This is a genomic window from Streptomyces sp. NPDC021093, from assembly GCF_044333135.1.
In the GTDB taxonomy this organism is placed as follows: domain Bacteria; phylum Actinomycetota; class Actinomycetes; order Streptomycetales; family Streptomycetaceae; genus Streptomyces.
In genome coordinates this window covers 842,167-899,837 of sequence record NZ_JBIRQJ010000001.1, presented here as the reverse complement: position 1 = coordinate 899,837, position 57,671 = coordinate 842,167, and the positions used below count along the sequence as shown (strand labels likewise).

Below are 57,671 nucleotides of genomic sequence, written 5' to 3'. Positions count from 1 at the left end.
CGGACTGATCGGCGCCCTCGGCCTCCTGGTCGTCCTGTCCCTCGTCGCCGGGGCCGTTGCCTGGCAGCAGGGACGGACGAGCGACCGGCGGCACGCGGAGTCCGAAGCGCGGCGGATCGCGGCGGTCGCCGAGCGCATGCGGTACTCCGATCCGGTGCGGTCGATGCGGCTGAGCGTGGCGGCGTGGCGGTTGGCTCAGACGACGGAGACGCGGTCGGCGCTGCTGGGGGCGGTGACGCAGCGGGAGGAGGACACGTTCGCGGTGCCCGGCGCCGAGAGCGTTTCCCTGGGTACCAGTTCCACCAGCGGGCGGCATCTCGTCGCGGGCGGCCGGACCCTGGTGTCGGTCGCGCCGGACCGGATCTCGACATGGGACATGCGCACCCATCGCCGTACGCATGCGGCTCCTGGGCTGGGGAATCTGAACGACTCGGGCACGGTGGCGGTCCGGTCGGACGGCCGCCGGCTGGCGGTGGCGACGTACGACGGGGTCGCGCTGTGGGACGTCCGAGCCGGGCGGGTCACGGACACGCTTCCCACCGGACCGTCGGACACCGCCCTGTTCGGCCCCAGCGGGCGCACCCTCGTCATGGATCCCGGGGACGCCGTGGAGGGCGAAGGACCGAGGGCCGTGCAGGTGTGGGACCTGCGGGCCCGCCGCGCCCTGCTGCGTGTCCCGCTGAAGACCGGCGAAGCCGTGCGGACAGCGCTGAGTACGGACGACCGGTGGCTGGCGCTGTGCACGAACCGGCGGCCGCTGGAGATCTGGGACGTCACCGGCCGACGGAAGTCCCCCCTGCCCTGGCCCGCCGGGGTGAGCCCGCACAAGTGCAACATGGACAGGCCCGGGTTCGCCTTCGGCCCGGACAACCGGACCCTGGCGTTCCTGACCGAGTCCGGCATCCGCCGGGTGGACGTCCTCTCCGGCAAGGAGTTCACGAAGATCGAGGAGCATGAGCCGGTCGGGCTCCGGTTCAGCGCGGACGGCCGGTTCCTCGCCGCCACCGGCCTCCGCGGGCTCCTGCTGTGGCGCCTGTCGGACCCCGCCGCCCCGGTCTTCCAGCAGCCGCTGCCCCCCGAGGCGTCCACCGAGACCACCGAGTTCGAGATCGACCCGGACACGCGCGTGGCGCGTTACCTCAACGCAGCCACGACGGTGGTCCGTTCGCTGAACCTGGGCCCGGTGGCCACTGCACACTGGCCGAAACACCGCATTGACGAGGCATACGCGGCTCCGGACGGCAGGACCCTGGCCGTCCTCCGGTACTCGGGGAGCCCGGAGGCGGGATTCCGGCTGCTGGACACCCGTACCGGTCGCATCCGCCACGAGCCGCCGGAGAAGCCCTGCCCGGATCCGGAGTCGCCACCGGACGACATGCCGACGGACGAGCCTGCGCTCTGCGTCGACCTCATGGCGTTCAGCGGGGACAGCAGGTACTTCGCCTACGGACGGGGCTGGAACGATTCGAGGCCCGACTCGCCGACGCGGCAGCGGGTCACCGTCTGGGATGTCGAGGCCGGGCGCGAGCACGCTGTCGTCGATCTGCCCGGCGGCAACGCGGAGGCGGTCCAGAGCATCGCGCTCAGCCACGACGGCAGCGTCATGGTGGCGTTCCGGACCGCCCTGGGTGACGCCGTCGATGTGTGGGACGTGCGCTCCGGCAGACGTCTCAAGAAGCTGCACCACGACAACCGCGCGCCTGGCCAGGAAGTGGCCTCCAAGAGCGGAAGTTTCGGGCTGCAGGGGCAGCGGCCGGTGCTGAGCCCGGACGCGGACACCGCCGTGGCCCTGGACGGCGTGATCGCCGACCTCTCCACCGGGCGGGTTGGCCAGCGCGCGCTCGCCGACGACCTGGCCATGGCGTTGGCCTTCAGCCCGGACGGCGACCGACTGGCCGTGGGCGACGCCTCGGGGCGCGTCGCGCTCTGGGACGGAACGGCCGACAACCGGCTCGGTCAGCTGTCCGGCACACACCTCACCGCGTACGAGGGCGGTGACGTCGGCCACAGGATCAGTGCCCTCGCCTACTCGGCCGACGACCGCACCCTCGCGGTCGGCGGGGCCTCCGGCACCGTCCAGCTCTGGGACGTCCCGTCCAACCGGCCCCTCGGCTCCGCCCTGCTCACCCCGGGCGGCCCCCTCCTCGCCCTCACCTTCAGCGCGGACGGCGGCGCACTGTACGCATCCAGCGCGCACATGCCCCTGCAGAAGTACGCCCTGGCCCCGGACCGGCTCGCCGAACAGAGCTGCGAACGTGCCGGGGGCGGCCTGACCGAGGCGGACTGGAAGACGTACCTGCCGGATCTGCCGTACCGGGCGACGTGCTAGGTGCGGGTGACGGCCGACTGCCTTGGCAGTCACGACCGTCAGCGGGCTCGGCATGGCCTTCGACAGTCAGCCGAGGAAGTCGACGTGGTCGATCAGGCCGTCGCGGACCCGGTAGGCGACCAGCACACGGAGCGGGTCGTCCATGATGCCGTGGGCAATCTCGTGGTCCACCACCCAGTCGCCCTCGGTGAGTCGGCCGACGATCTCGGCCCGGCAGCGGCCCTTGGCGAACATGTCGGCGTACGCCTCCCGCACGGCGTCGCGCCCGATCAGGCGGTCGCCGCCGCGGCGGTTGACGCAGACGTCGGGGGCGTACGTCGCCGCGAAGGCTTCGAGGTCATGGCTGTTGTAGGCGGCGAGCTGGCATTCGACGACGGTCTCTGGGGTGGTCACCCGTTGATCATGCAGAGTGTTCGCCCGCTCGTCCAGGAAAAACCGGAACCACCCGTCTCGCCTACCGCCGGCTGCGACGGTTCCCCCGAGCACACACGGGGCTGCACGTGAGGCCTGCACCACGTTGCCACCCGCCACCCGCCACCCACGCGACCTGACCGCACGTAATCCCCTGAGAGACTTCCGAAGCCGACCGCTGAGCGCCGCACCTCGGCACGGCAGCGGCTCCTATGTCAGCCGGCTCCGGGTGCTCAACCCGTCGATCTCGGCGAGCACGCGGTCCACATGCGGACGGACCTGTGTCTGCAGCGTCTCGCTCCAGCTTTCCTCGGAGTAGCGGCAGTTGAGATAGAGCTGCCTGGCGTGTTCGAGCACGGGGCGGTGTTCGGGAGGGAGCTGGGCGAGGGCCCAGTCGGCGGCAACGTCCTTCGGCCTGATCCGGCCGGTGGCGAGCGTGGTCCAGATGCGTGCGAAGGTCAGCAGGACGTTGCGGGTGTCGCCGTCCAGGTCGTCGAGCAGGTCGGGGATGCCCGCCACGCTTGCCCGGACCAGGTCGGAGCGCGGGACGGGGTCGAAGACCTGCGTCGGCGGCGGACCAGCGAGGGGGCGGTCGCCGGTCAGCGCCATGGTGATCAACAGGGCCAGATCGGGCAACGGCTCCGGCCGGGGGACCTTCCCGGCCTCGTACTCGGCGCGCAGCCACTCGCCGTACAGGAAATCGCAGGTCGGAGGGTATCGCCATGGCTGAACCTCGGACTGGACGACCACGGTGAGCTCGACCGGGCGGGCCATGTCCCCGGAGCCGGAAATTCCGAGCAGGCCGCCGAGAAGCGCCCGCCGTTCACGCTCGCCCATCGACCTCCGGGAGACGAGCAGTACGTCCACGTCGCTGGCTGGTCTGAGACCTCCGAGCACGGAAGATCCGTGCAGGTAGGCGCCGATGAGATCCCCGCCCAGCACGCCACCGGTCAGTCGTGCGATCTCCTGAAGCTGATTCACCGCGCCAGTGTCTCCCGTCGTCCGGTCCGACTGCACGGCATTACGGGGCGGCTCACGGTCCCGCCGTCACGCGAGCGTGCTGGTCGCAACCGTCAACGAACGGCTGTGACCAGCAATTTCGCAACAAGCTCTGGGGCCCAGGATCACCGACAACTGCATCCCCCTCCCTGACCCACCTCCTGGAGACGATCGCCCATCGCCCACGGACGGACCTCAGCGCACGCCGACGCCGAGCCGCCCCTGCAACCGTTCCCGGACGTGAAGCTCTGTCTGCGCAGCGTCACGCTCACCCACCTCCACGACCACCACGTTCCATCCCGTCAACGCCAGCACGCGCAGGGTCAGTTCGCTCTCCCGGCGCAGGTGATCGACAGCGGAGCGCAGGTCGCTGACGGAGCTCGTCCCCGACGAACGTCGGAGCTTGTCGACATACCAGTCGGCCCACTGCGGACCTTCGCGCTCAATCGCTCGCCGCAGGGCGGTTTCCGGGTCGTCCCGAAGGAAGACGACGCTGACCTGTGTCGGCGCCACGGCATCCGCCACATCCTGCACGACCTGCGCAATCGCCTTCTCGTCATGTCCCCAGGCCACCAGCGAAGGAATGAAGGGGATCAGCGCATCCGTCACCAGCACGTCCACACCGTCAGCCCGTGCCTGCTCGACATACGACCGGGTGGCTGCGACCAGCGTGCCGGGCCGGACACTGCCTGTTCCTCCGCCGAACTCCTCGGACACAGCGCGGAAGGCGGTACGCGTGAGGATGTCCGCCTCCTCGAAGTGATCAACTACGGCCCCCGTCCGGCCGAGCCACTCGGCCAACGCACCACAGAGGGTCGTCTTTCCGACGCCGGGACTGCTGCCAACAACCGCGATCCAGTGATCTGCCATCGCCCCAGCCTTCCGCACCCGCAGCTGACAGCGACAACCGCTCCCGCCACCCGCGCGACCAACTACCCGTAGTCGCAGCCGATGCCGCTCTTCATCGACATACTCGACGCCCCCTCACCCCTCACCCCTCACCCCTCACCCCTCGCCCCTCACCCCTCGCGCCCGAGCCATGCACGCGAGGTCGCGCTCCGCCGATCACGTGATGACCCGCGCCATGGTGTTCGGCACGAGGAGCGCGTACGCGTACAGCTTCGGCGCGGTCGCGAATTTGCAGGTACCCGTGCGCCGTCGCCCACGCGATGTCCTTTGGGACACCCCCCGTCCCGCGAAGTGCGGCACAGCACGGTCGATCCACTGCTGCCGTACTAATGCCTGTCGCGGTTGCGAAGGGTGATCAGTGCGGTAAGCCCGGACACGGCAACAGTGATCATGGGCAGAATCTCGCCGAGGTTCCCTCCCCCCGCGAGGAGGACCATGACGGTCGCCCCCGCCAAGATCAAGATCACGACGGTCGACGAGAGGGCCACGGCCAGCCGGGACCGCTCAGGAGGCCTCTGTGTCTTACGCGCCATACGCCTTCACCCCCACCACGACACATGCGAAAAGGATCGCGAGACCAACGAGGTCAGCCATTGCGACATGGACCCAGCTCTTGAACCTGCCCGTACCGTCGTAGCAGAGCTGCTTCACACACCAGGGAAACACGCCACCGCCGAGAAACAACACGGCCGACGACACGCAGACCAAGGGGGCACTGATCGGATCACCTTTCAGTGAACTCCCAAGCTGGGCAAGGAACATCGCCACCATCGCCGTGACGACCCAGTCGATCCAGAACGCCGCGTCGTCGAGGGTGAGGGGGATCTTGGGCCCGCCGGGGACCTGTTCCCGCGAGGATGCCCTCATCCACGTCTGCAGGGCCGCCACACCGGCGGCCAGAATGAGAGTGATTAGCCAGGGTGGCAACGTTCGCCCCTTCAGCCATTCGCCATAGGCACCTCCGCTTCTCGGGGTGCCTGAAGACGCAGACGCGCGTTCATTCCTCGATGGTTCCAGAGCACTTGGCGCACGCGCGCCTCGCTGTGGGGGGCTGAGCGGGGGTCGTTTCGCGGTGTGCTGGTGTCCTTTGTCAGCGAAGACAGTCGACGGCGATCCGCCGACCAGGGCGGACTATGTTCGTTGGCAAGGGCCTTGGGACGTGCGTGCTGATAGCCGCAGTTCGCCCCCGGGCATGAAGTCGACGACGACTGCGTCGAGCGTGCTGCCGACCGCTGGGAAGTCCTTGGGGAGCGGGTGTTCCGGGCCGTCGGTGAGGTTCACGAAGTCGATGAAGGCCAGGACGTCGATGGCGGGATCGATCACAGAGACTTCCACGCCGAAGCGTCCTCGATGCCCTGTTACTCGGCACCGAACTGCTTGCCTCGGGCGGAGCCCGCTGTGGATCCCTTGGTGGTCATCGCCAGTCACAGCCGGTCAGCCTATGCGACATCTGCCTGTCGACGACGGCCGTCGGCATGTGCTGGCCTGGGCAGGCAAGATCCACTCCGGCAGGGACAGCCGTCCAGCCCCCCCCCCCCCCAGCGCTCACCTCACACGACTAGGTTCACCGGCCGGGAAGCCGCAACGGCTGGGTTCGCTGTCGAAACGCCTCGCTGGGACGGCAACGGACGGTTGAGGAGTAAGTGAGCGCGTCTCTGCACGATCAGCCGCGGGTTCGTCGGCGGGACAGGAGAGGTCGACTGCCCACTTGCACCCCGGTGTCTCCGGGGTGTTCGCCTCGTCGGAGACCTCGTCGGAGAACCATGCCGCGCTGATCGCGCTGCTTCGCGCGAAGCGTGTCGACAACGCCCATGTCTTCGGCTGGAACAGCATTCCCGGGCTGTTCGTTCTTCGAAGCAATGGGGTGCTGTCCCCGTACGTCCCGGCCCTCAACACCAGTGACCGCGCAACTCGGTGTCCGCCCTGATCACGCCAGGACAGGGCGACGGTTCCGCTCCGCGCGCGCGTGCGCCGGTGAACCCCGGTCAGCGGCGGCCGGTGGCCAGGATGACGAGGAACTGGCCGCCGCCCGCCTGGATATCGGCAGTCACCGGCAGCCCCGGTACCAGACGGGAGAACCGGTCCACCAGCCAATCCGCCGCTTCCTGGGCGTCCCGCCTGGTCGGGCAACGGCCCACCATCTCGCGGCCCCCCTTGCGCTCCAGCCTCCCCGCAACGGTGATCAGCGACGCGGGTTCGACCACGTACAGACGCTCGGGCCAGGCGATGACCACCTTGACCGCGCCCTTGCGGGTGTTGCACCCGCGGTGCGCGAGCCGTTCGGCGACCTTGGCCTTCCGGTCGGCGGTCCGGCTGTCGACGCTGGGCCCGCGCGGGTCGTTCACCGACTCGTCGGGGTCGACCGGTTCGTCGCACACCCAGCACAACCAGTTGTCACGCTCAGCCACATCATCAAGGAGACTCACCCGAGCAAACTAGCCTGCCCGGCCGCCACCCCGCACACCAGGGCCCCGGCAGAGCCTCCACACCGGCCGACAGTGCTGCGCCGTCCAGCGCTCCTTCGGCCTCGCTCCCGCTGCCCTCGCCACTCGCGAACGTATCCCTCGTCCTTCAGCTGCCCCTTGGCGCGCAGGAATCCGGTCGTCCGATGCCCTGCGCTCCGCGCGGCGGCCGAGAGTGGTTCGTCCGCCCCGCCCGAACGAATTGTCAGCGCACTCACTCCTGCCGGTAACGGAGGCCGCCTCACCGTCACGTCTCCCTCTCAGCGCTGTTGCGTGAAAGCACTCATTGAGCCAGGCCCGGGATCGACGGGCCGCGGAAGACAGGTGACGAAATGCCCGGGGCGATGATCCGGCGAGACAGTACGACGGTCCCGTCCGGCACCCGGACCGCGAGCGCGGCCGGGCGCGCACAGGCACCGTGCAGCCGACGACGTCGCCGCCCACCGTGTCCGTGCGCCGGATCTTCTGCCTCAACTGCGCCTTCTCCAGGCGGACATGAGCCCTGGCCTCGACTTTCGTGACGGCCCGGCTGTCGCGTCGGGTGGAGCCAGGTTTCAAGGCTCCAGTCGAGGTGGGGCTGCTCGCAGAGACGGGAGGCGTCTGATCATCGGGGGCGGAAGGGTTTCGAGCCTGGCCAGGGCGTCAGTAATGGCGTCGGCCCAGGGGCAGTGGGGGTGCGATTCTCAGGTGCTGGGCCTGCGGGATCTCCGGCGCGGACCGGACTCCGCCCGGCGTACAGTCCGACGGGCTCCCGGCCCCCGGTCCTCGGAAAGCGAGCTGCGAATGACTGAATGGCAGGAATTCCGCGGCGGCGTGAACATCGTGCGCCGCCGCGGCGACATCGTCCACCGGCCGACGTCCCCAGCAACTCCGGCGATCCACCGGCTGCTGCGGCACCTCCGCGACCAGGGGTTCCACGGCGCACCGATGCCGCGCGGCTTCGACGCCGACGGCAACGAACTGCTCACCTTCCTCGCCGGCGATGTGCCCGATGCGCTCACGCCGGACCTGCGTACGCCCGAACTCCTCACCTCCGCAGCCACACTCCTACGGCGCCTGCACGACGCGAGCGTCACCTTCCGGCCGCGCCCCGAGGACGCCTGGTTGTTTCCGGTCAGAGAGCCGGCCGAGGTCATGTGCCACGGTGACGCCGCCCAGTACAACTGCGTGGTGAACAACGGCGCGGTGGTGGGTTTCATCGACTTCGACGCGGCGCATCCCGGTCCACGCGTCTGGGACGTCGCTTACGCCGTGTACCGGTTCGCGCCATTGCAGGGGCCGGACAACCCGGAGAGCTTCGGCACACCGCGGGAACAGGGACGTCGGGTCGCCGCATTCTGCCGGGCGTACGGGCCGGGCGTGGGCGCCGAGGTCATCGATGTCCTCCCCGAGCGGCTGCACGCCCTCATCGACTTCATGCGCAGCCAGGCCGCGCAGGGCAACGAGGCGTTCCAGCGACACATCGCCGAAGGCCACGCCGACCTGTACGAGGCGGACATCCGCTATGTGCGCACCCATCGCAGCACCCTGCGCGCGGCCTTCGAAGTGGGCTGACCGAGTGCCGCACGACCCGACGGCACGCCCCTCTACGCCCGCGTTGCGCGACGCCTTCCTCGCCCACCACCGCGCCGGGCGGCCTCCCCATCCGGGTGATGGGGAGGCCGCCTCTGTCCTGCCGGGGAGAAACCGATCGAGCTACTTCTTCTTCTTGGTCTCCTCACCGGGCTTGTTGGTGAGCGTCACCGAGAGGACCTTGGTGTTCTTGGTGACCTTGTACGGGCCGAAGACCGTCCGGGCGGGCATGAGGTAGCCGTCCGGGACTGCGGTCTCCTGGAGGTAGTACGAGCCCAGTCCTGCCTCGTACTCGCACGCGCCGGCCGCGTTGGTGGCGCAGGCCGGGCCGATCTTCTTGTCCGCGCGGGCACCGGTGCGCTGGAGGCCCGGGGTGCCGTTGGACTCGCGCCACAGCTGGAAGACGGCGCCCTGGAGCGGCTTGCCGGTCTTGGCGTCCTTCTTCAGCAGCTTGAGCTTCGGCGGGATGCCGTGCCAGGGGTCCTCGTCCCTGACGGGCTTGCCGGAGAACTCGCCCTCACCGTCCACGACGGACCTGTCGCCGTGGATCTGGGTGGCGACCAGGCCGGTCAGACGGGCGGTGCACTTGTAGGTGGCACCGACCGCGAAGCGGGACTTCGGCTTGGCGGGCGGGGTGGCGAAGGTGTTGTCCCAACGCACCCTGGTGCCCGTCGGGTCGAAGCTGGAGGTGCCGTCGGGCCAGTTGCAGCGCAGGTCACGGACCTTGGCGGTGCCCTTGGTGACGACGTCACCGACCGCGACCTTGATCAGCGGCTCGGTGCCGTTGTTGGTGATGTTGAGGACCAGGGTCTTGTCCCGGGTGTCCGGGAGGACGACCTTGTCCCCTTCGGTGTCGGCGTCGGAACCGGTTTCCTGGTCCGTCTTCTCGATGTCGATGTCCGGCTTGTGGTTCACCGCCGTGATGCTGACACCCGTGGTGGCGTTGTCCCTGTTCACCACGAGGGGGCCGAAGACCGGGGGCCTGGGCGCGGTGTAGTCCTCGGGCGCCTTGGTCTCTTCCCAGTAGTACGTGCCCGGCTCCAGCGAACCCGCGGCTGCGACGCCGTCGGTGCCGGTGGTGACGGGCTGGTTGACCTCGGTGTCGGGGGCGTCGCCGTCACGCTGCAGGCCGTCGGTGCCGTTGGTCTCGCGCCACAGTTGGAAGACCGCTCCGGCGAGGGGCTTCTTCGTCTTGGCGTCGACCTTGATCACCTTGACGCCGCCCGCGATGGGCTCGCCGTGCCAGGGGTCCTCGTCCTCGACGTGCTTGCCGGAGATCTCGCCCTCGCCGTCGACGCGGGACATGTCGGCGTGCAGTTCCTCGACCTTGGTGCCGGTCAGCAGCGCGGTGCACTTGTAGGTGGCGCCGACCGCGAAGCGGGACTTGGGCTTGTCGGGCGGGGTGGCGAAGGTGTTGTCCCAACGGACCTTGGTGCCCGTCGGGTCGGAGCTGGACGTGCCGTCCGGCCAGTCGCACTTGAGGTCCGTGACCTTGGCGCCGCCCTTGGTGACGACGTCACCGACCTCCACCTTGATCAACGGCTCCTTGCCGTTGTTGGTGATGTCCATGTAGAGGGTCTTCTGGAGCGTGTCCGGAAGAATGACCTTCTCCGCCTCGGTGTCGGCGTCGGAGTCGGTCGCCTCGTCCTTCTTCTCGATGTCGATGTCCGGCTCGGGCAGGTTGTAGCCGAAGTCGTACGTGTGGTTGTCCTGGCCGGCGGTGCCGGTGGTGATGGTGTGCTCGGGGAACTTGCCGCCCGCCGGGACCTTGCCGTCACTGTCGATGAAGTCGTTGGTACCGGCGTCGTTCCTCGTGACGGTCCAGTTGTAGAGGGGACCGCCCTCCGCGTAGTCCGCCGGGTTGTCGATCTTGATCGTGTACTGCGTCTCGAACTTCAGACCGTCGTCGATGCTGTCGAAGTAGTACTCGCCGCGGCTGGTGGTCTTCGTCGTCGCGACGAGGTTGCCGTCCTTGTCGTACAGGTTGACCGTCGCACCCGGGACCGGCTTCTCGCCCGGGTCCTGGACGCCGTCCTTGTCGATGTCGTACCAGACGCGGTTGCCGATCTGGATCGGCGCCTCGTCGCAGAGCACCTCAAGGTCGGCCATCGAGCCGCCCTTGCCGAAGGTGGTGGTGAGCTGATTGCCGGACTGGGTGCCGTTCGGGGGCTTGGTGCCGTCGCGGTTCACGTGCATCGTGCCGCTGTTGTACGTGGTGTCGATGACGTCGATGCCCGAGGAGGCGATGGTGTTCTCGACCTTGGAGAGCGCGATGCCCGCGAACGCCGACTCCAGGTGGTAGGGGGTGCGCCACTCGCCCGGGTAGTACTCCAGCACGTCGGCCGGCTGTCCGCCGTTGTTCCGGCTGGTGCCGTTGTTGGTGCAGCCGCCGTTGCCGTCCAGGACGAACTTGCCGCTTGCGTCCTTGCACGCGCGGTTCAGGTCGCCGCCGGACGAGACGTCGACCGTGGGGCCGCCCGGCTTGTTCCGCAGGCCGTAGCCCGTCTGGTCCGAGTGCCGGTCGCGGAAGCCCAGGATCAGTTCGCCGTCGGTGTCGACGACGATGTCGGCGAGGACCGGCTGCGGGTAGGCGTAGCGCGCCCCGCAGGTACGCCCGTCCTGCTGGTCGCGCCAGCCGTCCGCCCACGGGTACCAGGCCGCGCCCTTGCAGTTGCCGCCGATGGTGTCGGTCTGACCGCGCGGGTAGTCCAGCTTCTCGTTCATGATCACGTCGGTGAAGCTGCCCGCGTCCGGGTCGAACGTCTGCACCACGGCCCGCATGTCGGCCTTGTCCTGCGTCGACTCCGCCGAGCAGACACCGCCCACGTACACCGTGCCGTCCTGCACGCCCAGCCCGAACGGACGCCAGTCGTCCTCCGAGGTACAGCCCGGGTCGGGGATGTCGTACGAGGCCTTCGGCGCCGCCGCGGTCTTCTGGGTGGCGTCGTAGCGGTAGAGCTTCTTGTCGTTGAGGTTGACGACGTAGAGGTCCTTGCCGTCCTCGGACACCTCGACGTCACCGAGTGACTCCTTGGTCACCACCGGGCTGAACGGCAGGTCCATGTTGGTGGCCATGGCATGGTCCGTGGACCCTACGTCGGGGACCGTCGTGAACTGCGACAGGGCGTCGCCGTTGGCGCGGTCGGTCAGGTAGATCGCGCCCGGTCCGCCGGGACCGTACTTGGCGGCCCGGCGGGCCATCGCCCCCGAGAAGATCCACTTCTTCTGCTTGCTGTAGCCGATGCCGTACAGCGCACCGGTCTCGCCCTTGGTCGCCAGGTTCGTCGTCTGGTTGTCGTTGCCCCGGGCGTTGTACGGGAAGGACACCAGGGTGCGGCGGGAGTCCGGCTCCGGCCCGTCGGTGGAGTCCTTGCCGATGCAGGCGGTGACCAGGTCGGCGTTCTTCTGGCAGTAGTCGGCCGGGTTCCAGAACGCCGTGGTGACCTCGGCCTTGTTGCCGCCGTTGACGTCGACGAACTCCTCGGTGCTGGAGAGGGAGTCCGTGTTCGTGCTCAGCCGGCCCTCGCGGGAGGCGAACGCGGAGAAGAGCACGCCCGGCTTGGGGTTCATCACCTGGACCCGGTACTTCCCGCCGGTCAGCGGGCTGCTCGCCGGATCGAGCGTGACATTGCCGTCCGCACCGGTCGTGCCGGTGATCGTCTGCCCGGCATCGTCGGTCAGCCGCACCTCCACCCCGGCCATGCCGGGCTCCAGCACCCGGTCCCACAGGCCGTTGGCGTTGACCTCCCGCACCACGTGCACCGTGACCGTGCCGTCCCCCGGCGCCTTCCCTGCCGCCTGCGCGAACGGAACCGCCGACAACATGAAGCTGGAAGCCAGCAGAGGCAGCGTCACACCGAGAGCACCGGCACGACGGACTCGCCCTCTCGGCTCGGGTCTCGGCTCTGGTCGATTCGTTCGGGGCAGCAAGAACGCCTCCTGGGGATGTGATCGGAGTGGTCCGCCGTCAAGATCGGCGGACCACTCCGCCCTTTATCCCGAATCCACCGACGCATTTCGCCAGGACACGTACCCTCAGTACGACGTCCCGCTCCCGACCACCTGAATGGACCCCTCGACCGATACGCGCACCCGGCGTGGGTCATGCCCCTTGCCTGCACGTTCCCTGGTCCGCAGCGAGGCCAGGTCCTCTTCCCAGCGGCCCTCGATCGGCCACTGCCGCCAGTAGTGGCCGACCGTCCGGCATCGGCGCGCTCGAATGCGGGACGAGAAAGCGGGGCGAGCGAGCGGGAAGAAGCGACTGCTTCCGGAAGCGCACGAGGCCCCGCCCGCACACCCTCGAAAGGTGTGCGGACCGGGCCCCTTTACTGAAAGGCGCGACGTGCACGGCTCGTTCGCCATTCGGCAATTGCCGAATGGTGTCGGAGCCGTGACCGTGCCCGCCGTCAGTTTCCGTGCAGGGTCGGTTGACGCGCTGTCAGGAGACGCGCTCGAATCGCCAGCACTGGTGCGGCAGCGGAGCAGGGTCGTCCTGCAGGACCAGCTGGGTTCCTGCCTGTTCACTCGGGAGGGAGACGCGAAGGTCGGTGAAGAGCAGGGTGACCTGGTGCGTACCCGGCCCGGCGGGGTCGATCGCCCAGGTCTGAGGGTGCTCTTGAACCGTGACCCTCGGCCACCTCGTCGGCACGACGGACGTCCCCAAGTAGGCATCGCCCGATGCGCTCTGGAGGTAGTACAGATTGAAGTTGTTGACGGACGTGAGTACCCAGATCTGGTTGTCGGCCTTGCTCCATTCCCACCCGACAACAGGGGTGTTGGGCTGCACGTTGCCCTCGCTCAGGTCAGCGACCCGATCCGGATAGCCATTGCACTTGAGGAAATACCGACCCTCTTCGATCACCGGTTTCACTGTCATTGGCCCTCCCCATGGTGGCGTTGGTGATGATTCACTTTCAGCACACACCTTAGGAGCGGATCAAGAGATCCGTAACGAACATTTCCAGTCAGAGATCTCCTTACCGGAGTAGTCGATTTCGCTTTCCGGCTGCATTGTCTTGAATTCTTGATGTGTGATTCGATATTCAGCCACGAGTACTGGATCCAATTCTCGACGGGCGATGCGGCGGTGAACTGGTGGGGCCATTGTCCCTGGTGGTTGACCTCTCTGTTCCGCCTGTGGCGAGGGGCTTCACTGAGGGGCAAGTGCCGTGTGGCCGGGATGATTTCGGCGCACCCGCTCGCTTGCGCGATGCCATGACCCGAATTCGGTCCTTGACCTGGCCTGCAAGGACACGTTCGCCACGCCCTACTACTGCGGAATCCCCCGCTCCGGGTGTTCACGGCGGGATCGTGCGGGTCCGTGAACGCCTCGAACCGCCCCCTCCAGGAGCGGGGGTCGCGGAAGAGGACCTGGCGGCGGTGCCGCCAGTCGGCCCGCTCCCGTGCCCGGATGTGATGAAGAATCAGGGCATTCGGCTCACGTCTCCACCCGTGAGTGGCGGACGGGTTCACGCTCCTGGTGCACGGTTCCGCACGGGGAACTGGTGGACGAAGGAATGGGTGAATGAGACGTAAGAGCAAGGGAGAAGGGCGCCGTTCCCTGCGATCGGCCTGCGGGTGCATGCCGGGCGGGTGGGCGACGGGTCAAGCTGCTGCCGGGGTCGCGTTGGCTCTGGCCTGCGCGCTGGCAGCCCCCGCAGCGGCGGTTCCGGGCACGAGTGCCGAAGTCCTGGCCTCGGGAGAGGTCATCGCCGCAGAGGTGGCGGGCGGCAGCGGCGCGGCGACAGGTACCGCCAAGGAGCCCGCTGTCACCCGGCCCGCGGTCGTGGCGGCCACGATCGGACGGGTGGAAGGCCCGACCGTGACCTTGCGGGCGAAGGAGGAGAGGACTCTGCCCAGGGTGCTGTGCCCGCAGGGGCAGGCATCCACCGGAGGCGGCCTCAGGATCAACCCCAACAACGGGGTCTTCATCCGAGAGGCGACCCCCGGAGGGTCCGGCTATGACGTCGTCGTCGACAACCAGAGCGATGAGCCGCGCACGGTGACCCCTCTGGTGATCTGCACGACGGATCCGACCCTCACGCACCAGATCGGTCCTGCCGCGAGCGGCGACGAGGCGATCAGCGACGCGGTGTGCCCGGCGGGACAGGTGGCGGCCGGTGGAGGGGCCATCGCCGCGCCACGGAACTACCTCAGCAGGTCGTTCTCGGGCGGCAGCTACTGGTCGGCGCGGGCCAAGAACCAGGGCAGCATCCACTCGGGTGTGAACGCGTTCGCCCGGTGTTCCTCGCGACCGCACTCCAGGGCCTCCCACTCCATCACGCTGCCGGCGGGGGGAGTGGGAACGGCCCATGCCGAGTGCCCGAGCGGCCAAGTGCCGACCGCGGGCGGTGGACTCGGCCACTCCAACGTCCTCCACAACGCGTCGAGCCCCACGGCGACCGGGTGGGACCTCCGCGCCACGAACGCGGACAGCGCCCCACGCACACTGATCGTCGAGGTGGTCTGCACCGCTCCGTGAGAGCAGCGGCAACCTCGCGACCGGCTGGGCGTGAGTCCGTCGGCCCGGTCGGCCCGGTCGGCGGACCGCCGCCGGGCGAAGCGCCCGGCCCGGGGCGCCGTCAGGCCGCCTGAGGTGTCGGCAGCATGATCAATGCGGCTGGCTCATCGTCTGCCTGCCCTGGTCGGCCGCTGCGGGTGCGGGCCGCCAACGCGCCCGTACCACCCCGTCGTTGTCAGGCATGACAGCCGTGTACAGCGGCAGGTCCTCGCCCTCGTACCCGGAGATGAGGACGGCGGCGGAGGCCTCGGACATCCGGGAGGCCAGTTCGCGGAACTCGTCCTCGTCGCAGACGGTGCTGTGGAGACGGCCGTCCTTGTCCTGCCAGACCCCCTCAACGAGGCCGTCTGCGGGGAAGGACGCGAGAACCGCGTCGATGTCGGACGACAAAGGCGGCCGCACGGCCAGGCGCGCACGCGGAGCAAGGCCTGCACGAACCGGACCGAGGGTGTCGACGGTGAGGCGGTGCCAGCGGGTCGCACCGTCGACGAACATCTCCTCCAGGACCCCGGCGCGGCCTGAGGCAACGGCCGCACCCAGGTCGTCCCAGAAGGCGTCGTCCCCCGGCCGCGGACAGCCCGCTCCCTCCGCTTCCGGGTCGAAGTCGTACGGAGAAGAGGTCAGGCGCTCGGGGAACAGCCCGAGCGCACGGGTCCCGGCGAGGGCCTCCTCACAGGGGTGGTCGCTGCCGATGTAGAGGTACTGGTCCCAGCCCACGTGCACCGCAAACACGTCCTCGACCTCCAGTCGGCACCATGCTCCGTTGTCGCGAAGCATGCCCCTGACCAGTTCGAGTCCGGTGTGGAGCGGTACCAGCGCCCCGTCGTGGAAGCCGGGCGGAAGACTCGGGCCTGCTGCGGCGTCGGGAGCGGGCGGGAAGAGTCCGTGAAGCCCGTATCCGTCCACCGGAGGTTCGGCCCCGAAGTGCGCGAGGGAAGGGACCCCCGGCTCACGGACGGCCAGGTGATCGACGCCGGTTTCCGCAGCGAACGCTGCGACCGCCCGGAGGTACGCCGCCTCGACCTCGCCGTGGTCGCTGTCGGTGTCCTCCGGACCGGTGTAGTGCCCGTGCTCGTCACGATCGGCGGGATCGTACTTCGTCACGCGGTGGACGTGGGCCAGCATGGCTTCATCCTCCCGCACGCGCCTCGTCCGGCGGAGGCGGGGCCAAGGCTCCGGGTGCGGGTGCGGGTGCGGGTGCGGGTGCGGGTGCGGGGAGCGTCCTCGCGGTCGTCATTGTGGAGCCTCTTCTTGGCCTTGCCGACCGTGCGGACCGCCGCCGGCTGCTGACATCCGGGCGGCCGTCACCGGCGTCCCGTGCGCGAGGCCCCCTTCCCCGCTCCGGCTTCCCCCTATATGTTTCCCCGCCCGCCCTGTGGCGGTGCCGGCCCGACGCGGCGCCCGACCTCCTGGAGGCAGTGATGACAGCAGTCCCCCGAGCGCCCGGCGCCTTGTCGCGGCGCGGTGTGCTGCGTGCCGGCGGTGCCGGAGCACTCGTGGCGGCCGGTGGTGCCGTGTCCGGCTGCGCGGCGGGCACCGCCGACGGGATCGGGTCCGACGGCCGCGTCACGATCCAGATGTGGCACGGCCAGAACGACATCGCGGCGAAGGTCCTCAAGAGTCTGGGATCCGAGTTCGAGCGCACCCACCCGGACATCCGCGTGGACATGGGCGGCGGAGTACTGGCCGACGCCATGCTGCAGAAGGTCACCGCGGCACTCGCTTCCGGCGCCTATCCCGACATCGCCTACATCTTCGGCTCCGACCTGGCGAGCGTGGCCCGCAGCCCGCAGGTGGTCGACCTGACCGCGCACGTACGGCAGGGGCCGCTGCCGTGGCACAACTACCACGCGCCGGCCCGGGAGGCCGTCACGATCAACGGCCGGGTCCGCGCGGTGCCCGCGCTCGTCGACGCCCTGGCCGTGATCTGCAACAAGAAGGTGTTCGCCGGGGCCGGGGTCGACCTGCCCGAAGCGGGCTGGACCTGGCGGGAGTTCACCGACACCGCGCGCCGCCTCACCGACTCGGCCGAGGGGCGGTTCGGCACCAGCTGGCCCGGCACCGGCAACGAGGACACCGTGTGGCGGCTGTGGCCGCTGGTGTGGGACCTGGGCGGCGAGGTCATCGCCGATGACGGGCGGAGCATCGGTTTCGCGAAGGAGGGTGTCCGCGCCCTTGAGGTCGTCCAGGACCTGGTGCGCGACAGAAGCGTCTACATCGACCCCAAGCCCAGCAGCGAGCAGATGTACCAGGTCTTCCTCTCCGGGCGGATGGGCATGGTGGTGACCGCTCCCTGGCAGCTGCCGGACATCCGGCAGGCGAAGGTCGACTACCACGTCGCCCCGCTGCCCAGTTTCAGCCGCCGTCCCATGACCATCTCGGGTCCCGACACCTGGACGCTCTTCGACAACGGCGAGGCCCGTACGAAGGCCGCGCGCACCTTCGTCACCTGGCTGACCCAGCCCGCCCAGGACAGCCGCTGGGACGTGGAGGCGGGCAGCCTGCCGCTGAGCCGCCGCGCCGAGGAGCGCCCTGCCTGGCGCGAGTACTCCACCCGTACCCCCGGCCTGTCCGTGTTCACCGAAGCGATCCGCTCGGCGCGCGTACGGCCCGTGCACCCGGCCTACCCCCGCGTCTCGCGCGCCCTGGGGCAGGCCGTCGTCGCCGTGCTGCTCGGCCGCAAGAGCCCCGCCGACGCGGTGCGCTCGTGCGCCGACGAGTCCAACGCCGCCCTGCTGATCCCACGCTGAGGACCTGATACATGCCCCGACTTCCCACACCGCTGACCCTGCCGCAGGACCGTCGGGCCCCGCGTGCGCTGCGCCGTCGACGCCGTCAAGAGGCCGCCACCGCCTGGGCGTTCATCTCGCCCGCCGTACTCGTCATCCTCGGCCTGAGCGTGCTGCCGGTCGTCTGGTCGCTGCTGCTCTCCTTCCAGGCCAACGACCTCGTCACCCCCAGTCGCTGGGTGGGCCTGGACAACTACGACGCCCTGCGGCAGGACCCGAAGTTCCACCAGGCCGTGCGGAACACCGTCGTCTACACCGTTCTTTACGTGCCCCTGAGCATCGCTCTCGGGCTCGCCCTCGCCCTCGTCCTGAACCGGCGGATCCGCTTCGTCGGGCTCTACCGGACGCTGTTCTTCGTACCGTTCGTCATCTCCGCCACCGCGCAGGGTGTGCTGTTCTCCTTCGTCTTCGACCCGGAGTTCGGCGCGGCCAACTCCGTCCTGCACCGCCTCGGCATCTCGCCCCAGGGCTTCCTCACCGACCCCGGGCAGGCGCTGCTCGTCCTGGTGGTCATCACCGTGTGGAGCGGCACGGGTCTGTGCACCGTCATCTACCTGGCGGCGCTGCAGGACGTACAGCGGTCCCTGGTCGAGGCCGCCCGGCTGGACGGCGCGGGACGGCTGCAGATCCTGCGGCACGTGACGCTGCCCGCGCTCACGCCGGTCAGCGTGTTCCTGCTGCTGTGGCAGACCATCCAGGCCCTACAGGTCTTCGACCTCGTGTACGTGACCACCAAGGGCGGGCCGCTCGGCTCGACCACGGTGATCGTCTACTTCATCTGGGAGCAGGCCTTCAAGGAGTTCACCGCCGGGTACGGAGCGTCCGCCGCCTACGTCCTCGCCCTGGCGCTGGCCGTCGCGGCCGTCGTGGTGCGCGTGGTCCGCCGCGGGCGCACCCCTCGCACGGGAGACGGGCGCACCCCTCGTACGCGGGGCGGGCGCATCCCTCGTACGAAACGCGAGCGCACCCCTCGTACGAAAGCAGCCGCCTCATGACCGCCGCCACGACCGGACCCACGCGTGCCACGTCCGGCCCGGCGGCGGCACCGGCCGCTCGGCGCCGCTTCCGCCTTCCGTTCAGCGCCTGGCATCTGCTGCTCGTGCCGCTGGCCGCCGTGTTCGCGGTGCCCCTGGTGTGGCTGATGCTCAGCTCGTTGATGAGCGACACCGAGATCAACCGCTTCCCACCGGCCCTCTGGCCCTCGAAGATCGACTTAGGCGGGTACGGCTATGTGCTCGGCAACGCCATGTTCCCGCAGTGGCTGCTGAACTCGGCGATCGTCTCCTCGGTCGCCGTCATGTCCAACCTCGTGTTCGGCGTGCTCGGCGGATACGCGTTCGCCCGGATGCGGTTCGCCGGTTCACGGGCGCTGCTCGTACTGATGCTGGCGACGATGGTGATTCCGTTCCAGCTCACGATGATCCCCACGTTCCTGGTCATGAAGAAGCTCGGGCTCATCGACACGCTCGGCGCGCTGATCGTGCCCGCGCTGGTCACGCCGTTCGCGGTGTTCCTGCTGCGGCAGTTCTTCCTCTCGCTGCCCAGGGAGCTGGAGGAAGCCGCCTGGATCGACGGCTGTTCCCGGCTGCGGGTCATCCGGTCGATCGTCCTGCCCCTCGCACGGCCCGCGCTCGCCACCGTCGCGGTGCTGACCTTCCTGACCACGTGGAACGACCTGACCTGGCCCCTGATCGCCATCAACCACGACACCCAGTACACGCTGCCACTGGGCCTGACCACCTTCCAGGGCCAGCACCACACCCGGTGGTCCGCGGTGATGGCGGGCAACGTCCTGACGGTGCTTCCGGTGCTGATCGCGTTCCTCCTGGCGCAGAAGGCCTTCATCCGCTCGGTCACTTCGAGCGGCGTCAAGGGGTGACCGCCCGGATGTCCTTCTCTGCCCGCGCGTGGCCTTCGCAGCCGTGTGCGGAGCGCTGTCCACGGGGGCCCGTGGAGGCGCCGCCGCCCGGCCCGCCCGGGACCAAGCCCTCGCCCACCTCTCTCCCATCGGAGCGCACACCTCATGACCCCACCCAAGATCGCCTTTGTCGGCGCCGGAAGCGTCGTCTTCACCCAGGGGCTGCTCGCCGACCTCTTCGCCTTCCCCGAGCTGAGGAACGCGCACATCGCCCTGCACGACATCGACGCCGAACGACTGGCCACCGCCGAGGCCGCGGCCCGCTACATCGCGCGCGAACTGGGCGCCGACGCCCACATCACGGCGCACGCCGACCGCCGCGAGTCCCTGGCCGGCGCCGACTTCGTCATCAACATCGTGCAGATCGGCATGGGCGAGTCCACCCGTACCGACTTCGACGTCCCCGCCCGCCACGGGCTGCGCCAGACCATCGGCGACACCCTGGGCGTCGGCGGCATCTTCCGCGCCCTGCGCACCTTCCCCTTCCTCAAGCGGCTCGGCGCGGACATCACCGAACTCTGCCCCGACGCATGGCTGCTCAACTACACCAACCCCATGGCCATGAACGTCCAGTACCTCACCGAGGCCACCGGCCTGACCAGGGTGGTCGGCCTGTGCCACTCGGTGTACTGGACCATGCGGGACCTGGCCGAGCTCGTGGGCGTCCCCTACGAAGAGATCACCTACCGGGCCGCGGGGGTCAACCACCAGTCCTGGGTACTGCGCTTCGAGCACCGGGGCACCGACCTCTACCCCCGCCTCGACGAACTCATCGCGAAGGACGAGCAGTTGAGGCGCCGGGTGCGCATCGACATGTACCGGCGGCTCGGCCACTACCCGACCGAGACCAGCGAGCACTCCTCGGAGTACGTGCCCTGGTATCTGCACCACGACAGCGAGGTCGCCCGGCTGCGCCTCCCGATCGGCGCCTACCTCGGCATCGTCGACGAGAACGTCGCCGAGTACCACCGCACCCGCGATGCCCTCGCCACCGGGGCCCCGCTCACCGTTGAGGGCACCATGGAGTACGCCCCGCAGGTCATCCACAGCATGGTCACCGGCACCCCGCGCACCATCTACGGGAACGTCCCCAACCGCGGCCTGATCGACAACCTCCCGGCCCACGGCGTGGTCGAGGTGCCCTGCCTGGTCGACGCGTCGGGCGTCCAGCCGACCCGCGCCGGTGCTCTGCCGCCGCAGCTGGCCGCCCTCAACCGCACGTATCTGAGCATGAACGACCTCGTCGTACGCGCCGCCGTCGACGACGAGCCACGGCACATCCGACACGCGGCCATGATCGACCCGGCCACCGCCGCCACCCTGACCGTGGAGCAGATCTGGCGGCTCTGCGACGACATGGTCCGTGCCCACGCGGACCTCCTCCAGCCGTCACTGCGGGTCGAGCTGGCCGACGACTGACCCCAACCCCGCACCCGGCCGCGCGTCGCTCCCGCCATGAGGCGGGATTCCGCCTCAACAGCGGGAATCCGCCCTCAGATCGGTGTCGGCACTCCCGCCTGCCCCACCGTTCTCGGGTCCGGGCGGCACCCCCGGATCCCCCGTCCTCCGCAAGCAGCGGCGTCAGCGCCTGCGCCTCGCCCGCTCCGGGCACCGCGACGGGCTCGCGTGTGGCGGGAGATCGGCTGCGGCGGGTTCAGGGCCTCCGCAGCCGAGATCGGCAGGGGTCTCTGGGCCTGGGCGTGCTGAAGGTGCCGTACGAGATCGTGGTGGCCGGAGCCGCCCGGGTCCGGCCTCCGGTCACGACACCTCTGGACCGAGCCGAGCGGTGACGAGCCAGCCGCGGCCGGTGCCCTCGATCGCCGGGTCGAACGCGGACGGCGTCGGGCGACCGTACGACTCGGCGACCGTACGGAAGTCATGCACCGCCGCCGCCCAGCCACGGCTTCCCAGCCACGTACCGAGATCGCCCGTTGGCCCGCCCTGCCACAACTCCACCAGCTCCGGCGAGATCGCCCCCCGCGCGGCACGCAGCGCCTCGGAGTCCTCGGCGTGATCGCCGGCCAGCTCGCTGCCCGGCGCGGACAGCTCGGTCACCCGCTCAAGGAGCAGGTCCGCGGCCTGCTGCGGCAGTGCGTACAGAAGGCCTTCCAGCAGCCACACGGTGGGAGCGTCAGGTCGGAAACCCGCCCGCAGCAAAGCCCCTGGCCAGTCCTCCCGCAGGTCCGTCGCCACGTCCACGTGCGCGCAGCGTGGCACGGCTCCGCTGCCGGCGAGCGCGTGCCGCTTGAAGTCCAGCACATCGGCGAAGTCCAGCTCGAACAGCCGCGTTCCGGCCGGCCAGTCCAGCCGGTACGGCCGTGAGTCCATGCCGGAGGCGAGCAGCACGACCTGCCCGCACGGCTCCGCGGCGGCTGCCAGCAAGGATTCGTCCAGATACCGCGTCCGCACCGCGACCTGCTCGGCCATCAGCGCGACGAACCCCGCCCCCGTCGATGATTCCGCCGACCACTGCGCCGGGGTGACACCGGCCGCGGTCAGGAACCGCTCGGCATACGGATCCGCGAAGAGCCGGTCGGCCCGGCCGTTCTCCTTCGCCCGCAACGCCGCCACACCCAGCGACGTCGCACCGATCCCGCTCAGCGAAGGAGACATTCCCGACTGCTGCGATGCCGTCTCGCGCATTGCCACTCCTCTCATAGAGAACGAACGTTCCTTTTGGATGGTGCCCGCGCCGGGACACGTCTGTCAATCGTTCGGCTCTCTCTTCTCTCGCTCCGCTCTCCCGCCCTGCGCGGCGTGCGGGTGATTGTCAAAAAGGAACGTTCGTTTTAGCGTGTGGCCATGGCACGCGTACCCCAAGCACACCTCGACGCCCGGCGTCAGCAGATCGTCGCCGGAGCCCGACGCTGCTTCACCCGCAACGGCTTCCACGCCACGTCCATGCAGGACGTCTTCAAGGAAACGGGCCTGTCGACCGGCGCCGTGTACCGCTACTTCAGCAGCAAGGAAGAGCTGATCCAGGCGGTGGCGGTCGAAGCGTTCACCGCGATGCGCGGGGCCTTCGCCGACGCGGTCCGGGACGCGCCGGTCCGTCCGCTCGACGAAGTGCTCAGCAGCGTGCTCAGCGCAGCGCTGTCGGAGCAGGCGACCCGGGCAGGCGCCGAGGACACCCGCGCCTTCGCCCGACTGATCCTGCAGGTGTGGAGCGAGACCCTGCGCAGTGAGTCGCTCGCCGCCACCCTGCAGCAGGGCTACGACGACCTGCGCGCGGTGTGGGCCGACCTCGTCCGGACGTACCAGGCGGCAGGACAGCTGCCCGTCGATGTCCCCACCGATCACGTCGTACGCACCTTGATGGCCCTGGCTCAAGGGTTCGTCGTCCAGCAGGCGTTGCTCGGCGACGCCAGCAGCGAGATGCTGCGCAACGGACTGCACACGCTGATGACGGCGGACCTCGACGCCGACCCGCAGTCGGTCCGATGAGGGTGAGTACGTGCGGGTGACCGCGAGCGAGTCGGCGGCACGCCACGGCCGGACGCCCACCCGCAGCCGAGCCCGGCGCCGACCCGATGCGGGTGCCAGGTGGAGCCTTCGCGTCGGCGCAGCCGGCACCCTCTGCGGCCGCCCTCCCCCTGCCGACCAGCGGAACCTGAACCCTAAACCTGAGGTTGAGACTGGGCCTGCCGAAGCGTCACTGGATCACCAGTGACAGCAGCAGGACGAGTGCGCCCGCGACGACCGAGATGATGGTCTCCATGGCCGACCAGGTCTTGATGGTCTGACCGACGTTCATGCCGAAGTACTCCTTGACCAGCCAGAAGCCCGCGTCATTGACATGGCTGAAGAAGAGCGAGCCCGCGCCGATCGCGAGGACGAGCAGGGCAGCGTGCGTGGTCGACATGTCGGCTGCGAGCGGCGCGACCAGACCGGCGGCGGAGACCGTCGCGACGGTGGCCGAGCCGGTGGCCAGGCGGATGACGACGGCGATCAGCCAGGCGAGCAGGAGGGCGGGGATCGCCCAGTCCTCGGAGATCTGCAGGACCATCTGGCCGACACCGGAGTCGATGAGGGTCTGCTTGAAGCCGCCGCCCGCGCCGACGATCAGGAGGATGCCCGCGATCGGGGCAAGCGACTTCTCCACCGTCGCGGTGATCCTGCCCTTGGAGAACCCGGCCGCGCGGCCCAGCGTGAACATGCCGACGACGACGGCGGCGAGCAGGGCGATCAGCGGCGAGCCGATGACGTCGAAGACGCGCTGCACCGTGTGCTCGGGGTCGTCCACGACGATGTCGACGAGGGCCTTCGCCAGCATCAGGACGACGGGAAGCAGCACGGTGGCGATGGTCGCGCCGAAGCTGGGCAGCCCGGCGGTCCTGGCCGGCTGACCGGTGGCCTCGTCCAGTTCCTCGGACGGGCGTCGCGGCATCATCTTCTCGGGCACCGGGATGTCCACCCAGCGGGCCGCGACCTTGGAGAACAGCGGACCGGCGATGATCACGGTCGGGATCGCGACGAGCACACCGAGGGCGAGCGTGACGCCCAGGTTGGCGCCGACCGCGTCGATGGCGACGAGCGGGCCGGGGTGCGGCGGGATCAGGCCGTGCATCACGGAGAGACCGGCGAGGGCGGGGATGCCGATGCGCATCAGCGAGTAGTTGCCGCGCTTGGCGACCATCAGCACGACCGGGATCAGCAGCACGATGCCGACCTCGAAGAACAGCGGCAGCCCGATGACGCTGGCGATCAGCACCATCGCCCAGGGCATGGACCGCCCGCCCGCCCGGGCGAGGATGGTGTCAACGATTCTGTCGGCGCCCCCGGAGTCGGCGAGGAGCTTGCCGAGGATCGCGCCGAGTGCGATCAGCACACCGACGCCCGCGACCGTCGAGCCGAGCCCGGCGGTGAAGCTGGTGATCGCCTTGTCGAGCGGGGCGCCCGCGAACGCCCCGAGCGCGAGCGACCCGATGGTCAGCGCCAGGAACGCGTGCACCTTGAACTTCGTGATGAGCAGGACGATCACGGCGATGCCCGCGAGGACGGCGATCCCGAGCTGGGCGTGGCCCGCCGAGGTGATCGGCTCTACGGCAGCCGCTGCCAGCGTCTCGACGTTGAGACTAGTCACGGTGTTTCCCTTGCAGGAGAGGTGGGTTACGGGGGGAGGGGCGCGTCCGCGTGGGGTGGACGTACGCGTCGGGGGGCGCCGCCCGCGGGGCGGCGCGGGCGTCAGTGCGGCGACAACTGCGCGGACCGGGCGCTGCCGTCCGCCGCCGGGCCGAGGGCGCGCAGGGCCGCGACGGCCCGCTCGGCGATCTCCTCTGGGCTGCCCGCGACATCGACGTCGACGCCCGCCTCGTCCGGGCCGAGCGGCTGGAGCGTGGCGAACTGCGAGTCGAGCAGCGCGGTCGGCATGAAGTGACCCTGGCGCTGCGACATCCGGCCCTCGATCAGCTCGCGCGAGCCGGTCAGATGGACGAAGGCGATACCGGGAGCGGCGGACCGCAGCCGGTCGCGGTAACTCCGCTTCAGCGCCGAGCTGCTGGCCACACCGCCGAGTCCGGCCCTGCCGTGGGCCCAGGAGCCGATGGCGTCGAGCCACGGCCACCGGTCGTCGTCGGTCAGCGGGGTGCCCGCCGACATCTTGGCGATGTTCGCCTCGGGGTGGAAGTCGTCGCCCTCGGCGTAGGGGACGCCGAGCCGCGCTGCGAGCAGGGGGCCGATCGTGGTCTTGCCGGTTCCTGCCACGCCCATGACTACGACGACGTGAGGGGTGTGCATTGCTGCCTCGCTGTCTTCTTCGACATCTCGCACGGCGAACCGGTCGTGCGTCACGCCACTGAAACCCATTAGGTCAGAGGAATTCAAGAGCCTGTGACTTAAAAGTCATACTTATTGCGACCGGGGGTGCCTCGTAGGCTTACGCCATGACTCCACAGACCCGAGGGCTGCACGCCCGCGTACTGGAAAGCCTCGGGCCCGCCATCACCGGAGGCGAGTACCCGCCGGGGAGTGTCCTGCGGACGGACGAGCTGTCCCAGGAGTTCGAGGTGTCCCGTTCCGTCATGCGCGAGGCGGTACGGGTCCTGGAGTCCATGCACCTCGTGGAGTCACGGCGCCGCGTCGGCGTGACCGTGCTGCCCGCCGAGGAGTGGAACGTCTACGACCCGCAGGTCATCCGCTGGCGCCTGGCCGGCGCCGACCGGCCCCGCCAGCTGCGCTCCCTCACCGTGCTGCGTTCCGCCGTCGAACCCACGGCGGCGGGCCTCGCCGCCCGTAACGCCACCGCCGAGCAGTGCGCGGCCCTCACCGAGTGCGCCATCGGCATGGTCGCCAACTCCCGTGGAAACCGGCTGGAGGGCTACCTCCTGCACGACGTCGAGTTCCACCGGACGATCCTCAGGGCGTCCGGCAACGAGATGTTCGCCCGCCTCGGCGACGTGGTCGCCGAGGTGCTCACCGGCCGCACCCACCACCAGGTGATGTTCGAGGAACCCGACCCGGCGGCGGTCACCCTGCACGTCAAGGTCGCCGAAGCGGTACGGGAGCGGGACGCCGCACGGGCCGAGGAACTGACCCGCGAGATCACCATCGGCGCCCTGGAGGAACTGGACGTGCTCGCGCCCTGACGACTGCCCCGTGGCCCGGCGGCTCTATGATGGTGCGCTGGTTCGCACCCGCAGCGGACGGGGCCAAGGGGGAGGTCGAGGGATGCCGGAGTACCGCATTTTCGTGGACGGGGACTCTCCGGGACGAGACCTGCGCCAACTCGCGCAATGGCTCCGCCAGGACACGACGGTCAGGACCGGGGCGACCATCGCCCTGCGGCCGGCACCGCCCGCCGAGGGTGAGATGGGCACGACCCTCGACGTCATCACGTTGATCACCCAGACCGGCTTCTCGACCGCCGGCCTGGCAGTGGCGGTTTCCGCCTGGCGCCGGACCCGGTCGTCGACGCCGGTCGTCGTCATCGAGCGCAACGGCGTGCGGGTGACGGTGGACTCCGGTGACCCGGCGGACATCACCCGACTCATCCGGGCGCTGGAGCTGGAGAGCGAGTAGCCGCCGCATGCCACTCCCCTGCCCGGAATCCTCACGGGTGGTCCTGATCGGCGCCGCGGACTACGACCATCTGCCGCCCCTCCCGGCCGTCCGGAACAACCTTGCGGCGCTCGCCGGCTTCTTCACCTCGGCCACGGGCTGGGACCTGCCGCCGGAGCACTGCACAGTCGTCGCCGACCCCGCGCAGCCGTCCGAGTTCATCGACCCCGTACGGCAGGCGGCCGCCGAAGCCACCGACACCCTGCTCGTCTACTACAGCGGGCACGGCCATCTCGACGACGAACTGCAGTACTCGGTCTCGGTCACCGGCTCCAGGCAGGGCGAGCCGTGGACCTGCCTGCAGTACTCGCACCTGCGGTCCGTGCTGGCCCAAACCCGGGCGGAACGCCGGGTGGTGATCCTCGACGCCTGCTTCAGCGGGCAGGCGCACGGGCTGATGGCCGACGCCGCCGACGTGGTGCGGGCCCAGGTGGCGACAGCGGGAGCGGTGGTCATCAGTGCCTCCCGCCACGACCGGCCCGCACTCGCGCCGGTCGGGGAGATCCACACGGCCTTCACCGGTGAACTGCTCCAGGTGCTCACCCACGGCATCGCGGAGGGGCCATCGGAAATCACCGTCGACACCGCGTACACCCACATCAAGGCATCCCTGGTGGCACAGGGCCGTCCCACACCCGAGCGCACGGGCACCGACACCTCGGGCGCGCTGGTCATCGCCCGCAACCCCGGGTTCAGGTCGCACTCCCCCAGGGCCGCTCCGCGCCTCCCTCCCGGGACACATCTACGGGCACTGGCCAACCGGATGTTCCCGGTGTCGACGGACGACCGGGGCCCAGCCGGACGCTACGTGGAGCCGGACGCGGCCGGCGAGCGGTACGAGATCATCCACCCCATCGGCAAGGGGGGCATGGGAGCGGTACATCTCGCCTACGACCGTCTCCTGGACCGGCGGGTCGCGTTGCGGACGATACAGATCCACGGGTTCGACGAACCGGCCGAACGGCAGGTCTTCTGGACCGCGGTCCGGGTCGCGGCCGCACTGAACCATCCGAACGTGGCAGCGGTCTACGACGTCGTCGAGGTCAAGGCCGGACGGTTCTTCGTGATGGAGTACGTCCAGGGAACCGATCTGCGCGACGTGGGCGCCGAGGGGACGCTGTCGCCCGACGAGGCCGCTGAGGCCGTCCACGACGTGCTGTCCGGCCTTGAGGCCGCCCACCGGGCCGGGGTGGTGCACTGCGACGTGAAGCCGTCCAACATCATGCTGACGCCGAATGGCACGGTCAAGATCAGCGACTTCGGGATCTCCCACGTCATCGCAGACGAAGGACAGGGGCCCCTGCACCGGGGCGACGGAACCATGGTGGGCACGCCCGCCTACATGGCACCGGAGATCGTCCACGGCCAACTGCCCACCCCTTCGGTCGACATCTACGGGGCCGGGGTCGTGTTCTACGAACTCTGCACCGGACAGACCCCGTTCCGCTCCGACAAGGCACACGAGCTGCTGGCCCGCAAGCTCCACGAGCCCGCCGTACCGCCGAGCCGGATCGTCCCAGGGCTTCCGCCGCAGTATCAGGCCATCATCATGCGGGCCTTGGAGCGCGACCCCCGGGAGCGATACGGCAGTGCCGCGGAGATGCGTGCCGCGATCGCCGCCGCCCTTTACGGCACGGGCTGACCCGCGCCGCCCTTCACGGCACGGACTGACCCGCCTCGGACATCCATTCCGTGGTTCGGCGGGCACGGTGGGTGCGGTGCCTTGCGCAGGGAGGCACAGGGCGCACGGGCTCATGGCTCTCTGCTTGCCACGGCCGTCCGCGCCTGTGCCTCCACCGCTCACCCTCGCGGTTTCTCCCGTCAGTCGCCTTCGCCCAGGGCTGCCGTGGTTTCCCTGGTGAGGAGGTCGACGTAGGCCACGGTCCAGGCCTCGACCGTGGCGCGGTCCCACAGGTCGCTCGAGTACTCCACGTAGCCGGACAGCACGTCGCCCGTGGGGATCAGGCCGAAGTTGAACTCGGAGCGCGCGCCAGGGATCACGAGGTCCTCGACGGCCGTGGTCACGCCCGGCAGTTCGATGTCCGTCTCCAGAGAGCTCTGGTACTGGAAACCGAACGGCAGCTTGTCGGGGACCTCCGTGGACCACGCGGCACCCAGTTCGGCCGTCATCTCGCGGATCGGCGCGGCGTGGTCCATCGCCTCGACCGCGCTGCGGGCCACCTGGTCCACGAGCGCACCGAACGACTCGGCCTCACTGCCGCGGACCCGCAGCGAGAACGACGAGACCGTGCAGGCCGCCAACGACTCGAACTCCCGGCGCTCGCGATTGGCGTGGGAGATGCCCAGAAGGACGTCCGGCTCGTCCGTCAGTCCGGACAGCAGCCTGGCCAGGGCTGTGGCCGTCACCACGAAGGGCGTCGTGCGGTGCCGCCGCGCCAGCGCTTCCAGATCGGCGCGCGTTTCCCGCCCGACCGTGAAGAGGACGACGTCTCCCTCTCCCGTCGACTTCTGCGGGCGGGGCCGGTCCAGCGGCAGCGACGAATCGAACCGGGCGCCCTTCAACTCCCTGGCCCAGTAGTCGATCAGGCGACCCTTGTCCTGCGTGTGGCTCCGTTCGCGCTGCCACCGCGCGTACTCGCTCGGCTGCGGCACGCGCTGCGGGAGGCCGTGCGGCACGCCGGTTGCCGCCGCCCGGTACAGCTCCGCCAGTTCACGCAGCAGGACGCTGACCGACCATCCGTCGCAGGCGGAGTGGTGCAGGACGAAGAGCAGCTCCCAACGGTCATCACTCGTGCGCAACAGGCGGAACACCGGGGCGAGTTCGGCCCGGATGTCGAAGGGTGTCTCGGCCGTCTCCGCCGCCAGGCGTTCCGCCTCGGCCTCCGGGGCCGACTCCGCGGTCAGGTCCTCCTCCGGCAGCTCCACCGGCCGGGGCGGCAGCGCCTCCTGCCACCACTCGTCCCCTTCCCCGTCCTGTACGAAGCGCGTGCGCAACGCCTCGTGACGGGCGACGAGCCCGGTCAGCGCGGTGCGCAGAGCCGGTACGTCCAGCGCGCCCGTGAAGGTGAGGCGCATGGCCACGTTGTAGACCTGCGGGTGGGCGTGCCCCTGGTGGCGGGCGATGAAGGCGCTCTGCTGGGCGGTGACCGGTGCGCGGCCGAGCACCACCTCGCTTTCGGGGGCGCCGTCGGTGTCGCCGGCGTCCTTGCCACCGGCGAGATACGTCGCCATGGCCCTCAGCGTGGGCTCCGCGTAGAAGCGCGCGATGGGGTACTCGACACCGAACGTCTCACGCACCCTGTTGCTCAGCCGGATCGCCGTGATCGAGTGGCCGCCGAGGTCGAAGAAGGAGGCCTCGGGGCCGATCGCCGCGACGTCCAGCTCGAACTCCTCGGCCCACAGCCGCCTGAGGCGCGCCTCGTCGTCGGCCGGGGCGGCCGTCGGGCGGGCAACCGATTCCGACACCGGGCCGGGCGTCGACACCCGGCCGGGCGCGGAAGCGGAGGTCGCGGGTGCGGACGTCGCGGGTACGGACGTCGCGGTCACGAGGGAGGGAGCGGGCAGTGCGGCCCGGTCCAGCTTGCCGTTCGAGGACAGGGGGAGTTCGGGCAGCACCGCCCAGGCGTGCGGCACCAGGTGGTCCGGCAGCCTTCCGGCAAGTTCCTCCGTGAGGCGGTCGGCGAACTCCTGCTGCCGTCCGACCCGCCCCACGGGGACGACGTAGGCGGCGAGTTGAGCCTCGCCCCGCCGGTTGCGGCGGGACAGGACCACCGCTTCGCCGACCCCCGGCAGGCCGTTGAGCGCCTGCGAGACCTCCTCGGGCTCGACGCGGTAACCCCGTATCTTCACCTGGTCGTCGGACCTCCCGCGGAACTCCAGTGCTCCCGACTCGTTCCAGCGCACCAGGTCGCCGGTGCGGTACATCCGCCCCTCGGCACCCAGCGGGTCACGGACGAAGCGCTCCGCCGTCAGGTCCGGCCTGCGGAGGTAGCCGGTGGCCACGCCGGGGCCGCCGACGTACAGCTCCCCCACCTCTCCGGCGGGGACCTCGCTGCCGTGCCCGTCGAGCACCCGCAGTACGACGTTGTCCACCGGTCGGCCGATCGGGATCGGGACCTCCGCGGCACCCGGCGCCTGCGGTTCCACCGTCTCGACCGTGCACAACACGGTCACCTCTGTGGGGCCGTAGACGTTCACCGTCTCGTACGGAACGCCGGGGCGCGGGCGAGTGCGCAGCACGTCGCCGCCCAGCAAGAGGTGGCGCAGCGGCGGCTGTTGCGCGTCCGGGAGTACGAGGACCGCCTCTCCCAGGGCCGTCGGAAGGATGGAGAAGCTGATCCGCTCGTCCGCGTACCAGCGGGCCAGCGCGGCAGGGTCCTTGCCGACCGCCTCGTCGGCCACGACGACCGTCGCTCCCGCGGTCAGTGCGGGCCAGATCTCCAGGGCCGCGGCGTCGAAGCCCTGGCTGCACACGGCGGCGCTGCGGTCGTCCGCGGTGAACCCGAAACGCTCGTGGTGCCATTGGCAGAGGTCCACGACGGCCCGGTGCGGGACGGCGACGCCCTTGGGGGTGCCGGTGCTGCCTGAGGTGTAGATGGCGAAGCAGAGGGATTCGGGGTCGGACACGAGGGTCGGGGTCGAGGCCGGGGTCGAGGTCGGATCCGGGGCCGGGTCGTTCAGCGGGTCGGGTGCGGCCTGGGCGTCGACGGCGACCACGGCGATCCCGTCCGGCGGCGTCGACGGTGTGTCCGCCCCGCTGCCGCTCACCAGGATCCGTGCGCCGCACTCCCCGAGGATGACCTCGGCCCGCGCCCGGCCCTGCCTCGGGTCCAACGGAACATATCCGTGGCCCGACTTGAGGGTCGCCAGCATGGCGACGACCAGGTCGGCGCCGCGCGGCAGCCACAGGGCGACCGGCGCGCCGCTCTTCCCCTCGGCCCGCAGGACCGCCGCGAGGCGATCCGCGCGTGCGTTCACCTCGCGGTAGGTGAGGGCGACTTCACCGCAGGTCACCGCGGTGCGGTCCGGGGCGACCACGGCCCAGCGCGAGACCAGGGAGTCGACGGTGCTCCGGGTCAGTTGCCGGACGTTCCCCCGCCGCCACTCCTCCGGGATCGGGGCCGATGCCGGGATCGAGGCCGATGCCGGGGCCGATACCGACGCGCCCTCCTTTCGTACGAGAGAGGCGTCGTCGGCCCCCACCGCCTCGGCGAGAACGTCCCGGAACGTCCCGAAGAGCGCGTCGACCGTCGCCTCGTCGAAGAGATCGGTGTTGTACTCCAGGTGACAGCGGATGCCGTCCGCCTGGTCGGTGAAGTACACGCTGATGTCGGTGAGCGCCTTGTCGGGACCCGAGTCGAGCGGCGTGGCCCGGACCCCGGGCAGGTCGAAGCGGAAGGGCTCACCTGTCTCGAACTCGGCGAGCGTCTGGAAGACCGGAATCCGGTCGAGTGCCCGCGTCGGCACCAGCTCCCGCACGACCGACCCGAACGGCACGTCGGCGTGGTCGTACGCGTCCAGGGCGACCCCACGCACCCGGTCCAGGAGCGCACCGAAGTCCGGGTTGCCGGAGAGGTCGATCCGCAGCGCCAGGGTGTTGACGAAGAAGCCGATGACGTCCTCGTACGCGGGCGTGCGGTCGGACATCGGGGTGCCGATGACGAGGTCGTCCTGACCGGTGACGCGGTGCAGTGCGGCCGCGTATCCGGCGAGCAGGGCCATGAACAGGGTGCTGCGCCGCTTGCGGCTCAACTCCCGTACCTGCTGCGACAGTTCGGGGTCGAGCGTACGGAACAGGGCGCGGCCGTTGGAGGTCATCACGGCGGGCCTGGGCCGGTCGGTGGGCAGTTCCAGGACGGGCAGGTCGCCGGCGAGCACCTTCTTCCAGTAGGCGAGGTCCTCCGCCGTCTTCGTGTCGCCGAGGGAGGCGAGCTGCCGGCGGGCATGGTCGGCGTACGTACGGGAGAGGCCGGGCAGTTCCGCTTCGGGTGCGCCCGGCAACTCGGCGCGGTAGAGGGCGGACACGTCGCGGGCGAGCACCGCGGCCGACGCCGCGTCCATCACGATGTGGTGCAGCGACAGGACCAGCACGTGGCGCAGGTCGCCGAGCCGGACGAGGCGCGTGACGAACAGCGGGCCCCTCGCCAGGTCGAAGCGGCGCTCGCTCTCGGCCTTGAGGGTGTCGGCCACCGCGTCCCCGGTGCCCGTGCCGTCGACGACCGCGAAGTCCACGTCCACCAGAGCCTGGACGAACTGTCGTGGCTCGCCCGCCACTTCGCGGAACACCGCACGCAGCTGCTCGTGCCGCCCGACCAGGGCGCGCAGGGCGGACCGCAGCGCGGGGACGTCCAGCGGGCCTTCCAGCTCGATCGCCTTGGTCTCGTTGTAGGCGGTACGGCCGGGGAGCATGCGCTCCAGGAACCAGATCCGCTGCTGACCGGGCGACAGGGGCGCGGAGTCCGCCGCGGGAGTCTCCGTGAACGTGGGACTCTCCGTGGACGCGGGACTCTCCGTGACCGTCGGCGTCTCCGTCACCGCGGGCGCCTTCGTGACCGTGAGGGCCGTCGTCGTCACGGGGGCGGACCTCGCCACAGGGGCAGTCGTGAAGTCCCGGCGCAGGGCGTCGAGTTGTACGAGTCCGGAGCGCATCGCGTCGGGCTCGACGCCGAAGTCGACGAGCGCGACCACCTCGTCGGCGCCCGCGGCACGCACGGCGTCCACGACGGGCCGCACGCTCTCGGGGCTGCCGATGAGGGCCCGTTGGTCGCAGTAGCGGTCGTAGGCCCGCCGGAACACCACGTCCAGATCGTCCTCGGTCATCGCCGACAGGTCGACCCGGTGGCCCAGGCTGTTGGCGACGTTTCCGAACAGGGACAGGGAGGCGCGCATGTACCGGGACAGCGGATCGCGCGCCTCGGCACGTGCCTCCGCGTGGTCCTCGGCGAGGAAGGTGTGCAGCAGGACGGCCACGCGCCCCGTATCCGGGTCCAGGCCGTGCTGGGCGCGGGTACGGCGGTAGAGCGCGACGTTCTCCTGGAGCTGCTCGACGCCCTGCGTCATCAGATTGGTCACGATGCCCAGGCCGTGGCGGCCGGCCAGCTCGTAGGACGCCGGGTTGCCGACGACTGCCGTATACATGGGCGGAGTGTCCTGGACGGGGCGGGGGAACAGCCGCAGGTCCTTCTCGCCGTTCCCGGTGGTGCGGCGCACCGGCTCACCGCGCCACAACGTCCGTATCTGTTCGACCTGTTCGTACATCAGCTCCTTGTGGGAACCGAAGCGGTCGGGGAAGAAGGCGAAGTCGTCGGCGTGCCAACCGCTGGCGCAGCCGATGCCGATCCGCCCCCCGGAGAGGTTGTCGACCATCGACCACTCTTCGGCGACGCGGATCGGGTCATGGAGCGGCAGCACCACGGAGCCTGCGTTGATGCGGACGCGGTCGGTCTCGCGGGCGAGGGCCGCGGCGAGCACGGCGGGGTTGGGGAACAGGCCGCCGAAGGAGTGGAAGTGCCGTTCGGGAATCCACAGGGAGTGGAAGCCGTGGCGGTCGGCGAAGCGTGCGGTCTCCAGGATGTGGTCGTACTTCCCGTACGGGGAGGCCGTCTCGTCCTGCGGGTAGTCGCCGAAGAAGTAGACGCCGAAGTCCAGGGGGCGCGCGGGCTGTTGGACCGCCGCCCTGGAGGTGGGCCGCGGCTCCGGCTGCTGTTCCGGCTGCCGCTCCGGCTCCGGCTCCGGGCGGGCCGTGGCCACCCTGTTCCAGGCCATGGCCTTGGCGTTCACCTTGGGCTTGGGCTCGACCTTCGGCTCGACCTTCGGCTCGACCTTCGGCTTCGCCTTAGACGAGGCCGCGGGGCCGACCCCCGCCTTCTCACGGAAGAAGCCCCCGTCGCGCAGCTCGCGCAGCGATCCCTTCACCGCTTCCACGATGAACTCGATGTCGCTGTCGGAGTGTTCGGTGGAGAGGAAGAAGTTGCGCCACTCCCACACGTGGACGCCGCGCAGCATGAGGTGGGGGTAGAGCAGCTCCATGTCCGCGCGCTGCTCGAAGCGGAACTGCGAGCCGAAGTGGCTCATGCTCAGGGCGAACCCCTCCGCATCGAAGAACGCGTTCAGCGTCGCGGCCAGCTCGTCGGTGCGCGCGTTCAGGCGCTCCTGCAACCGCGGACTGTGCTCCTTGAGATGCGTCAGTACGGCGCGGGCGGCGACCATCGACACCGGGTGCTGGATGTAGGTGCCGCCGAAGAACGTGGTGTCGGCCGCCGGGTAGCTGTCGTCCCCGTAGTTCCAGTGGCCGCCGTCGATGCCGTCCATGATGTCGGAGCGCCCGGCGATCGCCCCGATGGGGAATCCGCCGCCGAGCACCTTGCCGTAGGTGGCCAGGTCGGGCGTGACGCCGTAGAGCTCCTGGGCGCCGCGCAGTGCGGGGCGGAAGCCGGTCAGCATCTCGTCGAAGAGCAGCACGATGCCGTGGCGCAGGGTCAGTTCGCGCAGTCGGCGTACGAAGTCGGCCGGGCGCAGCGACGGGTGACGGCTCTGCACCGGCTCGACGACGACCGCCGCGATGTCGCCCGCCTGCTGCTCGATGACGGCGAGGCTCTCCGCGCTGCCGTACGGGAGGACGAGGAGGTCGGCGACGGCGTTGTGCGGGATCCCCCCGGACAGGGGGACGGTGGTGAGTCCCTCGCTGCCGGTGCCCGCGGAGCGGCCGAGGACGTTGTCGGCATGGCCGTGGTAGGCGCCCTCGAAGGTGACGATGCGGGAGCGGCCGGTGGCGGCGCGGGCGAGGCGGATGGCTGCGGAGTTCGCCTCCGTGCCCGAGTTGGCGAAGGCGACCCGCTCCAGGCCGGTCAGCTCGGCGAGCAGCTCGGCGGCTTCGCCGGTCTCCACGTTGCGCGGGCCGAGCTGGACGCCGCGGGAGAGGTGTTCGCGGACCGCCTCGGTGACGAAGGCGGGCTCGTGGCCGAAGAGCAGCACGCCGAAGCCCATGGTGATGTCGACGTAGTGGTTGCCGTCGATGTCCTCAAGCCGCGAGCCCTGCGCACGCCGGCCCGCGATGGGGTACAGCATCTCCTTCGTGCTGCTGCGGAACCCGACGGCCGCGCGGCTGTCGGCGAGCACCCGGCGGTAGCGCTGGACGATCCGCTTCGAGGTGGGTGTCTTGGCGGTGTAGCGGCGCACCAGGTCGTCGAGGTGGGTCCGTTGGGCGTCGGACGCGCCGCCGCGGACCATGCCGGAGGCTCGGGCGACCTCCAGGCGCGGCCCGTGCTGGGCGGCCCCGGCGGCAGCGGGCCGCTCCTCCTCGGCCGCCGGCGCCTCCTCGATTTCCGGCGCTCCCATCTGGCGGGCGATGCGCTGCGAGAGCTCGGCCATCGCGGCGAGGTCCTGGTCGACCGCCGCCGAGAAGCTGCCTGTTTCGGCCCCGGTCATCGGTCCGCCTTCCCGGTCTGGGCGGCCAGCAACTGCGAGAGCTGGCCCATGAGTTGGAGCTGCATCTGGGAGAGCTGGTGCACCTGGCGTACGAGATCGTCCACTTCGCGGCGCGTGGCGTACTCGGCCGGGGCGGGGGCGAAGGCGGCGGCCGGTGCGGGCGCCGAGGGGAGCGGCAGGGGTTCCGGGACCGTCGGCGCGGGCTCACGGACCACAGGGTCCGGTGTGCGAACCACGGGCTCCGGTGTGCGAACCACCGGCTCCGGCGCGCGGGCGGGCACCACGGCGGCCAGCGGAGGGGCGGGCTTCTCGGCCGGAGGGGCAGGTGTCACGGGCGGCGCGGCCGTTTCCGTGCCGCCCGCCTTCCGCACGATGATCCGCGCCAGCTCCTTCGCCGTGCCCGCCTCCTCGAAGAGCTCCCGCATCGACACCTTGACCTGGTGCTCTTCCTCCAACTCGCGGAGTACGCCGATCATTTGCAGCGAGTCGGCGCCGAGATCGAAGAAGTTGGCGTCCTCGGCCACCTCGTTCGTGTCGTAGCTGAGATGCTTCGCAGTGACCTTGATGATGTGCTGGAGCACACGCTCGACCGCTGCTTCGTCCTGTGCCACTTCGAACCCATCCCTTGCCGGTTGTCCTGATGTCGGTTGTTGTACGGATGTCAGCTGTACGGATGTCAGCTCTGCGGACCGGGAGAAGTGGTTCTCCGGTCCTGTCCAGTAGTCCTTGTGCTGGAATCGGTAGCCGGGCAGCGGAATCCTGCGGCCCGTCCCCTCGGTCAGCACCCGCCAGTCGACCGGTGCCCCGCCCCGGTACAGGCCCGCGACCGCGTCCCACAGCGGTTCGAGCCCCGCACCGCGCCGCAGCGTCGGATACGCCGCCCTGTCCGGCAGCTCCCGCCGCGCGAGCCCGCTCAGCGTGGTGTGCGGTCCGATCTCCACCAGCGCGCCGGCTCCCTCGTGGGAGGTGCCCAACTCCCTCAGTACGTGGGCGAATCGCACCGGCTCACGCGCCTGTCGTACGAAGTACTCCGCGTCCGGCACCCAGCCCTCCGGCCGCGTGCGCCCGTCCAGACCGCTCACGAACGGCACGGCGCCCGGCCGGAGTTCCACCCCCGCGAACAGCTCCCGCAGCCCGTCGAGGACGGGATCCATCAGGGCGGTGTGGAACGCGTGGTGCACCGGAAGCGCACGGGCCGGTACATCGCGCTCGGCGAGCAGGTCCTTCAGGCGTGCCACGGCATCGGCCGGGCCCGCGAGGACCTGGCTGCGTGCGCCGTTGGTGACGGCGAGCTCCACCCCCGGTACCTCTGCGGCCAGTTCGCGCGCCACGTGCACCCCGGTCGGGACCGCGAGCATCGCGCCCGGCGCGCAGTGCCGCCCCATCAGCCTGCCTCGCTCCGCCGTCAGGCGCAGCCCGTCCTCGGCGGACAGCACTCCGGCCGCGTACAGCGCCGCGTACTCGCCCACACTGTGCCCGGCCACCACTCGGGGCTCGATCCCGGCCGCGCGCCACAGGCGGACGAGTGCGCACTGGAACGCGAAGAGCGCGGGCTGTGCCACCTCGGTGGGCCAGGCGGGCTCGGCCCCGCCCTCGTACTCCTCGCCGAGCAGCGGTTCGAGGAGGCTGTCGCCGCCGGTGAGTGCGGCGTACTGCCGCTCGCAGGAGTCCAGGACCTCGCGTACGACGGGGAAGCGCGCGTAGAGGGTGCGTGCCGCGCCCCGGTGGATGCTGCCCTGCCCGGTGAACAGGAACCCGACGCCCGTGGCCGCCGCGTCTCCCGTCGCGGGCGGGTCCGTGATCCAGGTGTCGAGGGCGCGCGTGAACGCGTCCACGGTGTCGCCGCGTACCGCGAGGCGGTGTCCGCGGTGGGCACGGCCGAGCGCCAGAGTCGTCACGACGTCCGCGGGGTGCGTGCCGGGGTGCGTGCGCAGGTGGTCGCGCAGGGCGCGGGCGTTGTCGGCGAGGGCCGCCGGTGTGTGTCCCGCGACCGTCAGGACGGCAGGGGACGGCGCCTCGTCGGCGGGGCGGGGCTCGGGCTCGGGGGCCTGTTCCAGGACGATGTGGATGTTGGTGCCGCCGACGCCGAACGAACTGACGCAGGCCCTGCGCGGTACGTCGCTCCGCGGCCAGGGCCGTACGGAATCGGGAATGTAGAACGGGCTCACCGCGAGGTCGAGTGCCGGGTTGGGACGGCGGAAGTTGGCCATCGGCGGGATGACCCCGTGCTCCAGCACGAGCAGTGCCTTGATCATGCCCGCCAGACCCGAACACACGTCGAGGTGCCCGATGTTGGCCTTGACCGAGCCGAGGGCGCAGTACCCCGTGCGGTCGGTGTCCGCGCGGAACGCGGCGGTGGCACCCTCGAACTCGATCGGGTCGCCCTTGTACGTTCCGGTTCCGTGCGTCTCCAGATAGCCGACGGTGCCCGCGTCGACGCCCGCCCGGTCCAGGGCACGCCGGATGGCCTTGCGCTGGCCGTCCGCACTGGGCGCGGCGAACGCCCTCTTGTCCGCGCCGTCGTTGGTGACCCCCCGGCCCCGGATGACGCCGTGGATGTGGTCGCCGTCCGCGACGGCCCGGTCGAGGCTCTTGAGCACCACGGCTGCCACACCCGTGCCGCCGACCGTCCCGTCCGATGCGGCCTCGAAGGGGCGCAGCCGGCCGCTCTTGGAGAGGATGGAGCCCTTGACGTACTGGTAGCCGAGAACCTGCGGCACATGGATGGCGGTGGCACCGGCGACGGCGATGTCGCAGTCCCCCGAGGCCACGGCCTGCGCGGCGAGGTGCACCGCCATCAGCGAACTGGAGCAGGCCGTCTGCACGTTGACCGCGGGGCCGGTCAGGCCGAGGCGGAAGGCGGCGCGGTTGGCGGTGAAGTCGGTGTAGTTGCCGACGGTCGCCTGCATTCCGGCGACCCAGTCGTCGATGCCGCCCGGGAGGACGTTGTTCTGGAGGTAGGTCTGCAGGGAGTAGAGGTGGTAGCCGGTACTGGCATAGACGCCGACCTCGTGGCCTCCGGCAGCTCCTGCCCCCTCCGCAGCACCTTCCGAAGCCTTCTTCGCAGCTCTCTCCGGAGCGCCTTCCTGACCTCCTGCGTACCCGGCGTTCTCCAGGGCGTGGTGCACGCACTCCAGGAACAGCCGGTGCTGCGGATCGGTGATCTTGGCCTCGTGCGCGCTCATCCCGAAGAAGCCCGCGTCGAAGCCCGCGATGTCCGCCAGGATCCCGCTCGCTCCGACGAAGTCGTCGGAGCGGTACTGCTCTTCGGGCACGCCCGCGGCGGCCAGTTCCGCCTCGGTGAAACGATGGATGCGGTCCGTGCCGTCTCGGATCGTGCGCCAGAACTCCTCAGGCGTGTCCGCACCGGGGAAGCGGAAGGACATCCCGACGACGGCCACGGCCGCATCGCGTCCGACGGTCATCGGGCCTCGCTCTCTACGGACGGTACGTTCTGCTCGTCAGGGGGCACGGACCGGGACCGACGCGCATGCCGACGCGTGTGCCGCACCAGAACGACGAACAGGCCGACGCACAGGACGATCGCCAACCCGTGCAGGAGGCTCACCACTTGGAGCGGTGTGAAGCGGTCCAGGAGCGCACCGCTGACCAGCATCCCCAGGCCGAATCCGGTGTTCTCGACCGACGCGGACAGACCGAAGAGCCGGCCGCGCTGCTCGTCCGGGGCCGCCTGGAGCCGGGTGACGTAGGCGATCTCGGTGAGTCCGTCGGCCATGCCCGCCACCAGGGCCGCCGCGACGGCCACGCCCGTGGGCAGCCCGGCGAACACCACGATGAACGCGGCCGACATCACACAGGCTCCGATCGCGAAGGCCCGCTCCCCTGGTCCTTGCCGTCCGCCGCGCCCGGCCCACCGGCTGCACACCTGCTGCATGACGATGTTGCCGATGGCCCACGTCGCCCAGAACTGGCTGACGAACGTGGCCGGATGGGACGGGTCGAGGCCGCTGGAGTAGACGGGCAGGGCGACGTTGTGCGACGAGGAGCCGAGGCCGTCGGCAGCCCGGACCACGAGCATGACCGCGAGCACGGGGGCCGCGCGCAGCAGCATGAGCGAGCCCGTCTTCCGCATCCGCCCGGACGCCGCGCCGTCCGCCTTCTTCTCCTTCCCCTCCTCCCCCTTCTCCTTCTGTGCTCGCGTACGGATCGGCAGCGAGAGCAGCACGCAGGCCGACACCGCGAACGTGACGGCGTCCAGCGAGAGGGCGGCGACGTATCCCCACTGCGAGACCACCACACCGGCGGAGGCGAACCCGGCGATCATCGCCAGTGAACGCCCGGTGGCCAGCAGCGAGTTGGCCCGCAACCGCAGATCACCGCCGACGATCTCCGGGATGCTGCTGCGCAGCGCCACCCCCGACAGGGTCGAACAGAACCCGGTCACGACGGCCAGTACATAGAGAAGCCCCGCACGCGAGGCGTCAGGAGCGATCAGTAGGGCTATCATGGCCGCGCACTGAGTCAGATCGGCGCCGACCATCAACCTCTTACGGTCGTACGCCGAGACCAGCCGCCCGCTCACAAAGCCGGAGACGACGCTGGTCAGCAGCCGTACGGCCATGAAGAGCCCTGCGGCCAGGGCGCTGTCGGTCACGTCGTAGATGAAGACGTTGAGGGCGACCATGTTCAGGTAACTGCCGTACGCCGAGACGCCGTTGCCCACGACGAGCAGGCGAAATTGCCTCAAGTGTTCCCCCTGGTCCACTGCTGAGCTGTCACTCACGGTTCGTGCACGGCTGCGCTCAGCCGAGGCCGCCTTCACACTCACTCGCACGGAAGCACGCTGAAAGTCACCTGAACTGGTGACTTGACAGGACCGCTGGAGTCCCTGCGCCGATCTCCTCGAAGGCGGAAAAGTTGAGCCGGGTGCTCCGGCCCGGCTCAGTGGCGTCCCCTCCGACTCCGGGACGTGGAGGTCCCTTTGTGTTTCCACATGGCCATGGTTAGATCCACTTGTGTGTTCGAGGCCGCCGTAGAGTCGACATAACTCCGGGAAGGGAAATGCCAGTAGACAGCCGCCCGGAGAGCAGGCCGGCGCTATCCCGCAGGGAGAGGCAGGTGTTGGCCCATGTCGCGGCAGGCCTCTCGCACAAGCAGGTCGCCAGCCGTCTGGGCATCAGCGTGCACACCGTGAGCACCTATCTGCGCCGCATCCGGAGCAAGCGCACCGCACCCACCGTCGCGCACCTGATCCACCTGAGCCTCGTCGAAGGCGTGGTCACCGCCTCGAACCCCTAGCCACTCCCGTGGGCGGGGTCGGGGTCGGGGTCGGGGTCGGGGTCGGTCCAGCGTGAATGTCAGACCTGTATGTCAGGCTCTTGCTCATGGAGATGACGCTGCAACTGACGATCGATTGTGCCGACCCGCAGAGAATGGTGGCGTTCTGGAGCGAGGCTCTGGGGTACGCACCCGAGCCTCCGCCGGGCGACCACGCCACGTGGCGGGAGTACTGGGCAGCCATGGGGGTGCCCGAGGAGGAGTTGCCCAGAGGCGCGGGCGACATCCCGGAGTCGATCGTCGATCCCGCGGGACAAGGGCCTCGGGTGTGGTTCCAGCAGGTGCCGGAGCCCAAGGCCACCAAGAACCGCATACACCTCGACCTGAAGGTCGGCGGTGGGCGCGACGTCCCCCTGGCGGTCCGCAAGCAGCGGGTCACCACCACGGTGGAAAGACTGGTCAAGGCCGGCGCCAGCGTGCTTCGGATCGCGGACGAGCCGGACATGGGGCAGTACGCCGCCCTGCTGCAGGACCCGGAGGGCAACGAATTCGACGTTGTCTAGGAATCGTTGTCCAGGAATCGTTCGGCCATGCCGCTCACGGCCACTCGCTGATCGCCGCAGGGAAGCCGGAGAGAGAGCTCGGGCTCAGCCCAGCGTGTCCAGCAGGGCGGTGATGTAGGCGTCCAGCCGTTCCTCCACGGCTCGCGTCGTCAGCTCCGTCCGTCCTGCCTGCCGCCATGGCCGCGCCACCCGCTGCACTTCTTCCGAGAGCGCCAGCCCGTCCCGCACCTGCCAGTACAGCCGCTCGCTCGTGGCCGCTGCCAGCACCCCGCCGGCCTCCTCGTACGCCTCGGCGAACCGCAGGCCCCATGCCGGGCCGTGCAGCAGCGCGAGGTTGGCGGAGCAGTGCGCGACATCGAGGTCCGCCGGGCCCCAGGAGGTCATTGCCCAGTCGACGACGCCGGTGATCCGGGGTCCTGCCGGGCCCGGGGGCCGCACGTCGAAGAGCACGTTGCCGGGGTGGAAGTCCCGGTGCAGGAAACGTCCTTCGTACGGCGGCGCGGGCCGGCGGATCACGTCGATCGCCGCGGCCCATGCCACCGCGTCGGCGCCCTTCGGGGTCACGACGGTGTCGGCGGTCGTCCACGCCACGTACTCCCGGGGCCGCTCGGCGGGGCGCAACGCGTGGATCGCCACGAGTTGGCGGGCCAGCAGGGGGACACGCGTCTCCAGGCCTTCATCCTCCAGGGCCGTCCGGCCCGCCAGATGTGTCATCAGGAGCGAGGGGTACTCGCACCGCGCCGCCGTCGGATCGACCGCGACCAGTCCAGGAGCCGCCACGCCGGTCCCCGTGAGCTGGGTCAGGGCGCCGGCCTCCCTGTTCAGCCCCTCCTCGGCGTGCTCCACGTCGACGAAGGTCCGCAGCACCAGGCCACGCGTGCCTCCGTCCCGACCGTCGATGGTCAGCAGCCGCATTTCGGCGGTGATGCCGCCGTGCAACACCTCGGTTCCGACGATCCGTTCGCCGTCCTCCAGGTGCCGGCTCACCCAGGCCAGTGTCAACGGACGGACAGCCGCGGCATCATCGTGGTGGGTCACCCGGCCACCCCATCATCCGGACGACGGCACGCGCAAAGCCTTTCGCTGGAGGAGCAGTTCGCATCCCGCTCGCCCGACGGCGCCTTCGACATGGATGTCGTACGGGTGGGAGGGCGCGACGGATCGCGCCCTCCCACGGTCGGTTACGCCCTCCGTCTCCGCCTGATCAGACCGGCGGTCACATCCACCAGGAGGAAGCCGAGCAAGGTCACGCCCAGTACGGGCAGCGCCCAGCCGAGTGCGGCCGTCACAGGAACGCCCACCACCAGAACGGGCAGCGGCAGCCGTCGCCAGGCGCCCCGCACCGGCGGCTTGCCCAGGGCCGACTTGCGGCCTTCACGTGTGGGCCGTCGCTGCCACCACATGCGGTAGCCCCAGACCGTCACGAGAATCAGCCCGATCGCCACGAGCGCGAGCACGATCTGGTTGGCGAGCCCGAACAGCACACCCATGTGGCCCTGTACGCCGAGCTTGCTGAGCTTGGCGGTCAGGGGGTAGTCGGCCCATCGGGTGCGCGAGGTGACTTCGCCGGTGGCGGTGTCGACGGCGACCTTGTCGTAGTGGACCGGCCAGACGTTGTCGCTCTGGGCCACCACCCAGGCGCTGGACGCGTCGGCGGGAGGTGTCAGGGTGACGGTGCCGTCGAGGTCCGCCTTACGGGCTGCCGCGAGGGCCTTCTCGAAGTCGGCCGGGTCCGCCGCGGCACTCTGCCCGGCGCCCCCGTGGCCGGCGTGCTCCCCGGTTCCGTCCGCTGCCGCGGGCGGCGCGCCGGGCAAGCGCGGGTCCAGCTTCGGTGCGCCTCCCTTGACGACGTCGAGGAACTGTCCGAACCGCTCGCCCGCGTACTGGGACCAGGTCAGCCCGGTGGCGCTGAGGAAGAACAGGCCGAGGGCGAGCCACACTCCGGTCGCCGCGTGCCAGCTGCGGGTGCGCCGCACCCCTTGGGCGGAACGGTCGGGCAGTACGACGCCCCGTACGGACTTGGCCCGCTGACCGCGGCTGCGGCCGAGCCACAGGACGAGACCGCCTGCGGCGATCACCCACAGCCAGCTCGCCGCGACCTCGGAGTAGAGCCGCCCCGTCTCGCCCAGGTGCAGATTGCGGTGCAGGTCGTCCAGCCAGGTGGTCAGGGGCGTCGACCCGGACCACGTGGTCAGCGCGCCCTGGACCTTGGCGGTGTAGGGGTCCACGAAGACGGTGCGCTGCTTTTCGCCCAGTTCGGGCACGGACAGCACCACGCGGGTGGTGTCGTCGGGACCGGGCGGGGTGATCACGGAGGCCAGGGTGCCCTCCGGGTGTGCGGTACGAGCGGCGGCTATCTGCTCCGCCAGCGGACGCGGCTGGCCGCCCGTCTGCTCGACGCGGAGCTGGTCCCCGTAGACGAGCTGGTCGAGCTGCGGGGTGAAGGCGTACACGAGGCCGGTGAGGGCGGCCACGAGAAGGAACGGTGCGACGAATACACCGGCGTAGAAGTGCAGCCGGGTCAGCAGCGCCCGCACTCCCTGCCAGGAGCGCCCGGGTGGTGGCGGTTCCGCTGGTGCGGAAGGGGCGGTCGGTGGTGCGTGTTGCGAGGTGGAAGACATGCGCGATTCCTCAGTGGGGGCGCACGCGGGATTTCGGTTCGCGCGCGCGGAGAAGTCGACCGGTGGGCCGACGAGTGAATGGGCCGCCGCGAGGGGCGGGTGTCGCGATCGCGTGACCGGGCGATCAGGCGGACATCACTCGGGGAGGACCCCTCCGCGGGCAGGAACGGGCGAGGAGGACGCCGAAGAGCGGGCGGGCGGCCGTGGGCGGCGGCGCCGGCACCTCCGGGGGTACCGGCGGCACCACCCGGGCGGGGGCGGAGAGGAAACGCGGCAGAGCCAGGGAGGCCAGCCGCCGCAGAACCCTCTCCCCGTGAATGACGCACAGGGCCGTCCCGAGTGTGGCCAGCGCGTGCGCGGCCGTCATCGCCGCGCCCATCGAGTGCCCCGCGCCGTGCGCGGCCGTCTCCGCGGCGCCCATGCCGGCATGGTGACCGGCCATGGCATGGTGCATGCCGCCGCCGTCACCGGTCGAGGGCGGCAGGTGCCCGCTCGCGCTGGGCATGGTCAGGTGATGGAAGGCGAGGTGCAGCGCGAACTGGGTTCCGCCAAGGATCAGCGTGACGACGTCGAAGCGGTACCGGCGGTTGCCGAAGAGGGCCGTTCCCAGGAGGGTCAGCGCGACGAAGAGCATCCCGAGCGGCCCCGGGCCCGGCAGGCTGCCTCCGGCGGCGACATGGCTCAGTGCGCCCAGCGACAGGCATGCGGAAGCGCAGAGTAGCCCGCCTCGGGACCGCCTCAGCCAGCTTCCCGGTCTGTGCACCGCCACAAGATATCCGTCGCTTCCCCGACTGCCGACGGGCTGCGCGACGTTCCTCTCCTCACCGCAGCAGGGCGCAGCGGTCTGCCGGGGCGTCAGGGGCCGTACCGGGGAGGGACGTTGTCCGACGGGGAGGCGGTGGGCACCGTTCCACGGACGGCGCGCGAGCCATGACCAGTGGGGCGTATCACAGGAGGGATTGAAGGGCCGAAAGGAGCATCCCTGGACATCGGGCCCGAATCGCACCCTGGAAGAGCGACCGCTCAAGATCGCTCAGCGGGGGGGCGGGCGGCCCCGACCTGGTGGGGCGGCACCGCCGCGTGGCCCGCCCTGCCGTTGGGCCGAAAACAGTCGTTGACGCTGCGACCGTCGACTGTCCAAGATGGCCGTAGTACCGGGCCTCCGGATGCTGGTAACCAGCATCCGGACGGGCAGAAATGCAGGTAACCAGCATCAGTTCGATACGGGGGAAGGCTCCGCATGGGCTTGTCGCGCTTCGAATGGGACTTGGTGGTCGCGCTCCAGCGTGACCCCCGAGCCCCGTATGCGGCGCTTGCCGGTGAACTGGGTGCGGACGAAAGGTCCGTCCGCCGCGCCCTCAACCGGCTTCGGGACGACCAGGTCCTGACCTGTTCGGCCACTGTCGCGCGCGAAGGCGCCTACGGCTGGCTCGCCGCCCAGCTGGAGATCGGCTGCCGTGCCGGGACGAGTGACGCGGTCGCCGGCGTCCTCGCCGATCGCCCGGACACCCGGTACGTCGCCGCGACCACCGGCGACGTCGACCTGGTCGTGGAACTTGTCGCCGCCGACCCGGCCACCCTGCACAGGCTGGTCGTGGACGAGCTGGAGGTGCTGGACGGCGTGCGGTCGGTCCGTACGCAGGTCGCGGTACGGGTGGTACTGACCGCCATGGACTGGGCCCCGGACGGATGGCGCAGCCCTCGGCGGCAGCGGGTGATCGACGGCAAGCCGGAAGCCGTCGGCGGCGAACTGGACGAGAGCGATCTGGCCATCGTACGAGCGCTGGGCGAAGACGTGCGCATGCCGGCGGTGCGCATCGCGCAGCAGGTCGGGCTGCACGAGACCACGGTGCAGCGGCGGCTGCGCCGGCTGACGGAATCGGGCGCCGTGCACATCAGGGCGGACGTGCCGCCGGCGGACCTCGGCTTTCCGCTGGAGGTCCGGTTCACGCTGCAGGTGCGTCCCGACAGCCTGGACGCGGCGCTGCGGCACCTCGCGGGCGAGCCCACGCTGCGCGCCCTCTACATCGTGACCGGTCCCTCCAGCGTCCTCGGGTACTCCGTACACCGCTCGACCGCCGCTCTGGAGGAATTTCTCGCGGGCCCGTTCGCCGCCCTCGACGGCTTGCTGGGCTGCGACATCCGAGTCGTGCTGCGCGCGTACAAGCGCAACGGCGTCCGCGTGCCGACGGCTCGGGAAGCGGCATCCGAGTAGCACCCCGTCACCAGAGCGAAAGCTGAAGGAGGGACAACTCCGTGCGGCTGAGCCAGAACGTGCCAGGAACGGCAGGCAGTATCGGAAAGGGGCCGCGCAAGCGGCTGGTCCTGCGGGGCGTCACGGTCATCGACGGCACCGGTGCCCCGCCGTACGGCCCGGCCGATGTCGTGCTGGAGGGCGGGCGCATCTCGGCGATCGTGTCGCCCGGCCGCAACACCGACATGACACAGGCCGGTCAACGTACGGTCGCGGGCGCCGACGTGTGGGAGCTGCCGGGGCACTACGTCCTGCCCGGCCTGATCGACGCGCATGCGCACATCGCGGCGTCCGAGCAGGGGCCTGACGCCGACTACAGCTACCGGCTCTGGCTGGGTCACGGAATCACCAGCGTGCGGGAGACCGGGTGCCTGGGGAACGGGACCGCGTTCACCGCACGGGAGGCCCGCAGGGCCGCTGCGAACGAGATCACCGCGCCCCGCATCACGCCGTACGCCGCCTTCGGTGCAGGACGCACCGAGCCGTTCCGGACCCCCCGGGACGCCGAGGCGTGGGTGGCGGAGCAGGCGGGACTCGGGGCGGCCGGAATCAAGTTCTTCGGCGCGCCGCCGACGATCTTCCGTGCCGCGCTCACCGAGGCCGGGCGGCTGGGGCTGGGCAGCGCCTGTCACCACGCGTCCTCCGAGTTGCCACGTATCAATGCCCTGACGACCGCCCGTTGGGGGCTCGGCAGCATCGAGCACGGCTACGGCCTGCCGGAGGCCATGTTCACCGACCACAGGGTCCAGCGCTTCCCCAGCACGTACAACTACAACAACGAGCACGACCGGTTCGCCCAGCTCGGGCGGCTGTGGCAGGAGACCGCGGGACCCGGCAGCCGGGTCTGGGACGACACGCTCGACGAGCTGGTCTCCCTCGGTACCGCCCTCGACCCGACGTTCGTGATCTACACGGCCGCGCGGGACGCGGCCCGGGCGCGCGGGCGGGAGTACCACCGTGACTACTCGGCCCCGCAGTCCTGGGAGTTCTACCAGCCCAACCCCGCCAACCACGGCTCCTTCTTCTACAACTGGGGCACCGAGGAGGAGGTGGCCTGGAAGGACAACTATCGGCTGTGGATGGCGTTCGTGCGTGATTTCCATCAGCGCGGTGGGCTGCTGACCACCGGTTCCGACGCCGGCTTCATCTACAACCTCTACGGATTCGGACTCGTGGAGGAGATGGAGCTGTTGCGCGAGGCCGGGCTGCATCCGCTGGAGATCATCCAGTGCGCGACCGCCAACGGCGCCCGGCTGCTCGGACTTGAGGACACCGGGACGCTCGAACCGGGCAAGACCGCCGACCTGTTGGTCATCGCCGAGAACCCGCTCGCGAACCTGAAGGTGCTCTACGGACATGGCCACTTGCGCATGGGGGACGCGGGCTCCCTCGCACGGGTCGGAGGCGTACGCCACACCATCAAGGGCGGTGTCGTCTTCGACGCCGTGAACCTGCGTTCGCTGGTGCGCGACCAGGTTGCCGCAGAGCGCGAACGGCGCGCTGTCCCCGCTCCTTTCACTCCATGATCTCGCGGGACAGAACCCCCACCAGCCCCTGCTCAGCCCCGCCATCCTCGCCGACCTGACCGGCTTCCCCCCGATGCTTCTGCAGGCGGGCAGCAACGAAATGCTCCTGGACGACTCCATACGCACAGCCACGCGCGCGAGGGACGCCGGAGTGAACGTCGTCCTGGACATCACCGCTGACGTTCCACATGTCTTCCAGGCGTTCGTCGGCGTCCTGGACGAAGCCGACGAGGCGCTGGACCGCGCTGCTCTCTTTCTCAGCCAGCGCATCCGCACCGGGGACACGGCAGGCACGTCGGCGGGCTGAAGTCGCAGACGGTCTCATACGGACCACGGACCGCGGACCGCGGACCGCGGACCGTAACCCGGGCCCTGGCTCGCCGTTCCTGTTCCTGTTCCTGGCGACCGGTGCCCCACCCCGCCCGAGGGCCGCTCAAGACGCCAAGGGTGCGTTCTCCGTGGGCGTGGGCGTGATCCGGTGGTTCAAGGCGGGCGGGCCATGGCGGGAGATACCGGCCGAGTTCGGCGCCTGGTCGACCCCCCACAACCGCGTCCGACGGCGGCGGAAACTCCAAGTGGAGGCTGCGTTCCTCGGACGCCGCCAGGGGCAGGCAGACCAGCAAGGTCCACCTCGCCGCCGACCGGAAATGCCGCCCGCTGGTGTTCGTCCTGACCGCACGCCAGGCCTCGGCCTGAGTGTGTTGCCCGCTGGTGGGTGCGGTTCGAACCTCGTCCCGGGGTCAGGGGGAGCGCAGTACGCAGGGGTGGACCAGGTAGGCGCCCAGCCAGCCTTCCCGGTCGCCGTCCTTGAACGCTGTGGCCCTCCCGACCAGGCGGTCCTGCTCGATGCGCAGTTCGAGAGCGACGTTGGGGCTGTTGAGCCGGGCGTCTGCGGTGGGCAGTTGCAGCGGGGCACTTACGCGCAGGTCCCATGTCCGGGAGGCGGTGGCCGCCACGGTGACCGGCGCGCTGTCGGCCATTCGAATCTGTATCTGGCGATCCGCCCGGATATCGATCCTCAGCGGGATCTCGCCTTCCGCAGTGCTGATCTCCCCGTTCCACTCCCCCTGTACGAGTCTCATGGGGCGGGTGCGCTCGGGGCTCGGGTTGAGCTGGCCTCTGTGGAAGCCGGGTACCAGGCTGCCCATCAGGTGGCCGACGATGGTGTCGCGGGCCGCCTTGTTGGTGGAGTTGGTCAGGACGGCGACCGAGGTCTCACGCTCGGGGATGTCGATCATCATTGCGGCGATGCCGCCCATGCCGCCGCCATGGCTGCGGAGCACAGGTCCGGCTCCGCGCGAGACGATCCGGCCGAGCCCGTAGCCGAGGTGTTCGCTGAACGGCACTCCGTCGTACATGGCCGCGACCGTGGCAGGCTTGAGCAGTCGATGAGACGTTCGCGCGAACAGCGCCACGTCGGCGGCGGTTGCCCAGCCGGCCCCCGCAGCGGGGTGCCCGCTGAAACAGGTGGCGTACGCACGGCCGTCGGCGGAGTAGCGCTGGGCGACCGGGAGCGAACCGGGGTAGGCCGACCCGTATCCGAAGCTGCTCAGGCCCAGTGGTTCGAAGATCTGCCCGCGCAGGTAGTCGCCGAGCTTCTGGCCGGTCACGGCTTCCACCAGCCTGCCCAGTTCGCGGTAGCCGATGTTGGAGTACTCGAAATCGGTGCCGGGCTCGCGTACGAGCGTGCGGTAGTGGTCGATGTCGATCGGCAGCGGGCCGGTCTCGTAGTGGAAGTTGTAGAACGCCGGGAAACCGCCGCGGTGCTGGAGCAACTGACGCGGCGTCGGCGCGGGCCACTCGTAAGCGCCGGAGATCGGGGCATCAAGGTCCAGCAGGCCCTGTTCAGCAACCAGACAGACGGCCATGGCGGTGAATGCCTTGGTGACGGAGGCCAATCCGTAGACGGTCTCCGGGGTGGCCGAGCGGTGGTTGGCGTCGTCCGCCTGGCCGTAAGCCCTGGTCAGCGTGGACCCGTCGCGTTCGGCCACTGCGATGGAGACCGACGCGCAGCCATGTTGCGCCAGGGCCTCCGTACAGAATTCGTCCAGCCCGCCCCATACGTCCAGCAATGCGAGTGACCTTCCGCTCGGAGTCGTGCGCTCGGCTGAACCCTAACGCTCCGCCCCGAACGGGTCGGTGGGGAACGGGCCGGGCCTGAGACCGGCACTCACTCCTGCCTCCTCGCGCCACCACCCGCGCCCGAGCCACCACCCGCGCCCGCGCCCGCGCCCGCGCGAGCCCACGCCGCGCCGCGCCGCGCAATAGCCGATCAGCTGGACCGCGACGGGCCGAGCCTCACCGAACGCTTCCAAGGCCGCCAAAGGCTCGCACAATCCACTGATCCGTCCTGGCCGCGAAGTCCGCTGCCGATTCGATGTCCGAGGCGGGGAGGGCGCCACCGTCGTCGAGGCCGTCGAAGAAGTCCACGTCGGCCCAGCCACCACGAAACAGAACCACCGACAGCCAAGCCTCCGCAGGACCGGAGATGACCAGGCCGAGCGAATCAGGGTCATTCACCCGAGCCCTGTCGGTCTCCAGAGGCTGAGGCCACTCAGCCTCCCCGTCCCTCCAGGTCAGCTCTCCCACCGCAAGGCCGGCCGACCTCCAGCGCGCGACGCGCTCCGCCAGCACCGCAGCGGCCTCGTCGAGATCAACAGCTCTGTCCATGACGGGGATCATCCCTCATGGACAAACCCTGGCGGCCCCAGGGCATCTGACCTTCGGATCGTGAAAGCCTCCACGCCGTCGGCTTGGGCGGCCTGCCCGTTCGTGCAGCGGTGGACGAGCGGAGCCGGGTAGTCCGCCCGGGGCGGTCTTCTTCTCGCAGCCGTGGCAGTAGGAAGGCTCATCCGTAGGTGTAGAAGGGGGTGTGGTCCAGCATGCTCTGCGGGGTCGTGTCGGTCCAGGGCGGCATGGGCTCGTTCAGGTCGATCACATCGGTCGTTCCCCCGGTGGGGAGATACTTCTCGCTGGTCGGATGCAGCGCGTGCCAGTCGGCCCAGAGCTTGTCGACGAACGCGTGGTGCAGCCAGAACACCGGGTCGTTCGGGGAGACGCTCGTCTCCATCTGCCCCCAGATCCAGGTGTGCACCCTGTTGTGCATGCTCATGTACCCCGCCGAGCCTTCGAGCGTGGCGCGGAAGCCCGCCGAGCCGTCGCGCCAGGGCGCGGAGTCGTAGGTGGGGAGGGCGAGGGCGGCGTCGACCTCGGCCCGGGTCGGGAGCGTGGGGACGCGGTAGGCCAGATTGCGGGCGAGGAACGGGCGGCTGTCCACCTGGATCGTGATCGGCCATTTACCGGCGGAGTACGCGAAGGGGCCGTCCATCACCTGGTCGTCCAGGGCGCGCCCGGTGCCGCCGAGGAGGTCGGGGCCCCAGACCGAGGAGGCGACGGTGTTGTCGGCGGTCCAGTCCCAGTAGGGGATCGACACCGACGGGTCGATCTTCTGGAGTTCGTTCTCGAAGTCGATGAGGAACTTGCGGTGCCAGGGCAGGAACGAGGGGCCGAAGTGGCCCACGTAGACCCCGGTGTTCATGTCCAGCGCGAAGCGGAGACGGTGAGCGGCGACGAACTCGTCGTACACGCCGATGCGTTTGACCTCCAGTACGGCGTCGACGAACGCCTTCTTCTCGGAGGCCGTGAGGTTCGCCTGGTTCTTGCGTACGGTCATGACGGCTGCTCCCGGCTCAGGCGGTGGGGTTGAAGGGGACGACGGAGGCGCCCTTGAGAGAGGTGACCGCGGTACGTGCGGCGTCGAGCGGGGTCGCGAACCTCTCGTAGTGGTTGATCGCGCTGCTCCAGCCGCTCTTCCCGTGGAGCATCACGTGGAGTTCCCGGCCGTCGATCAGGACTCGGTAGCCGGCGCCGTGGCCACCGTGCCCGCCGTGGCCGGACATGTGGTGGGACCCTGACCCGGACCCGGCCCCGGCCCCGTCGACCGGCTGGCCCTGGATGCGGCGGCCCTGGAAGACCTCGTCGAACGACGTGGGATCGCCGCTACCGGCGGGCAGGGCGGCCTTGCTGCCGCTGCTGTCGTTCTTGGTCGACGCGGTGGCCGCCCAGGAGGTGGCCGCACAGACGAGCGCCACGCCTGTGGCAGCGCCGGTGGCGGCTTTCACGGCCTGACGACGGGTGATTCCGGACATGACAGATAGCCCCTAGGAATATGACTGTGACGGTCCTGGATTCGACGGAACCGCCTTGGCCATGCCTACACGGAGGGTGATCATTCGCAGTAGGGGCGCCCGGCCGGTTGGCTGTCATACGGACACGTCTCGCCGGGCCGGGCGGCGGCCATCGCCGTCGATCTTGCTTCCGGTGAGCACCCGCTCCATCCGAAAGAGGAGATTCCCTTGTGAATATGACCTTCTCGTGAAGATCCTTCGGGAATCCGCACTCCCCCACGCTGTACGCGCGGGGCGGAAGTATGACCGAAAACCGAGGCGTGAACCGTGGTTCACCGGACCATCGCCGTGGACGCCAGGGACCCGGTGGTGATCAACGATCTGAGCCAACTGGCGATCTGCGTGCGGGTCTTGACAGCGCTGGCACTCACCACGCGCAGCCCGCCGATCGGATCGCCTCGATGGGCTGCGACATGGTCACCGGGTTCCTTCCGCGCGCGGCGCACGGGCTCGCGCGCACCGGTCGGCGGACGGACACGACCGTGAGGGGGCCGTCCTGCTGGAGACCCTGGCGACGCATCGCGCCCTCCTGCGCACCACGGACAGATGGGCGCGGCGGCGGACCGCCGTGATCGAGTCGTCCCTGGGCGAGGTGCTCACGGCGTACGAGGCGACGGCCCTGCGCACCGATGAACTGGCGGTGCCCGTACCGGACTTGGCGCCCTGTCGGTGGGCCGGCAGTGCACCGGCTACCGCGTGAGGGTGAGGGTGAAGTCCTCGTTCTCCTGGCCGACGTGGAGGTCACGGAAGCCGCGCGGCCGGCCGTCGGGGCGCTCCGGCCACCTGCACATGTTGAACACCGTGTTCGGAAGCGGGACCGCGTACGTCCCCGCCCAGAACACACCGCCGTCGGCGGTCTGGGCGTAGTAGAGCCACTGCGGGGAGTACTCGTTCACGTCGTTCGCGTAGACCAGCGCGCTGCCGCCGGGGTCGATGCCCCACCAGCCCATGAAATGCGGGCCCGTGCTGCGGGGGCAGGAGTGGTCGGAGAAGCCGATCGCGGTGTACACGCGTGCGGGGTACTGGTTGCGGATCGTCAGGCCCACGGTTCTCACCCCTCCGGCTGCGGGTCCGGAGTGCCCACGACACCCGGCGAGTGCGACGCCGTACCGTGCGAACGCCCCGGTTTTCCAGGCGCGGATACGGATGCGGACACGGACACGGATGCCGGTGCGGCGGCAGTGCGGGGGACGGGTGCGTCGCCCAGTGCCCCGCGCGGGTCGGCGCCGGGCTCCGACGGGTCCGGCAGTCCGACGTGCCCGATCCGGTGTTCGGGATCCTCGTGTGCCATCGGACAGCTCCTCCGCGCGGCGGGTTCGGGCTGACGCCGAGCATGGCACGCGAGCCGGTTCGGCGCGTTGTCGGAGGGGCCGGAGTGGGGCGGGGACCTGCGGGGGCGAGTGAGGGGAATGCGCAATGGCGCGGGCCGTGCGCGGTCCTTCCCGCGGTGGGCACGGCTGGCCATGATGAGTAGACCTCGGGCATGTCCTTTGGGGGACTCATGGCTGCACGAATCGCGTGGCGCAGGTGCTGGGGAGTGCTGGCTCCGGGAGTGTTCGCCACGGCCCTGGTACTCACCGGCTGCGGTGGCGGCGGAGGCGGAGGCGGCGAGAGCATGCCGCCGCCGCGGGTGAGCGGGAGTGCGGACGGCGGCGAATGGAGTTCGGGACCGCGTTCCGGCGGACCGACCTGGAACCCCTCCGAGGACGACGGGTACGGCGATGGTGGGAACGATGGTGGCAACGGCGGGGGCAACAGCGGGAACGGCGGGGGGAATGGCGGCAACGGCGGCGGGAATGGCGGGGGCAACGGCGGAAATGGTGGCGGGAACGGTGGGAATGGAGGCGGGAACGGAGGCGGGAACGGAGGCAACGGAGGCGGGAACGGTGGCAACGGCGGGGGCAATGGCGGGAACGGCGGCGGCCGGAATGCCGAGCTCGACTGGTTGCCCTGGGGGCCCCAAGTGCCCAACACCGACACCGTGATCGACACCCCGGCCGACGTCTACGACCAGTTGCAGGATCTCCGGTGCTCCGATGCGCGCGAGACCGTCAGCCGGCACAGCGACGGCAGCAAGCCGTGGAACCTCGTCTCCGGCCTGGTGTCCGCGTGCCTGGCGGCGAAGGGGGACACCGCGGAGTGGGCGGAGGCGGGGCGTCTGTACGACTCGCTGGGCGGACCCGGGTTCGTACAGGGAAAATGCCGTGAGACAGCGGCGTACCGGACACTGAATCAGGCGATCGGCTGGGCCCGGCAGAACCCACGGGGGACGGCCACGTTGCATCCGGTCCGTGGCGGCACCACCGCATGCCGTCCGAGCATCACGGAAGTGGACCCGGCGCCCGAAACCACGCTGTCGCCCGGCGACTTCTTCCGCGTGTACGGCACCTGGCCTCAGAAGATCACCGGCGCTGTCCTGAAGATCGACGGAAGCACGGTGCTGGGGCTGACACCGGAGTACAGCGAATGCTGTCATGGCGCCCAGGTCGGATTCGCACTGCCGGAGGCTTTCGAAGGTGCCGGGCTGGTGGACCTGACCCTGACCTACCAGGGCGGCACGTTGAGCAAACCTGGCGTGTTCAGGATCAAGGGAACAACGAAATCGCCCGCGGAACCGCCCCCGGAACCGCCAGTTCCGGGCCCCTCCACACCTTCGCCGAAACCCTCCCTCTCCCCTTCTCCCTCCGCGTCTCCGCTTCTGCCGTCCCCTTCTGAGCCGTCGTGACGGTCCCCGATCCGGAGCCGGCCCCACCCCCCGGTCCCGGTCCCGGGCCTCGCCCCGAACCCGGCCCCGAGCCCGGCCCGAATCCGGAACCCGAGCCGACTCCCGGCCCCGACCCCGAGCCCGGCCCGAATCCCGAACCCGAGCCGACTCCCGACCCCAACCCCGATCCCGTCCCGGACCCCGACCCCGATCCCCTCCCGGGCCCGGACCCCGACCCCGACCCGGACCCCGACCCCGACCCCAACCCCGATCCCCTCCCGGGCCCGGACCCCGACCCCGACCCGGACCCCGACCCCGGCCGGGGCCCCGCGCCGCCCGGCGGCACCGGCCCCCGGCCGTCGGACCCGGTCCCGCTCCCGGCCCCGGACCCGGTCCCCCGGGCCGGTCTCACCGAGCTCGTCGGAACCATCGGTTCACTCGTCTCCCTCTTCACTGCCGTGCTCTTCTACTTCGGCTGGTCGAGCACCGATGCCGAGGCCAAGGCACTCGGGCTGCGGGACACGGTGTTCCACTTCTCCACCCGCGACTATCTGCTCCGTAGCGTCGATGCCCTCTACCTGCCCGTGCTGCTCGGCACGGCTGCCGCGTTCGCCGCACTCACCGTGCACCGCCGCATGCAGCGAGAACCGGGCGCGTCCGTACGGCCGTTGCGGTGGATGCGGCACGCCTGGACGCTGCCGGTTCTCCCGCTCGCGCTCAGGTCCCTCCACCCCGCGCTCTTCGAGCTGCTGGTGGCGCTCCTGACGATCATCGGGTTCCTGCTCACCGGCTACGCCCGCACCCGCGACGGCCGCGACCCGCGCATGTGGGCCCTGTGCCTGCTGGTCGCCGTCCTCGCACTGTTCTGGGCGGTGTACTCCTACGCGGGCATCGTCGGCCGGGGCCGGGCGGCGCTGACCGCGCGGACCGTGGAGACGCAGTTCCCCGCTGTCGCCGTGTTCAGCAGCAACGACCTGCTCATCCACGGACGCGGCAGCTGCCGTTTCACGATCGCCGACAAGACGAGCGCCTTCCGCTACCGGTACGCCGGGCTGCGGCTCTTCCACGTGTCCGGCGACCGGATCTTCCTGGTCTCCCGGGGGTGGAGTCCCGCTGGGGGCACGATGTTCGTCGTGCAGGAGAGCGAGAAGCTGCGGGTCGAGTACGTCAGCGGGGAACGGGCGCGCTCCGCGGAGTGCCCCGGCACGGCCCCCTAGTAGGAATCTGCTTGCTGCGGTACGGCAGCGGCCGGCCCGGCGGGCGGCGGCCGCTCGCCCGCGCAGTACTGTCCGCCGCTGGGCAAGACCGCCAACTGCCAACTGCCAGGCGGCGGTGGCGTGCACGCGACCACCAATACCGCGTCCTGCCCGCTGTTCCCGGCGGCTGTTCGTGCCTGCGTGCTGGGGCGCGTCCGCTGCCGCGGAGCGGCGCCAGCACTGCCGCATCACGCCCGGCGTGCGTCACCGGCCCCGTGGCAGCTGGTGTTGGAGATGCTCGACGAGCCGGCCGGGCTCGGACTGCGGCCTTGGGCGGGCGCCCCGCACCCGCCTCAGGCCCGTGACCAGCCGTAGCCAGTGGGGCCTGTCCGCAACAGGCAGCAGGCAGCAGGCAGCAGGCAGCAGGCAGCAGGGCGTACCAACTCCCAGAGCGACGCGAGTGGTTGACGGGAAGTCGGAGTGGGCACCCGGGACGTTTCCGTGTGGTGGCCGACGAATCTGGCCGAAAGTCTTCCCGAACAATGCGACATGTGAAATTTTACACGTCACGTGTTCACTGCCCGTGCACCCCAGCACGTGGCCACTACGGCCCGGAGGCCCCCACAGATGCATCCCTTCCGCATATCGAAGACCCGCGCACGAAGACTTCCCGCGCTCGGCGCAGCCGTCTTCATCACGCTCGGACTGTTCACACCGCAGAGCCAGGCCGCCCCCGTCGGCGCCTCGACCCCGGTCGGTGCGAACGCAAGTGGGACCGCGGCCTCGGCGCCGCGGTCGATCCCCGTCCCCAGGTCACCCGATGCGATGAACAACCGCTCCCGCTTCCGGATCTCCTCGCAGGACAGTGCTGAGGAGTCCGCTCCGGCGCCCGCCCCCGCCGTCGAGCCCGGCAAGCGGTCGTCGGCCACCGCCACGGACACGTGCAGCGACCTCTCCGGCGTCATCAACGCCACGGGCAGCGCGTTGGTCCAGCAGCTCAAAGACCTTCCTCAAATCACCTGTACCTACC

General features: G+C 70.2%; 44 protein-coding genes (2 of these 44 only partly in view). 20 read left to right on the top strand and 24 right to left on the bottom strand.

What is annotated here, in order from left to right; all coding sequences use genetic code 11:
- On the top strand, positions 1-2,329 hold the 3' portion of the coding sequence (locus tag ACH4SP_RS04035; RefSeq protein ID WP_398408943.1) for a DNA-binding protein. It extends 1,526 nt beyond the left edge of the window; 2,329 of the gene's 3,855 nt are visible here — the last part of the coding sequence; its start codon lies off the left edge, out of view; its stop codon occupies positions 2,327-2,329.
- Between the two features lie 66 nt (positions 2,330-2,395).
- On the opposite strand, the gene ACH4SP_RS04030 is transcribed toward ACH4SP_RS04035, so the two are convergent.
- The 5 genes from ACH4SP_RS04030 to ACH4SP_RS04010 form a co-directional block, all read right to left on the bottom strand.
- On the bottom strand, positions 2,396-2,722 hold the full coding sequence (locus ACH4SP_RS04030; protein ID WP_398408941.1) for a nuclear transport factor 2 family protein: 327 nt from the start codon (positions 2,720-2,722) through the stop codon (positions 2,396-2,398).
- A gap of 228 nt (positions 2,723-2,950) precedes the next feature.
- Positions 2,951-3,721, bottom strand: coding sequence for an aminoglycoside adenylyltransferase family protein (locus ACH4SP_RS04025; RefSeq protein WP_398408939.1), 771 nt, complete (start codon positions 3,719-3,721; stop codon positions 2,951-2,953).
- 213 nt (positions 3,722-3,934) lie between these two features.
- Complete coding sequence (locus ACH4SP_RS04020) at positions 3,935-4,609, bottom strand: ATP-binding protein (RefSeq protein WP_398408937.1); 675 nt, start codon at positions 4,607-4,609, stop codon at positions 3,935-3,937.
- A 561-nt stretch (positions 4,610-5,170) separates the two neighbouring features.
- Positions 5,171-5,536: a hypothetical protein gene (locus ACH4SP_RS04015; protein ID WP_398408935.1), complete on the bottom strand. Its 366-nt coding sequence runs from the start codon at positions 5,534-5,536 to the stop codon at positions 5,171-5,173.
- A gap of 243 nt (positions 5,537-5,779) precedes the next feature.
- Positions 5,780-5,983, bottom strand: coding sequence for a hypothetical protein (locus tag ACH4SP_RS04010; protein ID WP_398408933.1), 204 nt, complete (start codon positions 5,981-5,983; stop codon positions 5,780-5,782).
- Between the two features lie 373 nt (positions 5,984-6,356).
- Here ACH4SP_RS04010 and ACH4SP_RS04005 point away from each other — a divergent pair, with 373 nt between their 5' ends.
- The gene (locus ACH4SP_RS04005; RefSeq protein WP_398408931.1) at positions 6,357-6,575 is read left to right on the top strand and encodes a hypothetical protein; all 219 of its coding nucleotides are present in this window, start codon (positions 6,357-6,359) and stop codon (positions 6,573-6,575) included.
- A gap of 58 nt (positions 6,576-6,633) precedes the next feature.
- Here ACH4SP_RS04005 and ACH4SP_RS04000 read toward each other — a convergent pair whose 3' ends face one another.
- On the bottom strand, positions 6,634-7,074 hold the full coding sequence (locus ACH4SP_RS04000) for a hypothetical protein (RefSeq protein ID WP_398408930.1): 441 nt from the start codon (positions 7,072-7,074) through the stop codon (positions 6,634-6,636).
- An 819-nt stretch (positions 7,075-7,893) separates the two neighbouring features.
- On the opposite strand from ACH4SP_RS04000, the gene ACH4SP_RS03995 reads away from it, so the two are divergent.
- Positions 7,894-8,664, top strand: a complete 771-nt coding sequence (locus ACH4SP_RS03995; protein ID WP_398408928.1) for a phosphotransferase — start codon at positions 7,894-7,896, stop codon at positions 8,662-8,664.
- Positions 8,665-8,805: 141 nt separating this feature from the next.
- Here ACH4SP_RS03995 and ACH4SP_RS03990 read toward each other — a convergent pair whose 3' ends face one another.
- Both ACH4SP_RS03990 and ACH4SP_RS03985 read right to left on the bottom strand, forming a co-directional pair.
- A complete protein-coding gene (locus ACH4SP_RS03990) occupies positions 8,806-12,537 on the bottom strand; it encodes a SpaA isopeptide-forming pilin-related protein (RefSeq protein WP_398408926.1) in 3,732 nt (1,243 codons plus the stop codon).
- A 583-nt stretch (positions 12,538-13,120) separates the two neighbouring features.
- Positions 13,121-13,558 (bottom strand): hypothetical protein, encoded by a 438-nt coding sequence (locus tag ACH4SP_RS03985; protein ID WP_398408925.1) that lies wholly within the window; start codon positions 13,556-13,558, stop codon positions 13,121-13,123.
- Positions 13,559-14,206: 648 nt separating this feature from the next.
- Between ACH4SP_RS03985 and ACH4SP_RS03980 the strand changes: the two genes are divergently transcribed.
- Positions 14,207-15,163: a hypothetical protein gene (locus ACH4SP_RS03980; RefSeq protein WP_398408923.1), complete on the top strand. Its 957-nt coding sequence runs from the start codon at positions 14,207-14,209 to the stop codon at positions 15,161-15,163.
- A gap of 129 nt (positions 15,164-15,292) precedes the next feature.
- On the opposite strand, the gene ACH4SP_RS03975 is transcribed toward ACH4SP_RS03980, so the two are convergent.
- Positions 15,293-16,327: an RNA-binding protein gene (locus ACH4SP_RS03975; protein WP_398408921.1), complete on the bottom strand. Its 1,035-nt coding sequence runs from the start codon at positions 16,325-16,327 to the stop codon at positions 15,293-15,295.
- 296 nt (positions 16,328-16,623) lie between these two features.
- Here ACH4SP_RS03975 and ACH4SP_RS03970 point away from each other — a divergent pair, with 296 nt between their 5' ends.
- The 4 genes from ACH4SP_RS03970 to ACH4SP_RS03955 all read left to right on the top strand — a co-directional run bounded on the left by ACH4SP_RS03970 (position 16,624) and on the right by ACH4SP_RS03955 (position 21,328).
- Entirely contained in the window at positions 16,624-17,952 is a 1,329-nt protein-coding gene (locus tag ACH4SP_RS03970) for an ABC transporter substrate-binding protein (protein WP_398408920.1), read from the top strand.
- An 11-nt stretch (positions 17,953-17,963) separates the two neighbouring features.
- Positions 17,964-18,986 (top strand): carbohydrate ABC transporter permease, encoded by a 1,023-nt coding sequence (locus tag ACH4SP_RS03965; RefSeq protein ID WP_398408918.1) that lies wholly within the window; start codon positions 17,964-17,966, stop codon positions 18,984-18,986.
- The gene (locus tag ACH4SP_RS03960; protein ID WP_398408916.1) at positions 18,983-19,870 is read left to right on the top strand and encodes a carbohydrate ABC transporter permease; all 888 of its coding nucleotides are present in this window, start codon (positions 18,983-18,985) and stop codon (positions 19,868-19,870) included. The genes ACH4SP_RS03965 and ACH4SP_RS03960 overlap by 4 nt, the downstream gene beginning before the upstream one ends.
- A gap of 144 nt (positions 19,871-20,014) precedes the next feature.
- Positions 20,015-21,328 carry an alpha-glucosidase/alpha-galactosidase gene (locus ACH4SP_RS03955; protein WP_398408914.1) on the top strand — a complete coding sequence of 438 codons (1,314 nt, stop codon included), beginning with the start codon at positions 20,015-20,017 and terminating at the stop codon, positions 21,326-21,328.
- A 339-nt stretch (positions 21,329-21,667) separates the two neighbouring features.
- Here the strand turns inward: ACH4SP_RS03955 and ACH4SP_RS03950 are convergent, their stop codons facing one another.
- Positions 21,668-22,552: an SAM-dependent methyltransferase gene (locus ACH4SP_RS03950; RefSeq protein WP_398408912.1), complete on the bottom strand. Its 885-nt coding sequence runs from the start codon at positions 22,550-22,552 to the stop codon at positions 21,668-21,670.
- 159 nt (positions 22,553-22,711) lie between these two features.
- On the opposite strand from ACH4SP_RS03950, the gene ACH4SP_RS03945 reads away from it, so the two are divergent.
- The gene (locus tag ACH4SP_RS03945) at positions 22,712-23,353 is read left to right on the top strand and encodes a TetR/AcrR family transcriptional regulator (RefSeq protein ID WP_398408910.1); all 642 of its coding nucleotides are present in this window, start codon (positions 22,712-22,714) and stop codon (positions 23,351-23,353) included.
- A gap of 208 nt (positions 23,354-23,561) precedes the next feature.
- Here ACH4SP_RS03945 and ACH4SP_RS03940 read toward each other — a convergent pair whose 3' ends face one another.
- Both ACH4SP_RS03940 and ACH4SP_RS03935 read right to left on the bottom strand, forming a co-directional pair.
- On the bottom strand, positions 23,562-24,992 hold the full coding sequence (locus ACH4SP_RS03940) for a gluconate:H+ symporter (protein ID WP_398408908.1): 1,431 nt from the start codon (positions 24,990-24,992) through the stop codon (positions 23,562-23,564).
- A 101-nt stretch (positions 24,993-25,093) separates the two neighbouring features.
- Positions 25,094-25,645 (bottom strand): gluconokinase, encoded by a 552-nt coding sequence (locus ACH4SP_RS03935; protein WP_398408906.1) that lies wholly within the window; start codon positions 25,643-25,645, stop codon positions 25,094-25,096.
- Between the two features lie 146 nt (positions 25,646-25,791).
- Between ACH4SP_RS03935 and ACH4SP_RS03930 the strand changes: the two genes are divergently transcribed.
- The 3 genes from ACH4SP_RS03930 (at position 25,792) to ACH4SP_RS03920 (ending at position 28,607) form a co-directional block, all read left to right on the top strand.
- The gene (locus tag ACH4SP_RS03930) at positions 25,792-26,493 is read left to right on the top strand and encodes a FadR/GntR family transcriptional regulator (protein WP_398408904.1); all 702 of its coding nucleotides are present in this window, start codon (positions 25,792-25,794) and stop codon (positions 26,491-26,493) included.
- A gap of 82 nt (positions 26,494-26,575) precedes the next feature.
- Positions 26,576-26,926 (top strand): hypothetical protein, encoded by a 351-nt coding sequence (locus ACH4SP_RS03925; RefSeq protein ID WP_398408902.1) that lies wholly within the window; start codon positions 26,576-26,578, stop codon positions 26,924-26,926.
- A 7-nt stretch (positions 26,927-26,933) separates the two neighbouring features.
- Complete coding sequence (locus ACH4SP_RS03920; RefSeq protein ID WP_398408900.1) at positions 26,934-28,607, top strand: protein kinase; 1,674 nt, start codon at positions 26,934-26,936, stop codon at positions 28,605-28,607.
- Positions 28,608-28,786: 179 nt separating this feature from the next.
- On the opposite strand, the gene ACH4SP_RS03915 is transcribed toward ACH4SP_RS03920, so the two are convergent.
- From ACH4SP_RS03915 to ACH4SP_RS03905, 3 genes are read right to left on the bottom strand one after another with little or no spacing between them, the layout of a single operon-like run.
- Entirely contained in the window at positions 28,787-36,352 is a 7,566-nt protein-coding gene (locus ACH4SP_RS03915; protein WP_398408898.1) for a MupA/Atu3671 family FMN-dependent luciferase-like monooxygenase, read from the bottom strand.
- Positions 36,349-39,777, bottom strand: coding sequence for a type I polyketide synthase (locus ACH4SP_RS03910; protein ID WP_398408896.1), 3,429 nt, complete (start codon positions 39,775-39,777; stop codon positions 36,349-36,351). The genes ACH4SP_RS03915 and ACH4SP_RS03910 overlap by 4 nt, the downstream gene beginning before the upstream one ends.
- Entirely contained in the window at positions 39,774-41,060 is a 1,287-nt protein-coding gene (locus ACH4SP_RS03905; protein WP_398408894.1) for an MFS transporter, read from the bottom strand. The genes ACH4SP_RS03910 and ACH4SP_RS03905 overlap by 4 nt, the downstream gene beginning before the upstream one ends.
- A 314-nt stretch (positions 41,061-41,374) precedes the next feature.
- Here ACH4SP_RS03905 and ACH4SP_RS03900 point away from each other — a divergent pair, with 314 nt between their 5' ends.
- Both ACH4SP_RS03900 and ACH4SP_RS03895 read left to right on the top strand, forming a co-directional pair.
- Positions 41,375-41,611, top strand: coding sequence for a response regulator transcription factor (locus ACH4SP_RS03900; RefSeq protein ID WP_398408892.1), 237 nt, complete (start codon positions 41,375-41,377; stop codon positions 41,609-41,611).
- A gap of 86 nt (positions 41,612-41,697) precedes the next feature.
- Positions 41,698-42,153, top strand: coding sequence for a VOC family protein (locus ACH4SP_RS03895; protein ID WP_398408890.1), 456 nt, complete (start codon positions 41,698-41,700; stop codon positions 42,151-42,153).
- Positions 42,154-42,237: 84 nt separating this feature from the next.
- Here the strand turns inward: ACH4SP_RS03895 and ACH4SP_RS03890 are convergent, their stop codons facing one another.
- The 3 genes from ACH4SP_RS03890 to ACH4SP_RS03880 form a co-directional block, all read right to left on the bottom strand.
- Entirely contained in the window at positions 42,238-43,140 is a 903-nt protein-coding gene (locus ACH4SP_RS03890; protein ID WP_398408889.1) for a phosphotransferase family protein, read from the bottom strand.
- A gap of 194 nt (positions 43,141-43,334) precedes the next feature.
- Positions 43,335-44,774, bottom strand: a complete 1,440-nt coding sequence (locus ACH4SP_RS03885) for a PepSY-associated TM helix domain-containing protein (protein ID WP_398408887.1) — start codon at positions 44,772-44,774, stop codon at positions 43,335-43,337.
- Between the two features lie 124 nt (positions 44,775-44,898).
- Complete coding sequence (locus ACH4SP_RS03880) at positions 44,899-45,408, bottom strand: hypothetical protein (RefSeq protein WP_398408885.1); 510 nt, start codon at positions 45,406-45,408, stop codon at positions 44,899-44,901.
- A gap of 606 nt (positions 45,409-46,014) precedes the next feature.
- Between ACH4SP_RS03880 and ACH4SP_RS03875 the strand changes: the two genes are divergently transcribed.
- The 3 genes from ACH4SP_RS03875 to ACH4SP_RS03865 are packed head-to-tail and all read left to right on the top strand — an operon-like array spanning position 46,015 to position 48,861.
- Positions 46,015-46,989, top strand: coding sequence for an Lrp/AsnC family transcriptional regulator (locus ACH4SP_RS03875; protein WP_398408883.1), 975 nt, complete (start codon positions 46,015-46,017; stop codon positions 46,987-46,989).
- Between the two features lie 41 nt (positions 46,990-47,030).
- A complete protein-coding gene (locus ACH4SP_RS03870; RefSeq protein WP_398408881.1) occupies positions 47,031-48,554 on the top strand; it encodes an amidohydrolase family protein in 1,524 nt (507 codons plus the stop codon).
- Positions 48,505-48,861 (top strand): alpha/beta hydrolase, encoded by a 357-nt coding sequence (locus tag ACH4SP_RS03865; protein WP_398408879.1) that lies wholly within the window; start codon positions 48,505-48,507, stop codon positions 48,859-48,861. The genes ACH4SP_RS03870 and ACH4SP_RS03865 overlap by 50 nt, the downstream gene beginning before the upstream one ends.
- A gap of 433 nt (positions 48,862-49,294) precedes the next feature.
- Here ACH4SP_RS03865 and ACH4SP_RS03860 read toward each other — a convergent pair whose 3' ends face one another.
- From ACH4SP_RS03860 to ACH4SP_RS03835, 6 genes are all read right to left on the bottom strand, one after another.
- Positions 49,295-50,626: a serine hydrolase domain-containing protein gene (locus ACH4SP_RS03860; protein ID WP_398408877.1), complete on the bottom strand. Its 1,332-nt coding sequence runs from the start codon at positions 50,624-50,626 to the stop codon at positions 49,295-49,297.
- 226 nt (positions 50,627-50,852) lie between these two features.
- Entirely contained in the window at positions 50,853-51,224 is a 372-nt protein-coding gene (locus ACH4SP_RS03855; protein WP_398408875.1) for a hypothetical protein, read from the bottom strand.
- A gap of 178 nt (positions 51,225-51,402) precedes the next feature.
- Positions 51,403-52,227, bottom strand: a complete 825-nt coding sequence (locus ACH4SP_RS03850; protein ID WP_398408873.1) for a tyrosinase family protein — start codon at positions 52,225-52,227, stop codon at positions 51,403-51,405.
- A 16-nt stretch (positions 52,228-52,243) separates the two neighbouring features.
- Positions 52,244-52,702, bottom strand: a complete 459-nt coding sequence (locus ACH4SP_RS03845; protein WP_398408871.1) for a tyrosinase cofactor — start codon at positions 52,700-52,702, stop codon at positions 52,244-52,246.
- A 728-nt stretch (positions 52,703-53,430) separates the two neighbouring features.
- Complete coding sequence (locus ACH4SP_RS03840) at positions 53,431-53,787, bottom strand: DUF1036 domain-containing protein (protein ID WP_398408869.1); 357 nt, start codon at positions 53,785-53,787, stop codon at positions 53,431-53,433.
- A 5-nt stretch (positions 53,788-53,792) separates the two neighbouring features.
- Positions 53,793-54,032 carry a hypothetical protein gene (locus ACH4SP_RS03835; protein WP_398408867.1) on the bottom strand — a complete coding sequence of 80 codons (240 nt, stop codon included), beginning with the start codon at positions 54,030-54,032 and terminating at the stop codon, positions 53,793-53,795.
- A gap of 672 nt (positions 54,033-54,704) precedes the next feature.
- On the opposite strand from ACH4SP_RS03835, the gene ACH4SP_RS03830 reads away from it, so the two are divergent.
- The 3 genes from ACH4SP_RS03830 to ACH4SP_RS03820 form a co-directional block, all read left to right on the top strand.
- Positions 54,705-55,466 carry a hypothetical protein gene (locus tag ACH4SP_RS03830; RefSeq protein ID WP_398408865.1) on the top strand — a complete coding sequence of 254 codons (762 nt, stop codon included), beginning with the start codon at positions 54,705-54,707 and terminating at the stop codon, positions 55,464-55,466.
- Entirely contained in the window at positions 55,463-56,662 is a 1,200-nt protein-coding gene (locus ACH4SP_RS03825) for a hypothetical protein (protein ID WP_398408863.1), read from the top strand. The genes ACH4SP_RS03830 and ACH4SP_RS03825 overlap by 4 nt, the downstream gene beginning before the upstream one ends.
- A gap of 606 nt (positions 56,663-57,268) precedes the next feature.
- Positions 57,269-57,671: the 5' end (the start) of a collagenase gene (locus ACH4SP_RS03820; RefSeq protein ID WP_398408860.1), read on the top strand. 1,928 nt of this gene lie beyond the right edge of the window; 403 of the gene's 2,331 nt are visible here — the first part of the coding sequence; it begins with the start codon at positions 57,269-57,271; the stop codon falls past the right edge of the window.

Bases quoted from the DNA above. Each gene is read 5' to 3' on its own strand.
- ACH4SP_RS04020 (WP_398408937.1), bottom strand. From the start codon at position 4,609: ATGGCAGATCACTGGATCGCGGTTGTTGGCAGCAGTCCCGGCGTCGGA.
- ACH4SP_RS03995 (WP_398408928.1), top strand. From the start codon at position 7,894: ATGACTGAATGGCAGGAATTCCGCGGCGGCGTGAACATCGTGCGCCGC.
- ACH4SP_RS03985 (WP_398408925.1), bottom strand. From the start codon at position 13,558: ATGACAGTGAAACCGGTGATCGAAGAGGGTCGGTATTTCCTCAAGTGC.
- ACH4SP_RS03980 (WP_398408923.1), top strand. From the start codon at position 14,207: ATGAGACGTAAGAGCAAGGGAGAAGGGCGCCGTTCCCTGCGATCGGCC.
- ACH4SP_RS03975 (WP_398408921.1), bottom strand. From the start codon at position 16,327: ATGCTGGCCCACGTCCACCGCGTGACGAAGTACGATCCCGCCGATCGT.
- ACH4SP_RS03970 (WP_398408920.1), top strand. From the start codon at position 16,624: ATGACAGCAGTCCCCCGAGCGCCCGGCGCCTTGTCGCGGCGCGGTGTG.
- ACH4SP_RS03965 (WP_398408918.1), top strand. From the start codon at position 17,964: ATGCCCCGACTTCCCACACCGCTGACCCTGCCGCAGGACCGTCGGGCC.
- ACH4SP_RS03960 (WP_398408916.1), top strand. From the start codon at position 18,983: ATGACCGCCGCCACGACCGGACCCACGCGTGCCACGTCCGGCCCGGCG.
- ACH4SP_RS03955 (WP_398408914.1), top strand. From the start codon at position 20,015: ATGACCCCACCCAAGATCGCCTTTGTCGGCGCCGGAAGCGTCGTCTTC.
- ACH4SP_RS03950 (WP_398408912.1), bottom strand. From the start codon at position 22,552: ATGCGCGAGACGGCATCGCAGCAGTCGGGAATGTCTCCTTCGCTGAGC.
- ACH4SP_RS03945 (WP_398408910.1), top strand. From the start codon at position 22,712: ATGGCACGCGTACCCCAAGCACACCTCGACGCCCGGCGTCAGCAGATC.
- ACH4SP_RS03935 (WP_398408906.1), bottom strand. From the start codon at position 25,645: ATGCACACCCCTCACGTCGTCGTAGTCATGGGCGTGGCAGGAACCGGC.
- ACH4SP_RS03930 (WP_398408904.1), top strand. From the start codon at position 25,792: ATGACTCCACAGACCCGAGGGCTGCACGCCCGCGTACTGGAAAGCCTC.
- ACH4SP_RS03925 (WP_398408902.1), top strand. From the start codon at position 26,576: ATGCCGGAGTACCGCATTTTCGTGGACGGGGACTCTCCGGGACGAGAC.
- ACH4SP_RS03920 (WP_398408900.1), top strand. From the start codon at position 26,934: ATGCCACTCCCCTGCCCGGAATCCTCACGGGTGGTCCTGATCGGCGCC.
- ACH4SP_RS03915 (WP_398408898.1), bottom strand. From the start codon at position 36,352: ATGACCGGGGCCGAAACAGGCAGCTTCTCGGCGGCGGTCGACCAGGAC.
- ACH4SP_RS03910 (WP_398408896.1), bottom strand. From the start codon at position 39,777: ATGACCGTCGGACGCGATGCGGCCGTGGCCGTCGTCGGGATGTCCTTC.
- ACH4SP_RS03900 (WP_398408892.1), top strand. From the start codon at position 41,375: ATGCCAGTAGACAGCCGCCCGGAGAGCAGGCCGGCGCTATCCCGCAGG.
- ACH4SP_RS03895 (WP_398408890.1), top strand. From the start codon at position 41,698: ATGGAGATGACGCTGCAACTGACGATCGATTGTGCCGACCCGCAGAGA.
- ACH4SP_RS03885 (WP_398408887.1), bottom strand. From the start codon at position 44,774: ATGTCTTCCACCTCGCAACACGCACCACCGACCGCCCCTTCCGCACCA.
- ACH4SP_RS03880 (WP_398408885.1), bottom strand. From the start codon at position 45,408: ATGCTCTTCGTCGCGCTGACCCTCCTGGGAACGGCCCTCTTCGGCAAC.
- ACH4SP_RS03875 (WP_398408883.1), top strand. From the start codon at position 46,015: ATGGGCTTGTCGCGCTTCGAATGGGACTTGGTGGTCGCGCTCCAGCGT.
- ACH4SP_RS03855 (WP_398408875.1), bottom strand. From the start codon at position 51,224: ATGGACAGAGCTGTTGATCTCGACGAGGCCGCTGCGGTGCTGGCGGAG.
- ACH4SP_RS03850 (WP_398408873.1), bottom strand. From the start codon at position 52,227: ATGACCGTACGCAAGAACCAGGCGAACCTCACGGCCTCCGAGAAGAAG.
- ACH4SP_RS03845 (WP_398408871.1), bottom strand. From the start codon at position 52,702: ATGTCCGGAATCACCCGTCGTCAGGCCGTGAAAGCCGCCACCGGCGCT.
- ACH4SP_RS03835 (WP_398408867.1), bottom strand. From the start codon at position 54,032: ATGGCACACGAGGATCCCGAACACCGGATCGGGCACGTCGGACTGCCG.